The following is a 57,671-nucleotide window of genomic DNA, read 5'->3' as shown; positions in this document are numbered from 1 at the left end:
ATCTTATGGGCCGTTTCCAGATCCGTTGGTGTACCGACCTTCTTGCAACCCGATTTCTCTAGATCCTCCAGCCATAGGCGCCATCCATATGGCGTGACTTGCTTGCCCATAAACTCCGGGGCCCTGAAATTGCGAAGCGAGCCCCAACCAGAAACCGCTTCGTAGACCTGGGCCTCAACGAACGGTTTCGTTGCTTCGTCGTTGTCGGACAGATGCCCCTTATGAACGAAGTGGTGCTTTTCGATTAACCAAGAGGTCTCTTGTCCCAGATCATCATAAGCGACGCACCTTCTCAAAACTCCAGCCCTAGAGTTCCCCTTATCAATGACTTGGGCCGTGTGTCGGATGATCGAAGTCGAACCGGCATCCGCATTCCGCGATAGGATATCCAGCAACGCGTGATCGTTTTCGTTCCACTCAGGAGAGCTGATCAGGGCCGACCGAGCGAGCCGATATTGGTCATCTGGTGAAAAAAGATCCGGGTGGTTGGCGAATGCATCGTTGAGCTTGGAAAGAACTCGGGAATCTCCTGCTAGGCGCCACCTCTTCCACAGCCACCGGACTCGTAGGTCTCGCCATCGAAGTCGGGCACCTAGACGCTTGAACCCCACCGCAAGACGATGAAGTCGTCCCGTCGCGTACGAGGCCGATGACTTTCCAGACCGAGCAGCCACCCCTTTCACAGGCCCAAGCATTAGATGCGTCCGGGCCGTTATACGGTGCGTTCAAGGGTAAACTGCCAGAATGGCGGGATACCGTCGTGCGGGAAAAAGACTGGCTTTATAGCGCCAGGCATCGGAATCGCTTCGAAATCAACGGGCGCATCGCCAAACTTGTCCTGGTAAGCGTGCAGGATAGGAAAGAAGCGCCCGTCGTCGAACTCATCGATCTGCTGGTAGGGCCACGGCTTGCCCATATGCGCGAGCAGCCATTCCATGCCCCGGCGCAGGCTCTGCCCCTCCGGCCCCTCGAAGGACCAGAGATCCTCTCCAACGGACTCGGCCAGCCGTGCCAGATGAATCCAGCCCTGGATCGTGAAGCATTCATAGTGGGCCGACGTGGGGCGCGCCAACTCCTTGGGCAAACGGCCATCGGGCTCGAACTGGCCGATGATCCTGGAACGACTGTCGCGCAACGTCTCCCTTACCAGTTTCCACTCGCCTAGAAACGCCGCTATAGAGGCCACCTGAAGATCGTAATAGGTGCCGTGGTTATTCTCCGAAGCCCGTTCGGCAATGCCCTGCGGGCTGCTTTGCAGCCATTCAAGATACTGGCCCATCCAGTTCTCGAGCCTGGTGCGATCCTGCTCGCTCAACAGCCCGCTCTGTAGGAGAAGGCATACGCCGTCCAGAAAATAGTACAGATCCTTGAACTCAATCAGCCCGTAGCTGGATCCTCGATTACGGTTATGTCCCCGTCGCACCTGCGCGTATTCAAGGTGAGGATTCATCGCGGTCTCTTCGTCCAGAAACCAGCGCCGGACCAGGCCCGCCGCATGCTCCCCATACCGCCTGTCTCCGGTTGTCTGATGGGCGATCGCCAACACGAGTCCATCGTCGAACAAGCGCTGGAGCCGCGTACGATCGTAGCGTTCACTTTCCGGCTCATACAATCGCGTTCCGGGAACCCTCTGGCCATCCCGCAACACATACGGCAAGCCCGGGATACGCAACGGATGCGGCCAGTAATACGGAGCGGGATGCCAGTAGTCGTGGGGATCGCCACTGGGCGGCAACGTGGTCTTGTCCATTACGCTGAACGGCCCGCGCCCAAGCGCCTCATTCGCATAGTCAACAAGCGGGTCTTGAAGCGCCTCACTCAGCGCTGGGTCCTCAAGTCGGCTCTCTACGATGACGGACAGGGCGCGCTGCTCTCGCGCGCCGTCAAACGCGAGTTGGTCAACGCGATCCAGCATCGACTTGACAGCCTCTATCCTGGCGCGTCCACGGCTGTGAAAAGCCTTGTTATCCTTTGAAACTTCATGCACCGCCTGCCCCGAAAATAGCCGCGCCACCCAACCCGTTTCCGCGTAGCAGCCAGCCTCAGGGGCAAAATCCGGAATAGCCATGTCCCAAGGCTCCTGCGGCCAGGCATCCCAGGGCCCCGTCACCCCAAGCCGCCACAACAGCTCCACCTTGGGCCGATGGCCATAATAGAAAGACTCGTCGAACGACTCCCTTGAGTCCTGTCGGAAGATAATCTGAGGCTCCTCATTCGCTTCCGGTCGAAAGTCACCATCCAGTAGATCTTCGTTGCGCGTGATCCGCGCCATCGGAACGATGTGGTAGGGCCTGTCCGGTCGTGCGTGTATCCCCTCCACTATCTCGTTCCAGGCTTCTCCGGTTACAAAGCAGTTCCCGTCCCAGGGCAGGACCCATGCCGCCCGCTGGCGGCCATCCTCCAGGGCCGCATTGCGCGCGCCGTTGTTATTCATCACATAGTTGTTCTTGTGACGATACAGCCGCATCAGCACCCGTCCCTGCATCAGGTCGGAAAGCTGATTAAAGCCGCGGCTGCCGGGCGCGAATCTTGCGGGAACACCGCATACGTCCCACCCAACGGTTCGGTATTCCTCCCAACGAAAAGGAATATGCACATACTCCTGCCCAGCCTCTTCCAGAAGCCGCAGGATCGCCTCTTCTTCCAGTGGATCCACAATGCGATTCACCACCCACCGTTTCTCGCAGCCCGGCAGTTCGGGCTCATGCTCCAGAATCCACGCCACATTCTCCCGCGACTGTCCGACACGGTGCCGCGGCCACAGATCATTTCCAATTACCCGGTAGAGCGCGAATTCGACTTCCGACTGCCTGGCGGCACCAAACTGCGCCACCTCAGCCCGGCACGGCGGCGCTTCCCCTCTATCCCGTGCGCGAGGCAATGCAGATGTCGCTACCCCATCACCACCGTACAGACCGAGGACGAGCGCCCTCACATCTACAAAAGCATTGACGCTTGCATACACTGGTCGAACCAGCGGCCAGGCCGGCGACGACCGGACCGTTTTCGCGGTCCCCGCTAGTACCCTTCTCAAATTCATATACACACCAATAGCCTCTAGCCCAAAAGCTACAGAAGATCTGCGCGACCTCCGCAAACCCGCCGCTTTACACCTGCCTGCCTGGTCGCACCAATCCCTGGCCTTGCACTCCTCAGCTCCGGGAAAACAGCCTCGCCAGGCGCCGCCTCAACGATCGGCGCTTCAGGGTTTCGTAACGCTGTTCACACTCCCGAAGCTTCCGCGACATGTCTTCCAACTCCTGAACACCTCGGGCGGCCTTCGCCCGCCCCAGGATCGTGCCATCACGCCTATTGCTGAGAGTCTCGAGCCCTGCCCAGCCCAATGCATCCACGAAGCCACGCTCGTTCTCGCCATCGGGAGAAACCCCCAGAACGCCCAACATCGACATCGAGCGCGCGAGGCCCTGAGCTGCCACCAAGCGCTCCGCTGGGGAAACATCCAGGAGGGTGCCTAATTGCTCGATCCAGACCACGTCGAACGCGGCCCCTTCCAGTTGCGAGGCCTGGCCATCCAGCGCGACCTGCCATGGGCCATCGCCAAACCCCGCGCTCAGATGTGCCACCCCTTCATTTGCCGTCACTGCCCGCAAGGTCCGCTGCGTTGGATTCACCAGGACTACCTTCTTCTTCCGCCCGGATCGCTTCAGGTCACTCTGCCGAAGCAGCTCATCAAAGAAGGCGCACGCCTCCTGCAAGTCCGGCGTATCGCTTTCAGCTCCAGGTTCAGCGCCCTTGGGCTCCAAGCGGTCGACTGCACGCAGAATCTGCTCAGCACGCGCCGAAAACGAGTAATCAGCACCGTGCTCCTCCCACCATGACCGGACTCTCGAGAGCACAGAAGCGTAGGAGTCATCCAGCTCTTTCAGCGCACTCTGCAACTCGTCTGCATTGTTCGCATAAAGCGCAGCATCCCCAACAACCGAGACCAATTCCGCAAAGCTGTCAGTGACCACAGGAACACCGCAAGCCATGCAGTCGAACACCCGGTTGTTGATGATGCCGAAATGGCGCATATCCGCCCAATGATCATTCAGGCTCGCCTTCGCGCCCTGATAGACCTCCGGCAACTCGCTGTTCCGCACATGCTCCCGGTCCACCAGTTCAGCCAGCCCAAACTGATCCCAGTGCCCACCAATGAGTCTCGGCGGCCGGCCAGCCGCCAACGACCACTGCAGCATGTCCCTGCGTACCCCACGGCTGTTTGCCACGAAGACCACGCCTTCTCGGCGCTTCGCGTCCTCTTCCACAGTACAGCCGGGCGGTGCAAACAGAGACACATCCGTACATTGACGCATTACCTCCACCGGGGTGGAGGTCAACGGGTCGAATGTCGAATACAAGTTCTCCGACGCAACAAAGGCAACGGAATAACGATTCAACTCGTCTAACGACACGGTCGCCGGATGACTGATCACCCAGAGCATCGAGACCTTATCCCTGGGGGGTACATACAGCCGCTTGCCCCGGAGCACCAGGATGGCGTCCTCGCCATCATCTCGATCCCAATCCGGCCAGAAGTGCTGCACCACTTCAATGCCCAGCTCCTCTAGCGCACGCTTCAGCGACCCGCCAAAGGAGTAGTCCCCCCAGAACGTCTGTCTCGAACCTTCAGGAGCCGGATTCTTGATCGCCAGCTTCATGCGTTCCGGCAACTGCTAGCCGCCTCGGCACAATCCACCCCCGGGACAGCCTTTCCCGGCCAACTGGCCTGGACCGGTACACAACCGAGGCTCACGAAAACACATCCGCCTCAGAAAGGTGCACACCTTCGCGATCCTTCGCCGAAAGTACCGGTTCGCCTTCAACAGGCCACTCGATGCCGATCTCCGGATCGTCCCAGGCAATGCATCGTTCCAGTTCCCGGGCGTAATAACCGGAGGTCTTGTACAGAAAGTCAGCCGACTCGCTCAGCGTGACGAAGCCGTGCGCGAACCCTTCGGGTATCCACAGTTGGCGCTTGTTCTCTGCCGACAACCGGGCACCCACCCAGCGACCGAACGTGGGCGAAGAACGGCGGATGTCCACCGCCACATCAAACACCTCTCCATTCACCACGCGCACCAGCTTCCCTTGTGGGCAAGGGGGTAGCTGGTAATGCAAGCCCCGCAACACCCCGCGCTGAGAGCGCGAGTGGTTGTCCTGGACGAAAGTCGGAGCCAGGCCAGTAGCGTCCTCGAACGCACGAGCATTGAAGCTCTCGAAAAAGAAGCCGCGCTCGTCGCCAAAGACACGCGGCTCGAAGAGCACCACATCCGGAATCGCCAGGCGCTGTGCCTCCACGGTACCTCCCAAAGATATTTAGTAGAAACAAACAGAGCAGGCGGCAGCCCCGATATCACGCGACCTGTTCTCGCAACACCCGCAACAGATACTGGCCATACCCATTCTTTGCCAGCGGAGCCGCCAGCCGTTCCAGATGCTCCGCATCAATCCACCCCTTCCGGTAAGCGACCTCTTCAGGGCACGCCACCTTCAGCCCCTGACGCCGCTCCAGCGTTGCAATAAAGTGCGAGGCCTCCAGGAGGCTGTCGTGCGTCCCAGTATCCAGCCAGGCGTACCCGCGCCCCATCAGCTCAACGCTCAACGTACCTTCCGCCAGATACATCCGATTGAGGTCGGTAATCTCCAGCTCTCCACGTGGCGACGCCTGAATCCGCCGCGCACGCTCCACCACCTGCTCGTCGTAGAAGTACAGCCCGGTAACCGCATAAGGCGACTTCGGATTCGCCGGCTTTTCTTCCAGCGACAGCACCTTGCCATCGGCATCGAACTCCGCCACACCGTAGCGCTCGGGATCGTGCACGTGATAGGCGAACACGCTCGCACCCTCCTGCCGCGCGGCCGCCCGCTCCAGCAACGGCTGGAAGTCGTGGCCATAAAAAATGTTGTCGCCCAAAATCAACGCAGCCAGGTCGTCACCCAGAAAATCCGCACCAATCAGGAAGGCCTGGGCCAGCCCATCCGGGCTCGGCTGCACCGCATACTCCAGCTCGATCCCCCACCGACTGCCATCCCCAAGCATCTGCTCGAAACGGGGCGTATCCTCTGGCGTGGAGATAATCAGGATCTCCCGGATCCCGGCCAGCAGCAGCGTGCAAAGCGGGTAATAGATCATCGGCTTGTCATAGACCGGCAGCAGCTGCTTCGAGACAGACAACGTCGCCGGATGAAGCCTAGTCCCGGCTCCACCAGCCAGAATAATACCTTTACGCCGCTTCATGACTGCTCTCTCTTCGCGACCGCCATCACATCCCCCTCTGCATGCCGCTACGCACCCGCCTTACCGATCGCCACAACAGCCGAAACGGACTGGTGAGACGCCAGCTCTTGGACGCGCGAATCGACGCCACGCGCGCCCTCTCTGCCCCAAGTTTCTTCCTGGTCCGCCTGCTTCGCTCCTTTTCCGCTCGAAGCCGCGCCTTCAGCCTACGCATATCCTCCGACGAGGCCTGCGCCCCGGCTTCCAGCCCGCGCACCTTCCCGTCGAGTTCTCCGATCTGATCGCGCAGCCTGCCTATCTCACTCGCGAGCCCCTCGGCAATCACCCTTACTTGCGAATGATCCAGCCGAAACTTCCCATCATCCGCATCAACCTCCACATGCTCCCGAAAATCCCACTCATAGGCCGCAGTACCCGGCACTCTTTGATTCACCTTTTTCATCGCCGGCGTCAATCGTTCCAGCAGTTCTTTCTGCACTGTGTGTGACGCCTGTACGTAGTGCGGCTCGATATGCGGCAGGCTATTACAAAGCGGGTCCGCGACAAGCTCTCCCGACGGCCCCAAGAACTCGTTCACCGTTCTTTGAAACTCCATCTCTGCCAGACTCAGGGAACGATTCACCATCCCACCATCCGGGACACGAAGGGTTCCCATCGGCATCCGGAGCCATCTCTCTACCACGCCAACCAAGTCGCCCTTCTCGCGGCCGTAGTGGTGAATATCTACCTGTGCGTTCAATCCACTCTTCTCGAGGGCCGATAGAAATCGTTCTACTCGCTCCGGCACATCAAACGTCTGGGCATACTCGTCAATCGACCCACAATATCCCCCCCTCTTCACCATTTGCTGGTAGAACGACGCAAGATGGTCAATCGGGTCCCTGATAAACAACAATACCTTGACTTGGGAGAACCCGAGATCCTCTACAATCTCCGCGACCCTCGATAACCGATCCGGCTCGCCCAGCCATTCGAATAACCATTCATTACTGAAAAGCGCACTAACCCCTGCTTTCAATTTCAAGCGACTAAATTTGCGCGAATCAACGAGAAGCTCTCCGTTACCCGACGATATTCGTCCATCGGCAGCCTTTCCCATACTTCCCAGCATCGGATACTGAACACCCTGCCGCTCTAATTCTTCTGCATTCAGCGCGAATACCGACTGGAGGAAGCTTGAACCTGTCTTGAAATGGCCCGGGTGGATAAATAATGTGCACATATCAATATCTAAACCGTCAAGGAACTTTCAACCCACACTCGAGGGCCACGGAGAGCAAGCGCAGACGCGCGCCTTCAGTTAGGTGGGTAGCCAGGATCTCTCGTCAAATTCTTCCAAATCGCGCGTTCCGAGTATCGAGCAGAATCGATGCCTACAGCAGTGAGAAAAGAAGGCATGACATCGCCATCGCGCCGCAACGCGGCATCGTAGTCAATTGTAATCAGAGGGCCCACCCGACCCCAGAATTCGCAGAGCGCTTCTCGATCATAATACCAGACTCCATCCGGACGCTCAGCTTCCTCAAGCTCAGCGCATTGCGCCTGTATACCCATCTTCCTTATTTGACCCCCGAACGACTTACGCCAAGCTCTCTCCTCTCGCATAACCAGAATCGGAAGCACCTCATCGACCAGCTTCAGGACGGCGGCCTCTAGCTCCCTACGCTCCCTATCCACTCTTAGAAAGCTGAACGCTTCTGAACTCAGAAGAAACGATGAATAGCGCGAATCGCCAATAGATTTTCGGACATGGTCGAGCATTTTGTCTTGCACAGCACTCTCGCTCACCGGCCTCGCCTGCCGTAGCCTCATCGGTGTACGGACTTCCGGCCGAATGAACCTGTGAGCTAACGAATATTGATTTGCCTTTCCATCCGGGGTCAGAAGCGGAATAACTCCTGCTTCTGCGAAAAGCGACACTCGATCTTCCATGAACGTCTGAATGGATGTCGTGCCGGTCTTGTGCGTCCCAACATGCAGGTATAGCCTGGAAATGTCGTTCATGTGCCCGAACCCATCGCCACAACCGCCGTCCTATTTCCTAGCCACTAGTCGGCCACCGGCGTTTCTAAGGCCACGCATCAAGTGGCGCAGCGGCGCGGTGAACCTCCAGCTAGCCGACGACCTGAACGCCTGAATCCTTCGCTGCGCATCAAGCAAACGTTTTCTTATCGCCTTGTTGGTTTCCTGGCACTTCACGAGTTCCCGCTCCAACGCTTCCACCCTACGGCCTACCCGGGCCCAATCATGCGATGTGAGACCTGAAGCACTCGAAGCCTCCGGGCCGGATCGGCGACCCTGGTACGCCGGAATCGTCGCTACCCCCGTTTTCAGATGAAACGGCTTGTCAACTGGGCGCTTCTCGATTACGAGTATACTGTCATAGTAGTGCAACGAATGTGCCGACCTGGTGAAATCGGTAACGGTAAGCTTAGCTTCATCTTCCGAATGCCAGGCGTGCAAACGATCGACGAGGTTCTTGCTGTATTCGACGAAAGTCCCGGCTCGCCCATATCCTCCACCCCACTTCCGCCAATAGGACGTATGGAGGTCTTCGCACAGATACACGCCATTAGAGTCAATCGCGGGGAAAAGCTCTTCAAAGGTATTGATCTGCTGAGCCATGGTGTGGCCGCCGTCGTCGATCAATATATCAATTCTCGGGATCCGCTCCTTCACCGAATCAAGAAACCGCCGGTCCTCTTGATCACCGATAAGGATCTCCACCTGATCCTCTTCGAGCGCCTTGCAGTTCGGATTTACATCGATTCCGACTATTTTTGCTTTGGGTCCAAAATACTCTTTCCACATCTGCAGGGACCCGCCCTGCGAGACACCAAACTCCACAACATGGACATCCGTTCCGCGAAACCTAGAGAAATGCCGATCATAGATCTCGAAATAATGCCGCCACTTGTGGATCAGGCGCCCTGTGTTCTCGAAAAACAATCTTTCCAGGTCGTTTTGGTACTCATCCATGGCACATGCCTTCACAATTGTCCTTTTCCTATCCGACCTGCGCTACAACGGCTTCTGAGCGACCTGCTCCACGACTCGTTTCACCCCCTCCTCCCATTCGGGAAGCCGCAGGCCAAACGTCGCCTCCAACTTCCGGCAGTCCAGACGCGAGTTGGCGGGCCTTGCCGCGGGCGTTGGCCACGCATCCGACGTAATCGCGTGGACCGAACGAGTCTTGATGGGCCAACCAAGTGTCTTTGCGTGTTCGATCAGGAGTTCAGCGTAGGCATGCCAGGAGGTCGCCCCCCTAGGGGCCAGGTGAAAGATCTCGGCGCGACGCTCTATACGTCCGTTCAAGGCGTCCCGTAGTGCATGGGCGGTGACGTCCGCGATGAGATGCGCCGGTGTGGGGGTACCGATTTGGTCTGCCACCACCTTGAGCTCAGGGTGCTCCCGGCCCACCTTGAGCATTGTCTTCAGGAAGTTGTGCCCATGCACCCCAAACACCCACGAGGTGCGAAAAATGAGCGCGGCGCAGCCGCTGGCGATTACTCCTTGCTCTCCTTCCAGCTTGGTGGCGCCGTAAACCGACTTAGGCCCAACCGGGTCCGCTTCCCGCCACGGCCGGTCGCCGCTGCCGTCAAACACATAATCGGTCGAGTAATGGATGACCCACGCGCCAAGCCCCTTCGCCTCCTCGGCGAGAATGCGGGGGACCTGTGCGTTGATCGCCGCCGCAACGTCCGGTTCGCTCTCCGCCTGGTCAACGGCGGTATACGCGGCTGCGTTGACAATCGCCGCAGGGCGGACCTCCCGCACCCGGTTTCGAAGCGCCTGCGAATCGGCGAGGTCGCACCGAGTTCGGTCCAGCAACACCAGTCGCCCGAGCGGAGACAAGGCACGCTGTAACTCCCAGCCCACCTGACCACTGGGGCCAGTCACCAGAATGGCCTGTTCAGCCATCGTTTGCCCGGTCCACCGCTTGTTCGCCATAGTGCTTTTCGACCCAATCCCGGTACGCCCCGCTGGTCACGCCCTCGACCCAGTCCCCATTATCGAGATACCACTGCACCGTCTTTCTCAGCCCCGTCTCGAAGGTTTCGCTGGGTACCCAGCCGAGCTCACGTTCGATCTTACTTGCGTCGATGGCATAGCGAAGATCATGACCCGGCCTATCCGCCACAAAGGTGATCAGGTCACGGTAGTGATTCACACCTTCTGGTTTGTACGGCGCCAGCTCCTCAAGCAGCTCGCAGATACGCTCCACCACCTCGAGGTTGGTCACCTCGTTATGACCGCCGATGTTGTAGGTCTCCCCCACTTCGCCCTCTGTGGCCACCCTGATAAGCGCGCGGGCGTGGTCCTCCACATACAACCAATCGCGCACCTGCTGGCCATTGCCATACACCGGTAGCGGCTTGCCATCCCTAGCATTAAGAATCATCAGTGGAATGAGCTTCTCTGGAAACTGATAGGGTCCATAATTGTTGCTGCAATTGCTAATCAGCGTTGGCAAGCCAAACGTCCTTTGCCATGCCCGCACCAGATGATCTGAGCCAGCCTTGCTGGCCGAATACGGGGAACTCGGGGCATAGGGCGTCGCCTCCCTAAAGAGATCGTCCGTTCCGTAGAGGTCGCCATAAACCTCATCCGTCGAGACATGGTGAAACCGAAACCCATTCGCTTTCTCCGGATCTGACAAACCTAACCCTTCCCAGTACGTTCGCGCGACCTCTAAGAGCGTATAGGTTCCCACGATGTTCGTCTCAATGAATGCGGCCGGCCCTGCGATGGAACGGTCAACGTGACTCTCCGCTGCAAGGTGCATCACTACATCCGGTCGATAAGCCTCAAACACCTCCTGCATCGCTACGGCGTCGCAGATGTCCGCGCGGACAAACGTATAGCGCCCATCAAACGCCTCCGCACCCACCGAATCATGATTACCAGCATAGGTGAGCTTGTCGACATTAACGATGTCCGCCCTCGTACTTTTCCCGAGCTCACGAACAACCGCCGAGCCGATGAAACCGGCACCGCCAGTGACCAATACCAACTGCCCCTTAACCCCAGATCTAAAACCATTCATATTCCGCGATACGCTCCAAGATCGTTCACGCAGCAGATCCACAGCTAACAGAACCCACGAACGCAAAAACCACATAATCCCCCAAAAAGCCAGCCTTTGCCTACCGTTCACTTTAACACATGCGTTAGAACGTCCTCGTAATTTTGGGACGTAACATCGACATCGCCCACCAAGTACCGACCTCGAACATTGCGGGCACGCAACACATGCCTCCTCTGTTTAGGGACCCCCACCCGATCAACAAGATTAGGATGCGCCTTAAACACAAACCCATCTAGCACGACCACTGAAACATCTGGGCATTGGTGTACCTTCTCGATAATTTCTGCGCGGAGACAATCGACTAACATATCCAAGTCGAAAACTTCGCTTTTAACAAATTCCTCTAAGTTCACTTTACCGCTTTTAGTTCGCCTAATAGCGGATACGTCTAAACCTGGAACTAGTTCCCGATGAATCAAGTTATCGGTAGAAATATGCAGAACCCCATCAAGGCGACCAAGGCTCCTACAACAACTACTCTTCCCACTATTCGGATCCCCATCCACCACCAAGAACCACCGAATTCCCGCTCCCCGGACCGGAAGGCCGTGGGCTGTATCCACGTCCTCTTGTAGAGACGAGCAGTTCGAACGACCGTCCCCACCCCGACCCATCGAATCAGATGGCGACTCTGCTTCCATGTGTGTCCCTTCGGAAACCGCGCCATCGATTACCCGCGGAAGGTCGGTTCTAACGACCTGATCCCAGTTATTGCGAACAAACAATGCATCAAATTTTTCTTTGTCTAATGTTCGCAGGATCTTGGTTGATTGTTGAACCAAATGATACACCTTAGAGTGCGGCGTATAGAGAATCTTCTTATTCAAAACTTCACGTACCATATCGCAATAAATCCGATCACTCCGATAGTGAGGGCCGCTTTCGACGTCTAGAGGCCCAACACCACTAAGGGTACTATTCGGAATATAAACACAAAAGAACGGCGCATATCGCAATTCCATGTAACCATTCTTTAGGTCAAACATTGGATCGAGAAGGTTGCCATGGTGAGCCGATATATTGATGTCACACTCTCGGTTCGAATTCCTGAACGGCTGATGCTTTTTCACTGAAGGCTCGCTCGCTGGTACGACTTGCCTAGGAACGATCAACCCGGCATCAGGATGATGGCCAAGCAACTCATGGAATGCGGCGAGCCAGCCCTCGGTGACGATCGCATCATTGTTGAGAAGAACAATGTCCCTTCCATCACAGGCTGCCGCGATACCTTGGTTGACGGCATGAGTGAACCCCAAATTCGCGCTATTCAGAATAACCTTAGCAGTACCTTCCGACTCCAGTGTCCGCAGATACGTAACAACCTCTTTTCCTGATCCGTTATCTACAATGATTAACTCAACAGCCGATGGCTCCGAAAATTCCTTTACCGCCCCAACACATGCCCGGAGACATTCCAGCGCTTCATAACTCGGAATCACGATTGAAACGTTGCGAGCGTCCGAATCCAATTCTCTCTTATAACCGAGTGAATACATTTCCTCGACGCACCGCGCATCTTGCCGAGCCAGCTTTCTCCCAACTGCTTCACCCCTGACGGTTTTCGCGATTTCCTTCAATGGTGCATCCAACCCATGCACTTTAGTATTTTGATTATTTACTTTGTCGTAGTAATAATTGCTGAGAATAACCGGCACCGCTAGCGCTGCTTTTCGCTCTCCCAGACGGAGAATGAATTCCCAATCGGCGAGCCGCTGCATCTTTTCATTAAAGAAACCAACGCAATCGATAAGCCAAGCGCGATGAACCACTACGCCAATGTCGATATAATTACTATTTTCGAGGGACGGCCTATGGTACGGCGCGAACCGAACATGTTCTTCTTCAGTGTTCCCGCCTCTGACCCTGAATGCGCGTTGAGCACAATACGCAGCATCTACAGACTGATGATCTTCTAGAGCATTAACCATTACAAGGAGAAAATTACGCTCTATAGTATTATCACTGTCGAGGTATGCAACGTAGTCTCCCACCGCCTTCTTCAGTGCTACATTTCTCGCTCCCGCGGAGCCCAAATTTGAGCTCAGACGAGTATATTTAATCCTCTCATCATCTATTTGCTTAAAAAGCTCTTGGGTGCCATCGGTGCCAAAATCGTCGACCACGATTAACTCCCAATTCGTATACGTCTGATCGAGAAGGCTGCCGATAGCCTCCATGATACAATCGGCGCGATTAAAAGTCGGCATTATCACCGAGACCAGTTTCGACTGAGGGCGACTAATGTATTTGTTTTCTAGGTGGCGACCATATGCATTCATGTAGGCAAAAAGGTATTCCTCCCGTGAGCTATATGGAGCCCTCCTGAGCGGCTTGAAAAGCGATTCCGTCATCAATTGTCGATATGCAAGAGGCCTTTCGGTCGGCACATCGGAATTCTTTTTCTTTGATGCAACATCAGTTCCGCGGCCTTCGTATTCGTTCTGTTCGGCTGCCTTCGGCAGCCACCGGCGAAACGCTCTTCTCAATGGACGGCGTATGGTTCTTTTTACCAGCAGTGGGACGTAGCGACGGTAATAGGGGAGCGACGCCTTGGCCGCGCGGCTGAGCTGCCCGGTCATGATCCACCAGACCAACCTCAGCACCCGAAGTATGATACGAGTTGCCGACTTGAAGCCTTTGGACAGCGCCCGAAGAGGGGATGTGAGTCGCCAGCTGGTCGAGTTCCGCAGGCTCCGGATGGTACGCTGTCGTTCTGATAGTTCTGAGGAGAGCGTGTTCAGGTCTTCCTTCTGTTGTGCCAGCTTGGCGGAGAGTGCTTTGAGGTCGCGCTGTCGCGCGCTCAATGTCTCGTGAAGTTCGATCTTCTTCTCATCCGCTCTGCGCTTTTCGGCGCGCCGGTGGAAAGCCTGTTTCGGATAGGCACCCAGCCTATTGTAGGCATCCCGAACAGCTACGGTGGCTTGTGAGTCGGATGCGGCGGTAAACAGTGCTCGGAGGGCCGAAGAAAGGTCCTTTCCATAGCCCAATACGCCGAGGCCATGACCATGTAAGAATTCGAAATTGGGGTATTCGTTACGGATTTCTTCCCACAACCGGAATACACCAAAGTTGCGCTCTCGAACGTTGGTATCGTGAAGTATGACTACAGCGCGGTCGGATAACTTGGGCAGCCAGCTCTCGAAGTCGTGCTTTACGTCTTCGTAGAAGTGCCGCCCATCGATATGCAGAAGGTCGATGCTGCCGTCGCTGAAGTGCTGGAGGGCGTCGTCGAACGATGACCGCACCAGGCGGGAGAAATTCGCATAGTGAGTCTCGTTGTAGGATTTCACACGCTCGTAGATGGACTCATCATAGAAACCTGCGTGCTCATCCCCTTTCCAGTGGTCGACAGCGTAGCACCGCGTGTTTGTACCCAATGTCTGGACAGCCTGACAGAAGGCGAAATAAGAGAAACCTCCGTGCGTACCCAGCTCCACAACCGTACGGGGCCGGTGCGCATCGATAAGCCAAAAGGCAAAGGGCCCGTGGTCCAGCCAAGCCGATGACTCAAGGTAATTCGGCCACCAGAACGAAGCGGGCGAAATGCAGTGGCGGAGGAAATCCCTTTCCGGAATGCCCGGTTCCTGGGGCGTACTCAGGCGTTCTGTGTCTTCCCTGTTGTCAATGCTGCTTGTCACTCTATCTCTCCGGGGTTTCTGTCTATTAGCTAGTGTTCGTTCTGCTCTGGCCTGGATCTCGCCACGCAGCTTGGGGCGGGCGTATGGGGATTTTGCTTTCTGGCCCCTGCGGGCCCATCTATTGACGCTCGCCACGCGAGGAGGGCAACAACAACCGGGGTATCTCGCGGATTTCATGACCCCAGAGGCGCGACTGGACTGCCAGTGCGATGACCCGATATCGAAGGCTATATTGTCCAGCCATTACATATCGGTAGTAGAGGTGGATTGGCGGCATAAGGGTCCGCAGGGCCCAATAGGCGCGCGTACGCATGGACCCCGAGAGCAGCTGCCCCCCCTTGATGCGGCGCGCCTTGGAGACCACTTCTGCCCAGGACTGGCGGGCGGGATGATACACAACCGCCTCCGAAACGTATCGCAAAGGATGTCCCTGGCTTACCGCTCGCCGGCAGAAGTCCGCATCACCCCCTGAATAACGCATCGCATCGAACCCGCTGAGTTCCTCAAGCACTGTCCTTGACACCAGGAGGTTGGCGGTGGCCGCGTAGCCGAGCCGCACATAATGCGCTTGCGGGATTCCGCGGATCAGGTCGTAGATTTCATAGGCATTGGGGCGCGCGGATTCGGTGTACATCTCGACAGCACCAGCCAGCAGAGCCCTTTTCCCCTCCTGCTGGGCTCGGTCGAGCATGGCCGCGAGCCACCGGGAATCGGGTCGACAATCGGCATCGGTGAAGGCGAGCCAGTCGCCTGCCGCGGCTTCGATGCCAACGTTACGGGCTGCGTAGGATCCCGGCGTGTCGCAGTTCAGAACACGAACGTTGGCGGAGAGGCTTTGCGGGGGCTCGTAATCCGTGGAGCCGTTGTCTACCAGCAGCACTTCGAAGGACTCTTGCGGGAAGGTCTGTGCCTGCAGGCGTTCCAGCAGCTCCGGAACCAATCCCCAGTGGTTGTAGACGGGCACGATGACCGAGCAGACCAGCCGCGCGGAATCTTCCGCTGCACTGTTCGAGTGCGGCGTGCTGGGGGATGAAGGACTCACGCTCATTCCCGCAACCCCTTGGTGGCCGAAGGCTCAGTGTTTTGCGCGAAGAACCCCACAATGCGAGGTACCAGCTTGAGGGCACGGCTGAAGCGTTGGCGCTCGAAGAGACGTTCCAGCTCGTGGCTCAAGGCGGCAAGTACGGCCCCGCTGGAGTTTTCCCCAAGCACCTGCAGATGTTTGGGCTTTGTCGGCCATCCGGCCCCGGCCGGTTCGATCGCCCAGTTTCCCCAGTGAATCAGCGTGGGCACACCTGCCTCGGTCATTACGATATTGCCGGGCCGAACGTCCCGCGTGGTGATTGCCAGGGGCAGCGCAGCGAGCTGGTCGCGCCAGTCCTGCAGACGAGCCCGCAGTTGGCCGAGGGCACTGAGGGCCTGTGAATCGCTGGCGGCGATCCGGAGGCGCTCCAGCATGCTGTCGTTCAGGCGCTGCCACAGCATGGGCCGGGATCGCTGGTAACGCGTCAGCAGAGATTGTGGAGGCGGGATTTGCAGCAAGGCCTGGCGGATCTCTTCCACCCCTTTTCCGGTATCGCCCTGCCTGGCCGGGAGCTCTTCAGCTACCTGCAATACGTGGCAACGGAAGCCGCCCACCTGCGTGGCGCCGATCCATTGCGGGCTGGGCAGGCCACTAGGCGGGTCGGCCAGCAGGGTCGCTTCGTGCAGTGCGTAGGCGCTGCGTTTACGCGCGAATAGCTTGACGAAAATGCTCGGCTCTCCCGGCGAACGGCAATGCAGCACGCCCACGTTGGCCACATCGGTTTGCCACCACTGGATGTCCAGATCCTTGGGGGCGGGCTCCCCGTACATCTGGGCGATCAGTTCCGGCACCCATTGCCGGCGTTCTTCCGGTGCCAGCAGGGTCCAGATGGACTCTTTCTTATCGTCCTCTTCCGGGATAAAGGCGCTCTGGTGGAAGAACAGCGCATCCAGCTTGGGCTTCTGGCTGCGCTGTTTCACCAGGTCCGAGACGAGGCTCGAAAGCCGGTTGAAGCCCTGGCGGGAGAGCAGAAGCGCGATGATCGCCGGGATCAGGCCGGGGGGATCGAGGAACAGGAAGTCGATCACCAGGTAGGCGAAGGCCAGCATGAAGCCGATGCCCGAGAGTACGCCCATCCAGCCGGCCAGGTTGTCCTCGAGGCGTTCGCGGAACGCTTCGCTTACGGCCAGGGCAGCCAGGAGCGCAATAGCTACCAGGAAGACGTATCCGGCAGACAGAAGCGCGACCCCCTGATACAGCCAGAGCAGGATGCCCAGCGCCAGCAGCAGAAATACGGATCCCGCGATCACCTCGGCATGGCGTTTGTAGGCGCGGGCGGCCAGTTCGTCCTGGTTTTCGAACAGGACCATCTTTCGGCTGCGGGTGAGCAGGGTTTTTGACCCACGTTCGCCGCCGAACTCCACGATGCGTTCGGCCAGCAGGTACAGCCCATAGAAGGCAACCGTGGCGGCGCTCAGCCAGACGATCAGGGAGTCGCGGTCGAACTGCTCGAAGGCCGGCGGGAAGTAGCGCGGGATGCCGTCCGAGCCCAGCAAGATGATGACCTTCAACGGGAGGAAGAAGGCCAGCAGCATGGAGAGCTGCGACACCAGGGTGAAAAACACTACGCCGCTGGTCGCGGCCGGGGCGGCCCAGAAGAATTTGGCGCCCAGGCGGGTGCTCCATTTCAGGCTGTCGAGGATCGCGCGGATCAAGGGGTTGCCGCCTGATTGGATGACGTTGTTGGCAACCGGCGGAGATCCCGGCTCTTCGCTTTGCTGCGGCCGGGATGACGGTTAGCTGCGGTGGCTTCGAAGCCTGTAGGAGCCGAGCCCCCTCGGCGATGGGGCGTTGGATGGGTCCGATCGGCCAGGGGCTGGCCTCCTACATCTGCGGTGGCTCCGAGACCTGTAGGAGCCGAGCCCCCTCGGCGATGGGGCGTTGGATGGGTCCAATCGGCCAGGGGCTGGCCTCCTACATTGGCGGTGGCTCCGAGACCTGTAGGAGCCGAGCCCCCTCGGCGATAGGGCGCTGGATGGGCCCGATCGGCCAGGGGCTGGCCTCCTACATTTGCGGTGGCTTCGAGATCTGTAGGAGCCGAGCCCTCTCGGCGATGGGGCGCTGGATAGGTCCGATCGGCCAGGGGCTGGCCTCCTACATTGGGGGGTGTTGCGGGCGGCGTTGGGGCGTTGCCTGCCCGGGGGTTCGGGCGCCTGGTAAGGGCGATCGCCCAGGGGGCTGGGCTCCTACAGAGTTGGGGGGTCATGGGTTGCGGATGAAGCCCATGGCTTCGAGTTTGAGCAGGATGCGGTGGGCGGCTTCGTCCGGGGTCATCTCGCGGGTGTCGAGGCGCAGCTCGGGGTTTTGCGGCTCCTGGTAGGGGTCGTCGATGCCGGTGAATTCCTTGATGAGGCCGGCGCGGGCCTTGGCGTAGAGGCCCTTGCGGTCGCGGGCCTCGCAGGTCTCCAGCGGCGTGGCGACGTGGACCTCGATAAAGCCCCCTACCCGCTCGATGCGTTCGCGCACGCGGCGGCGCATGTCAGTGTACGGGGCGATGGGGGCGCAGATGGCGCAGCCGCCGTTCTTGGTGATCTCGCTGGCCACATAGCCAATGCGCTGGACGTTGATGTCGCGGTGCTCCCTGGAGAAGCCGAGCTCGCTGGAGAGCTCTTTGCGCACGATGTCGCCATCCAGCAGCGTGACGGCGCGCCCGCCCAGTTCCATCAGCTTGACCCGCAGGGCGTTGGCCATGGTGGACTTGCCGGAACCGGACAGGCCGGTGAAGAACACGGTGAAGCCCTGGCGGTCGCGCGGCGGGAAGCTGCGGCGAAGCTCCTGCACCACTTCCGGGTAGGAGAACCACTCGGGGATCTCCAGGCCCTCGCGCAGGCGGCGGCGGAATTCCGAGCTGGGGAGGCTGAGGGTGTGCTCGCCCTCGCGCACCTCGTCGGCCGGCACGAAGTCCGCCCGGTCCTGCACGTAGGTCATGGCCTGGAACGGGACCATCTCGATGCCGATCTCTTCGGCATGGCGCTGGATCAGTTCCTGTGCCTCATAGGGGCCGTAGAAGGCCTGCTCGTCCGGGCCTGCATCGGGGCTGGCATGGTCGCGGCCTACGATCAGGTGCGTACAGCCGTAGTTGCGGCGGATGATCGCGTGCCACAAGGCCTCGCGCGGGCCGGCCATGCGCATCGCCAGCGGCAGAAGGCTCAGCTGGGTGGTCTGCTCCGGGGCCTGGCGCAACACATGCTCGTAGCAGCGCACGCGGGCGTAATGATCCACATCGCCCGGGGCAGTCACGCCCACGACCGGATGAATCAGCAGGTTGGCTTCCGTCTGGCGCACGGCGCGGCGGGTGAGCTCCACCTGGGCGCGGTGCATGGGGTTGCGCGTCTGGAAGGCGACCACACGGTTCCAGCCGAGCTTCTGGAAATACTCGCGCAGCTCTCTCGGGCTGTAGCGGTAGTTACGAAAGTCGTGGTGGACCGGGGCCTCCAGGCCATGCAGCGTACCGCCCAGATAGACGGGGCCCGCGCGATGCAACAGCTCGTTGACGCCCGGGTGCGCGGTATCGGTGGTGCCAAAGACCTGTTCCGCCTCGCGCGTGCGATCGGGCGTCCAGCGATGCTCCACGTCCATCACCGCGATAAGCATGCCCTCGGCATCGCGCAGGGCGATGCGGCTGCCCTCCTCCACCTGCGCGGCGAAGGCTTCGGTCACATCCAGCGTGATCGGCATCGGCCACAGCGTGCCGTCGGCCAGGCGCATGTTCTCGAGCACGCCGTCGTAGTCCGCCGGACCCATGAAGCCCGCCAACGGGGAGAAGCCGCCATTCAGCAGCAGCTCCGCGTCGCACTGCTGGCGCAGGGTCAAGTCCCAGGAGGGCATGTCCCGCGCCGCTTCTTTCAAGTCGCGCGCAGTCGCCTCATCCACATACCGCTCGCAGAGCCCACCGCCATACGGCGTAATCAATTCCATTCCATCATCCGTTGTTGTTTTACCCCCTGTAGGAGGCCAGCCCTCTGGCCGATTGGGGCATTACCAGCGCCCCATCGCGCAGGGGGCTGCGCTCCTACAGGGGCATGCCACAGCCGTGCGCGGCGCCCGCCATACGGCGTGATCAGTTCCATTCCGTCATCCGTTCTCGTCTTACCCCCGTAGGAGGCCAGCCCTCTGGCCGATTGGGGCATCACCAGCACCCCATCGCGCCGGGGGCTGCGCTCCTACAGGGGCGATTGGCCATTGTTCTGGATGTCCGTGCGTAGTTGTTCGATCTCGGTCATCAGCGCCTCGTGTTCGGCGCGTTTGCGTTTGAGCAGGTGATACGCCAGGCGTGCCTTCTCCTGCAGACCGCCCGGGGTCAGCTTGTACAGGTAGGCGGAGCGATTGTCGGAGCGGCGAAAGTTCTGTGTCTTTACCCAGCCGCGATCCAGCAGTGCCTTCAGCGCGTAGTGGGTCTTGCCAACGGAGAGCCCCAGCGCCCGCGCGATCTGGCGCTGGCTCATCTCGGGGTCCGCCTCCAGCAGGCGAAGTACTTGGTACTGGGTATCGTCGTTGATCAACCTGCCGGCCCAAAGCCGCCCAGCGGCGACTGCGTTCACGCGTTGAGCGCACATTGGACCACGCACCATACCCCGCCGCAAGCCAACGCCCCGTAGGAGGCCAGCCCCCTGGCCGATTGGAGCCTGGATACGCCCCAACGCCTTCGGGGCTGGGCTCCTACGCAGTTAGCCAGCCTCGGGTGCGCATATCGTTCAGGAATGCCTTAACGACGGCCGTCAACGTGGGCACGAATTCATGTCCGGCCTGCAGAGCATCGGCCAGGGTGGCCGAATCCTCGATATATTCATGCACCATCTGGTTGCGCAGTTTTCGCATGGCCAGCCAGTCGTCGCTCGAGGGAATGAGCCCCAGCTTCTCGGCTCGGTCGAGGTTGTCGATAGCGGCGCCCAGATGTTCTCCCAGGGCTTCCAGGTAGAGCGGGAGCAGCTTATCCCCCAGCGTATCCTGCAGGCGACCAAATCGGCTCACGAAGGCTTCCACTCGTTCAGCCTCGTCTACGTTCTCGGCGAGATCGCGCGAACGCGCCGGGGTGAACGGCTTGTTGAACACGCGCTGGTCGGTGGTCAGAAGATGCTGTTGTTCACGTTGGACTACACGCGCGAGAAACCGCAGACGTTCCAATTGTTCAGGCCCGATCTTCATAGAAGTCGCCCTTCTTTTTCGGCGGTGTTATGAACCGGGCTCCGCGTGATGTTCGGGGCGGAGAGGACAACGTCCACTGCACGCCCCTGGAGACGGCGGCTGATCATGGCCGAGAGACGCGCTGAAAGAACCGCCGGGCGCTCGACGGGTTCCTCCAGCTCGACCAGCACGTCGACATCGCCGCCGCGCCGCGTATCGTCCAGACGCGAGCCAAACAGCCGAACACGGGCACTGGCACCGCATTCGCGGCGAACCACTTCGCGGATCGCTTTTACGTGCTGGGAACTAAGACGCATATTGTCGATTATACGCCAGCCGTGAATTACCGGCCCAACGGAAGGTAAAAGCGGAGACCGATGTATGTGCCCTCGCATCGCGCAGAGGGCTGCGCTCCTACCGTTTCGGCCAGATGACGCCGTGCGGGAGTTTCCGGGTCACCGTGGAATGCGGTGCACGCGCAGGCCCGGTACCTTTTCAAAATCGCCATCGCCCGTCACGAAGGCGCCTTCCGGGTCGGCCGCGAGCAGAGACGCGGCCTGGATGGCGTCGGGTGTGCGCAGTCCATGGTGAGCACGCAGTTCCGTCGCTTTGTCCAGAACGGCCGTATCCAGCGCAACGACCGACAACCCCGGGTCGCCGAAAAACACATCCAGTTGTTCAAGAACCCGGGTGTTCGATTCGCGTAGCGGGCGTACGCGGCATTCCAGCCGGCTCAAGGCGGACACCGCCAGCGCCGGAGGGCCGTCGCTCTGCTCCAGATTTCTGAGTACCTGTCGGACCGACTCTCGGGTACGGGTATCACCCTCCAGGAGGTAGATGATGGCACTGGCATCCAGAAACGCCAGCATCAATCGGACCAGCCTTCGCGTTCGGCTTGCAATTCACGGTCCAGGTCCGCCCGGCTTCGGGGTGCGACGGGCGTTGCATCGTCTTCCAACAATCGTTGCCACAACCGTCCCCTGGCCTCAACGCCCTCGGCCAGACGCTGGTAGGACTCCTCGCTCAGGATCACGTAACGCGGACGATTGCGCTGGATCACGTGCACCGGCCCCTTCTCCAGCGCCCGATCCACCGCGCTAATGCCGCGCCGCTTGATCTCCTGCGCCGAAATCACGTTCTCCATACACCCTCCGGTACTGACTGGGGTACCGATTATAGCACCCCGTAGGAGGCCAGCCCCCTGGCCGATCGGGCCCGTCGAAAGCCCAGAAAACGTTGGTTAGCGGAGCAGAAACTCCTGCGGAGTCAGCGCGGGCACGGGCGAACCGGCGAAATCCTTGACGTTGCGCGTGATGATGGACGCGCAACCCGCGCGCTCGGCAGTGGCTGCCACCACGGCATCTTCGAAATCCGCCCAACCGAGTGACCGGGCTCGTTCGAGTTCTGCGCGTCCCACCGCGCATACGTGCAAATGCTGGAGCAGCCAGCTTAAGGCCCGATCAGCGGACGTGCGATCCGCATACCGTGCAACCAGGTAGTGCACCGTGGTCGCCGCGTGTGCGCTGATTGCACCCTCGTCTTCGCCCTGTAGCACTTGTTCCAGAACTGCCGCCGAAACACGATAGTGCGGCTCGCGCTTTTGCAGAACGTCCAGCAGGACGTTCAGATCGAGCATGATCACGATTGATGCTTGTCGCGCAGGTGGTCCTTATAGGCCTGCTCGGCATCCACATCAGGGGGGATCAGGCCGGTGATGGCCTCCAGCTCGGCACTTGGCGTATGTCGCTCGAGCGCGCGAAGGCGGCGCAGATGGCGATCAATCACCTCGGTCATGCTCATACCGTGCGCCTTGGCATAGGCCTTCGCGAACTCCACATCCTTCTTGGGCAGGCGCACGGTCACCTTGGTGGTTTCGTGTTCCATGCGATCACCTCCCGGCGTGTATGGCAAGTTCAATGGAATTGTACGGCACGGGTTCATTCACATCCAGGACGAACTCGACCGCTTGCTCTTTCCCCAAAGATCCCGGCTCTTCGCTTCGCCGCGAACGGGGGGCAAAGACGTGGCTAGGCGCCGCAAACCGCGCAGGAGGCCAGCCCCCTGGCCGATTGGGGCATCACCAACACCCCATCGCGCAGAGGGCTGCGCTCCTACAGAAGGAAATGCCCCAAGATCATGTAGGAGGCCAGCCCTCTGGCCGATTGGGCGTTCGGCGCAACCCCCGATCAAAGCCAGATCGCATCCCAATGCGGATAATCACCCAGCTTGCGCACCAAACCGGCACGCAGGGGATTGGCGGCGATATAGCGGGCCAGCGACGTCAGGTCTTCTTCGCGGCGTACCGCGTGATCGTGGAAGCCGGGCTGCCAGAGTGCGCGCCCAAGCCTGCGGGCGGTGACGCCCTTGACCGACCGCACGACGGTGGACAGGGACATGTTGTCGCCGAGGGCCATCAGCCAGTGCAGATGATCCGGCATGACCACATAGGCCAGCGTATCCGCATGCCCGAGCGCTTGCGCGTGGCGCAGCGTGGCGACCAGCGCACGTGCGGCGGCGAAGTCGCGGAACACCGGTGTGCGATCCTGCGTGACGGTGGTGATGAGGTAGATGCGCCCTGGCTCGGAATAGCGGCCACGGCGCAGGGCCTGAGCGTGAGGTTTGCCGTCCATGGCATCGCTCCCGTTGTGCTGGTTGTTTTGTTCCCCAAGGGGCGGCGGCGAGGCCTGGTAGTCTTCGGCTGGCGGTAAGCCAGATTGTAGCCGTTGGGGATTTGTCTGGCTTCCTATCGCGCAGGGGGCTGCGCTCCTACAGGATGCCCGGGACCCATCGTAGGAGGCCAGCCCTCTGGCCGATTGGGGCCTGTCCAACATCCGATCGGCCAGAGGGCTGGCCTCCTACAGGTGAGGTTGGCCCCTCTGGGTTACGGGAATCAAGCGGCTCTGGATCGCAGGAGCGGCCATGCACCCTGTTTGGATGCTTCCAGGATCACGACTTCGACGATCGTTCCGTCTTCTGCGTAGCTCACATGGGTATTCCAGTCCTGCGAGCATTCACGCGTGATCGGCTTGTCCGAGAGGTGGAGCACGAGAACGTCATCCGCTTCGTCATATGTGGTGCGCATCGTCACCCTCCCCAGTCAAAGTGGTGCATAGCGGTTTTGACCACCAAATGCTTCTCAAGGATCACGGCTGCACAGATGAGATTATCGGACCGCCCCTCGAAGTGTTTCGCCACCCAAAGCCGTATCTCGTCCTTGTAACGCAAGTCGCCGCCTTCGAGCAATTCAATAAGGTCGACTTCGGAGATACCGCGCTGCTTCATTCGTTCTTGCGCGTGGCGAGTTACGGTCACCCGTCGTTCAAATCTCTGGGAATGCATTCCATTGCCTTCCGTCAAATCTTCCGTAGGAGGCCAGCCCCCTGGCCGATTGAGGCATAGCCAGCGCCGCATCGCGCAGGGGGCTGCGCTCCTGTAGGAGGCAGCCCTCTGGCCGATGGGGCCTGTCCAACATCCGATCGGCCAGGGGGCTGGCCTCCTACACGGGTTGCGGCCTAGCGATGGGTCAGTCGTTGTTGAAGAGGTCGCGGGTGTAGATCTTGTCGGCCTGGTCGCGGATGTCGTCGGTGATGCGGTTGGCGACGATTACGTCACTGATGCGCTTGAACTCTTCGAGGTCGCGGATGACGCGGGAGCGGTAGAACTCCTCGTCCGGGAGCTCCGGCTCGTAGACGACGACCTCGATGCCCTTGGCCTTGACGCGCTTCATCACGCCCTGGATGGCGGAGGCGCGGAAGTTGTCGGAGCCGCTCTTCATCACCAGGCGGTAGATACCAACCACCTTCGGATTGCGGTTGATCACGGCATCCGCCACAAAGTCCTTGCGGGTGCGGTTGGCATCCACGATGGCCTTGACGATGTTGTTGGGGATCTCGTCGTAGTTGGCCAGCAGTTGCTTGGTGTCCTTCGGCAGGCAGTAGCCGCCGTAGCCGAAGGACGGGTTGTTGTAGTGGCTGCCGATGCGCGGGTCCAGGCATACGCCGTCGATGATCTGCCGGGTGTCCAGACCGTGGGTCTCGGCGTAGGTGTCCAGCTCGTTGAAGTACGCCACCCGCATCGCGAGATAGGTGTTGGCGAACAGCTTGATCGCCTCGGCCTCGGTGGAGTTGGTGAAGAGGATCGGGATGTCTTCGTCCACTGCGCCTTCAGCCAGGAGGCTGGCGAAGGTCTCGGCCCGCCCGGACTGTTCGCCGACGATGATGCGGGAGGGGTGCAGGTTGTCATGCAACGCACGCCCCTCGCGGAGAAACTCCGGCGAGAACAGGATGTTGTCGGTCTCCATCTGCGCCTTGATCTCGCGCGTGTAGCCGACCGGCACGGTGGACTTGATCACCATGGTGGCGTGCGGGTTGATCGCCAGCACGTCGCGGATCACGGACTCGACGGTGTTGGTGTTGAAGTAGTTGGTCTGCGGGTCGTAGTCCGTGGGTGTCGCGATGACCACGAAATCCGCCCCCTCGAAGGCCTCCTGCTTGTCCAGCGTGGCCTTGAGGTTCAGCTCGCGGTTCTCGAGAAAATCCTGAATCTCGGCGTCGATGATCGGGGACTGCCGACGGTTGATCTGATCGACCTTTTCCGGCACCACGTCGAGTGCAACGACCTCGTGGTTCTGCGCGAGCAGCACGGCATTGGAGAGCCCGACATATCCGGTTCCGGCGACTGCGATTTTCATCCCTGGGTCCTTCGTTTGATCAATGTTGATGTTCATCCACCTCCCCGCAGCAGCCTGCTCGCAGGCGAAGGGCCTGCCCGTGGCCAGCTCTGGTTGGAGCGTCGCCCCCAAGGCGGCTCCTGCAGGGGTGATTTGGAGTCGTGGCGAAGCATACACAAGCGCGGCCGTGCAGGTAATGACCGAGTACTCAGGATCCGCGGTCATACGCATTGGCGGTGCACTCTGCGCACCGGTTCGCCAAAACGCTTACCCGCGTTGTTCTCCTGCGGGAACGGGCTCGTATTCCACCACGGCCCGCCGAAGCACTTGGCAGGCGATTTCGGTATTCATGTCACGCTCGGCCAGATCGAGCGTGTCCAGCGCATACTGGACTTCTCCCGCATCCACACACGATTCGTGTGCCCGCATGATCTTGGGGTGCGATGTGCCGACGACGTTGTCGCCAATCAGCAGTTCTTCGAAGAGCTTCTCGCCTGGACGCAAGCCGGTAAAGGCAACCTCGATCCCGTCCTCGGGTTCTCCATCTTCTTTCACCTGGCGGCCATGCAGGCGAATCATCCGGTGGGCCAGGTCGACAATCCGAATCGGCTCGCCCATGTCCAGCACGAATACCTCTCCCCCCTCGGCCATCGCCCCCGCCTGGATGACGAGTTCTGCAGCCTCCGGGATGGACATGAAATAGCGGGTGATCTCCGGATGCGTCACGGTGACGGGCCCGCCGTCGCGGATCTGCTGGTGGAACAGCGGGACCACGGAGCCGGACGAGCCCAGCACATTACCGAAGCGCACCATACTGAAGATGGTCGGCGGGTTCTGGCGCGCGCGGTCCTGCAGGAGCATCTCCGCCAGGCGTTTGGTGGCGCCCATGACATTGGTCGGGCGTACGGCCTTGTCCGTGCTGATCAGGATGAAGCGTTCGACACCGGCCTCCATCGCAGCGTCCGCGAGGATCGCGGTACCGAAGACGTTGTTGCGAACGCCCTCGATCAGGTTGGCCTCCACGATCGGGACGTGTTTGTACGCCGCCGCGTGGTAAAGCGTCTGTACGCCGTATTCCTTGAGCACACTCCTCACGCGGCGCGGGTTCGCAACTGAACCCAGCAGGGCCACCACGGGCACTTCCAGCCCCTTCTGGTCCGCCAGCACCTCCAGGTCGCGTTCGATGCGGTACAGCGAGAACTCGTTGCGCTCGTAGAGCACGAGCAGGCGCGGCTTCAGGCGCAGAATCCGGCGACAAAGCTCCGCACCAATCGACCCGCCCGCACCGGTGACCATCACGACTCGGTCTTCAATGCTGCGCTTTAGAAGCTCGCGATCCGGGGGCACTGGATCGCGCCCGAGCAGGTCGGCGATATCGATGTCTTCCAGTTCGTCGAGCCGAGCCTGGCCGGATACGACCGCATCCATGGACGGTACGGTCTGGATATACAACGGATAGCCTTCCAGTCGCTCCAGGATGGCGCGTCGATCCGCCCGGCTGGCAGAGGGGATTGCCAGCAGCAGTCGGCGCAGACCGTAGCGTTTGATCAGGCCTTTTAGCGCGGACGGATCGCGCACCCGAATGCCGTCGATGGAGCTGCCCTGAAGCGCCCGGTCGTCGTCGACGAATGCGACCACGCGAAAGCGCCCACCCGATTTCAAGCCCGACAGCAGCTGGACGCCCGCCTCGCCCGCACCATAGATCACGACGGGTTCAACACCCGGATCGGTGGCCAGCATCGAATGATAGAGCGCGCGTACGAGGAACCGGCTGCCGCCCACGTAGATGAACGCGACGATCGCGAAATTGATCGGTACCGAGCGCGGGAAATTATCGACCTGTGCCAGCGCTACGGCTGCCCACAGCACCAGCGCCAGGAGCACGACGCCGGTACCGACCGCCCAGATCGCACGTGTCCCCATGAAACGCACAACCGCGCGATAAAGCCCAAGGCGGACAAAGACCGGGATCCCGACCAGCACAACCAGCGGGAACAGCCACCAGGTCTCCTGCATGATCTCGGGAACCGGCTCGGCCAGGCGAATCATGAAGCCCGACCACAGCGCCAGCGGCAGCATCACCGCGTCCGCGGCAACCATCAGCCAGCGCTTCTTGCCGCGCGGCAGCCTCAGCAGACGTTCCAGCCCACGGTTCAGCATGGTGTGATGTGCCCGTCCGGCATCCTGATCCTGGCCCAAAACCCTGTAGACAAAACCCAGGCTGACCACACTACATCAAGTGCCGGTCCCTGGCGCCCGCCGCACTCCATGGCGGCGCGCGAAGCATAAGCAACCCCTGATGAAAATGCACTCCTGGCGATGGGCTGACGCCGTGGACCTGGGTGTTGCCATTGTTCGCGCTGGCGGGGCTTCGCGGGCAAGCCCGCTCCCACACCCACTCAAGCCGCCCAGGATTGACCTGGCTGTGGGAGCGGCCTTGGCCGCGAAGCCCTTATCGGAACCCTACAACCAGATCGCATCCCACAGCGGATAGTGGCGCAGGTTGCGCACCAGCCCAGCCCGCAGAGGGTTGGCCACCACATACCGAGCCACGGCCTGGAGGTCCTCCTCCCGACGCAAAGCACGGTCGTGAAAACCCGGCTGCCAAACCTTACACGGTCGGCCACGCAACTGCCCGATTCGCCGAGTCGTGGAACCCTTCACCTTCTGCACAACGCGGGAGAGGTCTCCAGCTTCCAATTGCATCAGCCAGTGCATGTGATCCGGCATAACCACGAAGCAAAGCGTATTCGCCTCGCCTTCCAGCTCACGTATCGCATGGACACAACAGCGCCCATGCTCAAACCGCGAAAACCAGGCCTGCCGGTCGGCGCAAACCGCCGTGACCAGGTAAACCCTCCCGTGCTCGCTGACGCGCCCGAACCGCAGCCGGTGGGATCGTGCCTTCCGTGGCATTCGAACCTCCCGTAATTGTTACAGCTATAACCTTTCCACTGCCCCACACTTTTGTGGGAGCGGGCTTGCCCGCGAAGCCCCTGCCCCGGGCCGGCTCTGGCAGGGGCTTCGCGGGCAAGCCCGCTCCCACAATGCACACTCACAAACCGTCTCGCCAAGATCGAGTCGATCACGAAGGGCCTCGAAAACGTCGCGCTAGGGAAACACTGATCAATGTACACGCTCGCGCTCGAGTCGCTTTTGCGTGAGAACAAGGCGTGGTGACTGCCGTGCAGTCATTCTGCACAAGGGAACCGCAACGCCGTTCCCGCGCAAAAGAGGCCGAGCCCCTCCGGGGTTGGCACCCCAGGTTCCCCGATCCTGCGTTGCGGCCCTTGCCGGTAGAACCACTACCGGCCGTGCACCGCGCCTAGTCTCGGAAAACCTGGGGTGCCAACGCGAGTGTGTACATTGATCAGTGTTTCCCTGGGTCGCGGCGAGGCGATAGCCATCGCGGCGCTGCTCGCGTGGATCCATCGCGCCATAGTGCTCAAGGTCCGACAGGAACTGGCGCAGCATCGACAACTTGCGCTGCATCACCTCGGAAGTATCAGGCGGCATCCGAATCCTCTGTTATGTGGCGCTGAAACAGGACGGAATCCGCGTGCAGGAAAAACGCGCGGTCCTGCTCCGCGTGGAATCGTCCCTCTCGCTCCTCGAACAGGCATTCACCATCGCGGAAAACCTCGAAGCGGGTGACCGGCGACATACGGTCCGAAAGGAGCAGAAGATCGACCGGGACGGGTTCGAAGATTTCTTCCAGTTCCCGTTGCCACCGTCCCTGCGTCATCAGGTCCGGCATCGCCTGCGGTTCGACGGCCAGATCCACATCCCGCCCGTGCCCTTCCCGGGCTACGGACCCGAACAGGATCACCAGTCGCCAGCGGTGTCGGGCGGCGAGTTCATTGATGCGGCTGATCTGTTCCGGCTGAAGCATGCGAATCACGATCCGGATGGGCCAAGTCGTTTCGTCAGAGTAGCAAACGCGCGGTCGCTTATCCTCGGCGCTACCGGGATGAGCCTTGTGGGGGCAGTTTTGTCAGAGCAGCTCTGTGGGATCTATTCTGTGGGAGCGGGCTTGCCCGCGAAGTTCCAGTCCCGGGCGGATTCTGGCAGGGGCTTCGCGGGCAAGCCCGCTCCCACAGACCCACCTCCCACAAGAACCAACCCTACAAACCCAGCCCCATCAGACCACTTCCTCCAACCCAATCCCACAGGAGGGCTGATCAGGCGAGGAGCTGGGCGAGGTCGTCGGGGTCGAGGATGGGGATGTCGAGGGATTCGGCTTTGGTGACCTTGGAGCCGGGGTCGGCGCCGGCGATGACGGCGGTGGTCTTTTTGGAGACGGAGCCGGTGACCTTGGCGCCGCGGGCCTCGAGGGCGGCCTTGGCTTCTTCGCGGGTCATCGTGTCGAAGCTGCCAGTCAGGACGTAGGTGTTGCCGGCCAGCGGGGCCGCGTCGCCCGACTCTGCCGCTTGTGGCCGCGGCGGATCGGGCCAGTGGACGCCGGCGTCGCGCAGGGCCTGGATCACGTCGCGGTTGTGGGGCTCGGCGAAGAAGTTGGCGATGTGTTCAGCGACGATGGGGCCGACGTCCGGGACCTCCTGCAGCGCCTCGGCATCGGCCTGCATCAGTGCGTCCAGGTCGCCGTAGGACGTGGCCAGGTTGCGGGCGGTGACCTCGCCCACCTCGCGGATGCCGAGGGCGAAGATGAACCGCGCAAGCGTGGTCTCGCGCGACTGTTTCAGGGCGTTGACGAGGTTCTCGGCGAGCTTGGGGCCGACCCGCTCCAGCGCCTCCAGGCGCTCGGCGTCCAGCGCGAACAGGTCAGCCGGGCTTTGCACGATGCCGCCATCGGCGAGCTGTTCGATCAGCTTTTCGCCGAAGCCCTCGATATCCATCGCGCGGCGCGAGACGAAGTGCTTGAGGGCCTCGCGGCGCTGCGCGGGGCAGACAAGCCCGCCGGTGCAGCGCGCGACGGCCTCGCCCTCCGGGCGTTCGATGTGCGAATCGCACTCCGGGCAGCGGGCCGGCATCTCGATCGCGCGGGTGTCCTGCGGGCGCTCGCCGCCGGCGCGGCCGACGACTTCGGGGATCACATCGCCCGCGCGGCGCACGATCACGCGGTCGCCGATGCGGATGTCCTTGCGCGCGATCTCGTCCATGTTGTGCAGCGTGGCGTTGCTGACCGTGACCCCGCCGACCAGTACCGGCTCGAGACGCGCGACCGGGGTCAGCGCCCCGGTACGGCCGACGCGGAAGTCGACGGCGCGCAGCGTAGTCGTCTGCTCCTCGGCCGGGAACTTGTGGGCAATGGCCCAGCGCGGCGCGCGCGAGACGAAGCCCAGGCGCTGCTGGTCCTCCAGCGAGTCGACCTTGTAGACGATGCCGTCGATCTCGTAGTCCAGCTCGCGACGACGCTCGGCCAGGCGCTCGTAGTAGGCAAGGCAGCCCTCCACACCCTCCAGCACCGCCCGCTCGGGGCAGACCGGAAAGCCCAGGTGGTGCAGCCAGTCCAGCGTCCCGGACTGGGTGTCCGGCAAAGTGCCGCCCTCGACATGGCCAATGGAGTAGGCAAAAAAGCTCAAGGGGCGCCGCGCCGTCACCTTCGGGTCCAGCTGGCGCAGGCTTCCGGCGGCGGCGTTGCGCGGGTTCATGAAACCGCGCTGGCCATCGGCCTCCAGGCCCTGGTTCAGGCGCTCGAAATCCGAGCGGCGCATGAACACCTCGCCGCGCACCTCCAGCACGCCGGGCGCATCGCCGGTATAGCGATCCCCCAGATGCAGCGGGATCGGCCGCACGGTGCGGACATTGCCGGTCACGTCCTCGCCGGTCTCGCCGTCGCCGCGTGTGGCGGCCTGCACCAGGCGACCGTTCTCGTAGATCAGGCTGATCGCCAGGCCGTCCAGCTTGGGCTCGGCCATGTAGGCAACCGCCTGCTCGACGCGGTCGGGCTCTCCGGTCTGCTTGGCCAGGCGCTCGCGCACGCGGCGGTCGAAGTCGCGGATCTCGTCGGGTTCGAAGCCGTTGGCCAGCGACAGCATCGGCAGGCGATGCCGGACTGTGTCGAAACCGGCGGCGGGGGTGCCGCCGACACGCTGGGTGGGCGAATCCGGAGTGACGAGTTCGGGGTGGTTGGCCTCGAGCTGTTCGAGTTCGCGCATCAGCGTGTCGAACTCGGCGTCGGAGACCTCCGGGTCGTCCAGGACGTAGTAGCGGTAGTTGTGGTGCTCGATCTGGCGCCGCAGCTGTTCGATCCGTTCGCCCGCCTCCCCCGCCGCGCCCTCCCGGGACGCGGAAGGCGAACTCACCGCGCCCTCCGCCGCCGCAACAGGTCCGGGCGGTGGCGCATCAGCCACTCGTTCAGGTCCTCGCGCATGTACGCGAGCGTCTGGTTGGTGGCGGTGGACTGCTGGGCGTCGAGGATGGAGCCGCCCAGATCCCGTGCCAGGCCGTGCGCATTCTCCAGCAGCGCCTCGAACGCGCGTTGCGGATCGGCGCTGTTGTGCACCTGCACGAACAGGGTAATGCCGGGGGTCATCGTGTCCGCCAGATCCTGCTCGCGCAGCGTGCCCGGCGGCACCATGTTCGCGGCGGAGAACAGCGCCTGGCGGCTGTCGATCTCGGCATCGTGGTAGTGGTAGATGTCCATTGCGCCCGGCTTGAGGCCCGCGCGCTGCAGGGCGGCCGCCAGGGCCACGCCGGTAAACGGCCGGTTGCGCGGCGCGACCACATGCAACAGCAGGATCTTCTCGTCGGTCCCGGGGCCACCACGCAGCGGGTTGCGCCCGACCACGCGCGGTTCGGACACATACTCGCCCAGGGTCTCCATGTCGGGTGCCGGTTCCTCGATCAGCTCGGGGTCGACCTCGTGATCCGGGTGCAGTTCCTCGCCCAGGGTCTCCTTGGCGCGAGGGCCGCGCAGACGAGCGCCACGCAGCGCGGCGATCCCGGAGCGCATGCGGTCACTCAACTGGTCCATCACGCCCTTCGCGGTTTCCACAGCGCGGGACTTGGTTCGGCGGCGCGGCGCATCCGCCGGGTCCGGCTCGAACGCGCCATGGGGCGGCGGCGGAACCGGCTCTTCGTCGTTGTCCAGAACACCGTAGATATCCTGTGCGCGGTCGGCATGACGCTCGCCCGGAGTCAGGGGTTCGTCGTCCTCCCCCGAGGTCACGCCCAGATGCGGTTCCGCGCGCTCGCGCTGGGGAATGCGAACATCGTCGAAATCCTCATCGGGACCGCCCGTATCGGTATCCCGCGTGTACTCGCGGGAGGTCTCCAGTGGATCGGCCCAGCCCGCCTCGGCCCCCAGATCGTCGGATTCCCCCTCGTGTCCGCGTGGCCCGCGTGTTACGGGTTCGTCCTGCGCACGGATGTGCACCGCGTCGTCACTCCAGTCGGTGGTGTCGTCGTCCAGATCCGGCCCACGCTCGCGCGTACGCAGGCGGTGGGCCATCCAGATACCGGCGACCAGCACGATCCCCAGGATCACCAGACTGATGCGCATCCAATCCACTCAATACCTCGTCTTTCCGGTTGTACGACCGCGCCCCAACCCGTGGGATCGCAGGGATCAGGCCTCGGCCAGTTCGACGGCCTCGTCGATGTCCACGCTTACCAGGCGCGAGACGCCCGGTTCGTGCATGGTAACGCCGATCAGCTGTTCCGCCATCGCCATCGTGGCCTTGTTATGGGTGATAAAAATAAACTGGATCTGCTCGGACATGTCCTGCAGCAGCTCGCAGAAGCGCCCGACGTTGGCCTCGTCGAGCGGCGCATCCACCTCGTCCAGCATGCAGAAGGGTGCCGGATTCAATTCAAAGATAGCGAACACCAGCGCCGATGCTGTGAGCGCCTTCTCGCCTCCAGACATTAGATGAATGGTAGAGAGCCGTTTGCCCGGCGGGCGCGCCATGATCGTCACGCCGGTATCCAGCAGGTCGTCGCCGGTCATCTCCAGGCGCGCCTCTCCACCGCCGAACAGACGCTGGAATTTCTGCCCCAGCCCGGCGTTCACCTGATCGAAGGTCTGCTTGAACAGCTGGCGCGTCTCGCGGTCGATGCGGTGCATCGCCGCCTCCAGCGTCTCCAGCGCCTCGATCAGATCGGCATGCTGCTCCTCGAGATAGCGTGAACGTTCCTCCAGGCTGCGCGCCTCGTCGATCGCCGCCAGGTTGATCGGACCCAGGCGCTCGATCTTGCGGTCGAGCTCCGCGATCGCCTGCTCCCAGGCCGGTACCGTCGCATCCCCCGCGAGCCCCTCGGCCAGCGGACCGGCCTCGAAGCCCGACTCCTGGAACTGGCTCTTCAGCTGTTCGATCTGCACCGAACGTTCGCGCTGATCCAGGCGCAGCTCCTCGCAGGTGGAACGCTGCGCCTCGACGCGGCTGTCCAGCTCGCTGGCCTGTGTGGCCAGCTCCCGCAGCCGCGCATCGCAGGCCTCGAGATCCGCGCGCGCCCGGGTCAGCCGCTCTTCTGCCTGCTGGCGCTGCTCCGCGGCGGCCTGCAGGTCCCCACGCCACTGCTCCAGCGGCCCCTCGCGCCCGGCCAGGCCCTGCTGCAGCTTCTCCAGGCGCTCGCGATCCTCCGCGCGCTGGCGTTCCAGGCGCTCGCGTTCGCTTTGCTCGCGTTCCAGCCGGTGGCGCGCCTCCTGCTCGGCCATGCGTGCCCGCCCGGCGGCATCGCGCGCCTCGCGCACCGCATCGCGGGCCTGACTATGGGCGTCGCGCGCGGCCTCCAGCCGACTCTCCAGTGTGCCGCGATCGGCCTCCAGCGTTTCCAGTGTGGCGAGGGCCTGGTTGCGCTCCTGCTGCGCAGTCTCGAATTGCTCCCGTGCGCGCGCCGTTTCTTCTTCCAGCTCGCCCGCCTCGCGGTCGATCCGCGCCTGCTGCTGTTCCAGCTGCCGGGCCTGATCGCGCAGGCGCTGGATGCGCCGGTCGCGTTCGTCGATCTCGCCCTGCTGTTCGCGCAGCTGGGCATCCAGCCGGTCGCGCTCGGCCTGCGCGGCATCGATGGCCTCGCCTCGTTCGGCCAGGGTGGCCTGGTGCTGGTCGCTCTGCGCCTGCAGTTGCTCTTCCTGTTCGCGCAACTCGCGCGCGAGCCGCACCCGCGCCACCGCGCCGGAGGCACCGCCTTCCAGCGTGCGATGCGCGACCCACCCCGGCCCCATCCAGGTGCCGTCGGGCGTGATCACGCTCTGGTCTGCTGCGAGGCTCGCGAGGCGGCGCCGGGCCTCGTCCAGATCCTGCGCGCAGTGGATGCGTGACAGCCACTGCGTCACGGCCGCGGAGCCGCGCACGCGGGCGGCCAGCGAGTCGTCCGAGATCGCCGCGTCGGCATCCGGCTGCGTACTCACCAGGCGCAGCGCGGCATCCGGCCAGTCCTGCGTGGCCTCGGGCGCGTCCAGCACGGCGGCCTCCAGCCAGGCCCCCAGCACCAGCTCCACGGCCGTATCCCAGCCGTCATCGACCTCCAGCTGCTGCACCAGGGGCCGCGAGAGGTCCAGCCCCTGTTCGCGTGCCCAGGCCTCGCGGCGCTCGCGCGTCTGCGCCGGGTCGTCCTCGCCGGCGAAGTGCTCCAGCCCCGCCAGACGCCCCGCGACCTCGCGCGCCTCGCGCTCGGCCTGGTGCAGGGCGTCGCGGGCCTCGCGGCGGGCCTCGGTGAGCTGGTTCAGGTGTTCCTGCTGCTGTTCGCGCTGCTGGCGCAGCTGCTCCAGGCGCTCGGTCAGGGCATCGCGCTCGCCCTGCAGCCGTTCGGCCTCCTCGCCCGGGTGGGTTTGTGGCAGGGCCGCGCGCTCGGCGTCGAGACGTTCGCGGCGCTGCTCCAGGCGCGCGAGCTGGTGCTCGGCGTGATCCATGCGCGAACGCGCGAGCTGTGCATTCTGGCGCGGGTCGGCCAGGGCGCGTTCCCACTCGGACTGCGCCTCGCGCGCCGCCTGAAACTCGGTTTCCGCCTGTTCTGCCGCGGCCTCCAGGCGTTCGCGCTCGGCCTCCGCGGCGTTCGCCTCCTGCTGGCGCTGGTCGCGCTCGCGTTCGGCCTGGGTAAGGCGCTGCTCCAGCGCGGCGAAGGCCTCTCCGGCCGTCTGCAGGCGCTGCTCCAGCTGCTGCAGTTCGGCGCGCTCGCGGGCGAGTTCGTCCTCCGCATGGCGGATCGACTGCTCCAGGCGCGAGACCTCGGCGGCGCGATCGTAGTAGGCGGACTGCGCCTCGGTGGTGGCCGCCTCCAGGTCCACGCGCGTCTGACGCTGATGTTCGGTCTCGGTGCGTATCTTTTGCGCCTCGGCCTGGGTGCCGGCCAACTCGGTCTCGGCCGCCTGCAGTCGACGCCGGCTCGCTTCCAGTTCCTGTTCCTGCGCGCGCAGGCGCAGCAGGATGGCCTCGGCGCGTTTCTGGCGCCGCTCCGCGGCGAGGGTCTGGTACTTCTCGGCGGTCGCGGCCTGGCGATTGAGGCGCTCGGCCTGCTTGGCGACCTCGTCGCGCACGTCGTCCAGGCGCTCCAGGTTCTCGCGGGTGTGGCGCACGCGGTTCTCGGTCTCGCGCCGGCGCTCCTTGTACTTGGAGATGCCGGCGGCCTCCTCGAGATAGACGCGCAGTTCCTCGGGGCGGGCGTCGATCAGGCGCGCGATCATGCCCTGCTCGATGATCGCGTAGCTGCGCGGGCCGAGGCCGGTGCCCAGGAACAGGTCCACCACGTCGCGTTTGCGCGCGCGCTGGCCGTTGAGGAAGTACTTGGACTGGCCATCGCGCGTCAGCGCACGGCGCACGGCGATCTCGCCATAGGCACTGTACTCGCCGCCCAGGCGACCGTCGGAGTTGTCGAAGATCAGCTCGATCGAGGCCTGCCCGACCGGCTTGCGGCTGGAGGAGCCGTTGAAGATCACGTCCTCGCTGGAGTCGCCGCGCAGGTGCTTGGCCGAGGACTCGCCCATCACCCAGCGCACGGCGTCGATGGTGTTCGACTTGCCGCAGCCGTTCGGCCCGACGATGCCCACCCGGTTTCCGGGCAGCACCAGCGTCGTCGGGTCGACGAAGGACTTGAAGCCGGCCAGCTTGATTCGGGCGAGTCGCACGTTCGGCGTAATCCGCGGTCAGGACACTCGGGGGTAGAATGGTACACGCTTGTGCCGGTAACGTTCGCGTGCAAGCACGCTCCCACATGAATGGACCCGCAACGAGAAACCGACATGCCCAGCCAGCCGAGCAAGACCCTGGAGACCTTCGACAACCCGGCGCCGGAGAACGACTTCGCGATCTATATCCGCATCCCGGAGTTCACCTGCCTGTGCCCGGCCACCGGCCAGCCCGACTTCGCCGAGCTGCACCTGGAGTACGTGGCCGACCAGAAATGCGTGGAGCTGAAGTCGCTGAAGAACTACATGTGGTCGTTTCGCGACGAGGGGGCCTTTCACGAGGCGGTGACCAACCAGATCCTGGCGGATCTGGTCGCGGCGACGGAGCCGCGTTTCATGCGCCTGACCTCGTACTTCAACGTGCGTGGCGGCATCTACACCTCGGTGGTGGCCGAACACCGCCAGCCCGGCTGGACACCACCGGAGCGGGTCACGCTCCCGCCGCCGGGGCGCAGCCCGCTGCTTTCGGGCCTGTAGCCGACTCCAATGCACGCGATCGGCCTTGACCTGGGCACCTCCGGCATCCGCCTGGCACTGGTGGATCCGGACGGCGAGCGGGTGTACTCGGCCGCGCGGGATCTGCCGGAGTCGGAGACGGACGGAGACGGCATCGCGGAACAGGACCCCGCCCAGTGGTGGACCCTGGTACGCGAACTGCTGCGTGAGGCCGCCGAGCACCTGAAGGGCGAACCCGTCGCGATCGCGGTGGACGGCACCTCCGCCACGCTGTTGTTCCTGGATGCCGATGGCCGGCCGGTACGGCCGGCCATGATGTACAACGACGCCCGCGCCACCGACATGACCGCGATCCTCGCCGGGGTCGCGCCCAGCGGGTCCGCCGTGCACAGCCCCAGCTCCTCTGCAGCAAAGCTGCTGTGGGTGCGCCGCCACGAGAGCCTCTCCGGGGTGCGTCGCGTCCTGCATCAGGCCGACTGGATCGCCGGGCGCCTGCGCGGGCGCTTTGACCTGATGGACGAGAACAACGCGCTGAAGCTTGGCTACGACGCCCTCTGGCAGGGCTGGCCGGACTGGCTGGAGGACATCCTGACCACGGATGCCAACCTGCTGCCGGAAGTCGTATCGCCGGGTACGAACCTGGGCCCGATCTCTCCGGAGATGGCACAGCACCTGGGCCTGAACCCCGCCTCGCGGGTGATCGCCGGGACCACCGACAGCATCGCCGGCTTTCTCGCCTCCGGTGTGGAGGACGACCGGACCGGCGTGACCAGTCTGGGCTCGACCATGGTGATCAAGCAGCTCTCGCCGGAGCCCGTCTATGCCCCCGAGCTGGGCATCTACAGCCATCACCTGTTCGGCCAGTGGCTGGTCGGCGGTGCCTCCAACAGCGGTGGGGCGGTACTGCGCCAGCACTTTGACGACGCCACGCTGGAACACCTGAGCACTCAGCTGGACCCGGAAACGGATACCGGCCTCGACTACCTGCCCCTGCCCCGACGGGGTGAGCGCTTTCCGGTCAGTGATCCGGAACTGGAGCCGCGGCTGACCCCGCGCCCTGAGGATGACGCACGCTTTCTTCAGGGGCTGTTCGAGGGCATCGCCCGCATCGAGCGTGACGGCTACCAGCGCCTGACCGAACTCGGGGCCCCGCGCGTGGAGCGCGTGATCACCCTGGGTGGTGGTGCCGCGAACCCCACCTGGACGCGCATCCGCGAGCGCATCCTGGAGATCCCGGTTATGACCGCGGACAACGACGATGCGGCACACGGCGCCGCGCGCCTGGCGCGCATCGGCATGGGCCTGGAGGCTTTCTCGCCTTCTCGCTGAGGGCCAACGGCAATCGGCCAGAGGGCTGGCCTCCTACGCAAGACACCCCCCTTGTAGGAGCGCAGCCCCCTGCGCGATGCGATGCCGGACAAGCCCCATCGGCCAGAGGGCTGGCCTCCTGCGCAACCAGGGATATGCGCGTTTCTCTGGATACGTCACCGCCAGTGCCGGAGATCGGTGCTACATTCAGGCACAGGACCACAGCACAAAAGGACGCACACATGCACTGGAGCCGAATTCTGGGAATCGCCCTGCTGGTGGGTGGCGTCATCCTGCTGGTGATGGGCTATAACGCCACCGAAGGCCTGGGCGAGGAGCTGCACGAGACCCTCACCGGCCGCTACACCGACGAGACCCGCATGTACTTCATTGGCGGCGGGATCATGGCCGTTGTCGGGCTGGTCCTGACGGTGTTCGGGGCCCGCCGCTGAGCGAGCGGGCAGCACCTCTCTCGCCGCTTTACGCGTTTCTCGCCCCGTTCCGGGGCCTGACACGCGTGCACGAGCCCGCGCTGCGCGGGCTCGTGATCGTTCCGCTGATCATCAATATCCTGCTGGTGGTGGCCCTCGTCGCCGCGGCGGCCGTGGGTTTTGACGCCTTTCTGGCCGCCTGGCTGCCGCAGGCCTGGGACTGGCTGGCCTGGCTGCTGTGGCCGCTGTTCGCGCTGTTCCTGCTGCTGGTGGTCGGGATTTCCGCCGTGGCCCTGGCCGCGATCGTGGCCAGCCCCTTCTCCGGGCCGCTGGCCTACCGCACGGCCGAAGGCCTGGGCCACCCGCCCCTGGCCGCGCCCCGCTCGCTGACCGCGGAGTCCATACACGCGCTGGCTACCGCGGCGCGCAAAATCGGCTATTACGCCCTGCTGCTGATTCCGGTGCTGGTCATCACCTTCGTGCCGGGGCTCAACCTGCTGGCACCCGCTGCCTGGTTCCTCTATGGCAGCTGGGTCCTGGCGGTGGAGTTCATGGAGGTCCCGCTGGCCAACGACGGCCTCGAATTCGCGGCGGTACGTCAGCGGCTACGGGGGCGCCGACTACAAACCCTTTCTTTTGGGGCCGGCACGACGTTGCTGGCCATGGTCCCCCTGGTGAATCTGTTGCTGGTACCGGCCGCAGTCATTGGCGCCACCCATCTGCGCACCCGCCAGTTGACGGCCCCATTGTGACGGGGCTGCGGGCGCCGCCTTCGCGAGACGATCGCGATTGACCCGCACCGTCCGACCTCGGACGCAACGCACTGCAGCAAGCGGCACGCGCACCCAGTCCGGGTGCGCCCTTCGCCGAGCCTCGTTATGCTGGCGCGGTCGCAACAGGCCATGGCGAGCCCCGACCGCATGGATGCCGCATACGCCCAACCCCTGAGCCTGGCCACGAGCCGCCCCGATGGCGCTGTGTGGCTCTCCCTTGCCGTGCTGGCTGCTCTGCTGCTGAGCGCGGGTAGCGTAGCGGCCGAGCCCCAGACCCTGCGCTTTCAGCCGCACTGGGTACCCCAGGCGCAGTTCGCCGGCTTTTACCTTGCCAAGGACAGGGGGTGGTATCAGGACGCCGGGCTGGAGCTCGAAATCCTCCCGCACGGCGCGGAACACCCCGCCCCCGCCACGCTGGCCAACGAAGACGCCGACGTGGCTCTGCTCTATCTCACGCAGGCGCTGGAACTGCGCGAACAGGGCGTGGACGTGGTCAACGTAGCACAACTGATCCAGGACTCTTCGCTGGTCCTGGTGTCGCTGGCCGAGTCCGGGATCCTGGTACCGGAGGATCTGGACGGCGAGCGCGTCTCGCGCTGGGCCAGTTTCAGCCTGCAGCCGGAGGCCCTGTTCCGCACCTACGGGGTGCAGCCCGAGACGGCCGACCAGGGGGCGACGATGGCCGCATTGCGCACCGGCGCGGTCGCCGCCGCCACCGCCACTCGCTACAACGAGCTGGTCGAGCTGTATCTCGGCGGCCTGGATCCGGACGAGATCGAGGTGATGCCGCTGGAGGATCATGGCGTGGGCCTGGCCGAGGACGGCATCTATGTCCTGGAATCGACGCTGCGCGAACGACCCGACGATATTCGCGCGTTCGTCGAGGTCTCGCTGCGCGGCTGGGAGTACGCATTCGCCCATCCGGACGCCGCGATGGATGCGGTGATGGATCGCGTCATACGCGCCGGCGAGCCGACCAACCGCGCCCACCAGCGCCTGATGCTGGAGGCACTCCGCCCGCTCTACCTCGAAGACGACGAACTGCGCGGCCCGGAACTGGACCGGCAGGACTACCAGTTGGCCGTCAGCCTGATGCGCAACCTCGGGCACCTGGAGTGGGAGCCGGTGCCGTACGAGCAGTTTCACCGGGACCTCGCGCAATGAACGGCCGCAAGAGCCTTGCGGTCCGCCTGGCGCTGGTCACCCTGCTGACGACCGGCTCGATCTTTTTCATCTCCTCCGGTGCGCTGTATTTCATGGTGCGCGACATCATGCTGGAACACGCCGAGGACCAGGCGCGCGAGCTGACCCATGCGACCGCCAACCGCATCCGCTCGTCGCTGAACGAGGTCGCCGGGTCGGCACAGGGCCTTGCCAGCGCCCTGAATTCGGGACAGATCCGGCCCGACGGCCTGTTCCCCGTGCTGGACGACGTGACCCTCCAGTCCGATGCGGTGCAGGGCACGGCGGTGACCTACGAGCCCTATGCCGCCGACCCCGACGAGCGCTACTTCGGCCCGTTCTCCTACGAGACGCCGGATGGCATCGAACGCATGAACCTGGGCGGCGACGACTTCGACTACTTCACGCGGGACTGGTACCAGATCCCGGCGCTCACGCGCAGTGGTTTCTGGACCGAGCCGTTCCCCTCCGCCGCCGATCCGGACCGTCTGATCACCACCTATTCGCGCCCCTTCTTCGACCCTGACGACGCGGAGGCGTTACGCGGGATCGTCACCATGGATATCGAACTGCCGGCCCTGACCGAGCGGGTCGACGAGGTGGAGATCTTCGACAGCGGCTTTGCCTTCCTGGTCAGCCCGCGCACACGCTTTATCACCTACCCGCAGCGCGACTGGATCATGCGCGAGAGCCTGTTCAGCCTGGCCGAGACCCTGGACGAGCCGGAGCTGCGCGAACTCGGACGGCACATTCAGCGCACCGATGAGGGCTTCTCGCGCGTGCCAGAGGTGCTGCTGGAGGAGCCCGCGCGGCTCTACCACGTACGCCTGCCCGAGGCGAACTGGGCAGTGGGCGTGATCATCCCGGAGCGCGAACTGTTCGGGGACATCCTGCGCGTGATGCACTGGGTGCTGATCATCGCCGCCCTCGGCTTCTTCATTCTGCTGGGCACCATCACGGGCATCTCGCGCGGGATCACCCGCCCGCTGAAGGGCCTGGCGAGCAGCGCCGGCGAGATCGCCCGCGGCAACCTGGACCGGCCCCTGCCGCCGATCCGCACCGGCGACGAGGTGGGGCAGCTGGCCCACTCGCTGGACGAGATGCGCCTGTCCCTGAAGGACTACATCAACGACCTGACCGCGACCACCGCCGCCAAGGAGCGCATGGAGAGCGAGCTGAAGATCGCGCGCAACATCCAGATGAGCTTCCTGCCCAAGCGGCTGGACCTCGCCGACCTGGACGTGGGCATCGATCTCGCGGCACGCCTGATCCCGGCCAAGGAGGTTGGGGGCGACCTGTACGACTTCTTCCCGCTGCGCGAGCACAACGCCCTGTTCTTCGCGGTCGGCGATGTCTCCGACAAGGGCGTTCCGGCCGCGCTGTTCATGGCCGTGACCAAGACCCTGGTCAAGGGCATCGCCGAGCAGGACCCGCGCGACCCCGGCGAAATACTGGCCCGGGTCAACAACGAGCTGTGCCTGAACAACGACAACGGGATGTTCGTGACCTACCTGTGCGGGGTACTGGATCTGGGCAGTGGCGAGGTCCGTCTTGCAAATGCGGGCCACAACCCGCCGCTGATCCGCCGCGCCGATGGCACATACGACTGGCTGAAGCTGCCGCCGGGGCTGGTCCTGGGGGCAATGGAAGACATGGAGTATCCGGTGCAGACCGTCCAGCTGGGCCCGGGCGATGCCCTGCTGCTCTATACCGACGGGGTTACCGAGGCGGCGGACGGGGAACAACGCCTGTACGACGAGGATCGGCTGTTCCAGCTGTATGGGGAGATCGCCTCGAGACCGGCGCGAGAGCAGGTCGATGCGGTGCTGGCGTCCGTCGAGCGTTTCGCGGATGGCGCCACGCAGGCGGATGACATTACCGTGCTGGCGTTGCGCTACTGCCCGCGGGATGGGGAGTGCGCTGAATGAGAGCGCGGGCAGGGGCTTCGCGGGCGAGCCCGCTCCCACAACCGCTCCGGGGGAGCCGGCGCTAGCGGATCATCGCGTCGAGGGGGTTGTCGCGAGGTAGCGCGCGCATGCGGCCCTCGCGCATCTCGTGGGCCACGCCCTGCAGGCTGTGGCGGCGGCTGGTCACGCCATCCAGTGACAGGAACAGGAAGCGGCGCGTGGCCTCGCCGCGCCAGACCAGCGCCATGCGCTGGGTCTCGCCGGACGCCTTGCCGATGAATTCGAACCAGTCCCCGACCTGGATGCGCGAGGCCTCGAACACATAGGGGTCGTCCTGGTCCGTCAGCAGGTCCGGGTCGTCGTCTTCAAAGCGGACGGAACGGCGGGCCCGGATGCGCTCCTGCGGGTCAAAGCGTGGCTCGTCCCCGGAGGCCCGGATCCGTTGCAGGTGGGCCTGCCCCAGGTGCTGCACCACGGCCTTCACGCGCTCCTCGGAGACACCGGCCTCGCGCGCGGTCGCCACGATGCGTTGCACCATCGGGTTGACCTCCTGCGGGGTCGCGTGCTTGCAGATCGCCTTGGCTACGTCCTTGACCGTCTGATCCAGCTGCTTGGCGGCATCACCATCGGCCGCCAGCAGGTCTTCCCAGGCCTCGGCAATCTCCTCGGCCGAGCGTTCCGGGAGCTCGGCACCCGTCTCCAGCACGCAGATCGTCAGGCTGCGCCGGGCGCGCGCCGCGCGTTCCTCCTGGCGCAGCGGATCGATATGGGGATCCTGCTGTTCCTGCCAGCGCGCGTCCTCTTCCTCGATCGCAAACAGCCAGTCGTCCAGCAGGGCCTGCGCGGCATCGCGGTCCATGCTGTCGGCCTCGTGGCGGAGGCGATTCACCGATTCCTGGATATGCCGCACATAGGCCTCGATGGCGTCGTTGCCCTCGGCCTGGTCGTCCGGACTGACCCGCACGCCAGTGTTGATCAGGCTGCCGATCCACAACCGCAGAGGGTGCGAGCGATCGCGGAAGAAGGAGAGATCACGGATCACCACCCGCGCCAGCGAGAACTGCATGTCCGCAATGGCCGCCCGCACGCGCGAGTTGAATCCGACCTGGCGGAAGATGTGGTCGAACATCCCCTGCAACAGGTCGAGGATGAACGGGGTCAGCGATTCGCGCGAGAAATCCGGGGATCCCGGCTCGGCGCGCTCGCCATCCGTGTGCGGAGCAGGGGCGCCTGCCGCGCCACCCCCGTCCGGCGCGCCCGCCGCATGCGGCGCACTCCGGGGCATGCCCTGCGCCTGCACCAGGGCACGTGCCCACTGGGCCCAGGCAGCGGGATCCGCATCCGGCGTCGGCATTTCTCGGGCCCCGGCGGAGCCCGCCGTACCCAGCCCCAACGCCGCCGGATCACCGTCGGCAGTCGATTCGGGGGCTGACCGCGACGGGCTGGCGCCGGTGTAGTGGGCCCAGCTCGCGCGCTGCTGGGGCACGCTCTCCGATTCCTGGGCCTCCGGGCTGCGGGGCGGTTCAGTCACCAGCCCGCACTCGTCGATCGTCTCGACTACGAAGGCCAGCATCGGGGCGCCGGTACGACCCATGCACTTCACGTAGGCCCGCATCAGGTCGAGTGTCATCGCCGTGCGGCCGAACTGGCGTTCGGCGGTCTCGATCAGCCGCTCGTACCAGTGCAGCGGGGACCAGGGTGCCCAGCCGGCATGCTCGAACCGGTGCCCCTCGCTGGCCGCCTGCTGGAACATGTAATAGGAGTAGCGGTTGTTCGCGCGGATCACGCCCTCGAGCTTGTGCCGCAGGGAGCGTCGGGTGGACTGGTAGTCGTCGAGGACCTGCAGGCCGGAATCGCCACCGGCATATTGGGTCCCCGAGAAGTCATAATGGGGCGGATAGGTGGTGGTACGCAGATCGCGATCGAGCGCCTCTTCGAATTCGCGCCGCAGCACGTACTGGTAGGCGTGGAGCTGGTTGGCCCATTCGACCGCATCGCCGGCATGGTCGCCCCAGGCGCGTCCGGCACCCCATTCGGTCGCGACCCAATCAAGGCACTGATCCAGGTGATCGACCACACGCGGGGCTATGCCTGCGGCCAGCTCCGACCGCTGCGCCTCGGACAGCCCCGACAGGCCGCTCCAGATCGCCGTGTCGTCCTGGTAGTTTCCCTGATCCCTGGAGTCCGTTCCCGCCATGCGCCCCGCCTTCGCGACCGGCCGCAGCACGGCCGTTAGCCCAGTGTTAGCTCGGTAGTGTACAGGTCGTGAAGCGGTATAACAGCTACCAGATTCCGCTCTGCACCACCTGCGAGCAATCGCTGCAGGATGATGGTCAGTCGTCGAGCGGTTCGGAGCCGACCTGAACCATGCCCTCGTGCACGCGCGTGGGGAAGCGGGTCAGCGGGTCCTCCGCCGGTGGTTCCATCACCTCGCCGGTGCGCAGGCAGAACTGCGCCTCGTGCAGCGGGCAGGTGATGCAGTCGTCCTCCAGCTCGCCATCGGCGATCGGCACCTCCTCGTGCGTGCAGAGGTTCTCGACCGCGAAAAACTCGCCATCCAGGTTGAAGACCGCGACCTCGGTCCCGGCCGTCTCGACCAGGCGGTGGTCACCATCCTCGATGCTGTCGGCGGGTGCCACGTCGATCCAGTCGCTCATCGCTCCTCCGAAGGCTTGCGAATCGGGGTTGTCATTCCGTACCAGTGTTGCCCTGATCAGGGGTTGGCATTCAGCGCTGCCGTTGCGGCGGGATCGATCTCGATCAGGCGCCCTTCTTCCGGGTGATAGCTGAAGCGCCCCACCACACGGATGTGCTCGCCGAGCTGGTCGGACACCTCTTCGTGCGGCTCGACCGCCACGCGATTCACATCCTCGTCCTCCAGCCAGTAGTGGAGGCGGTCAGGGTCCTCGTCGAAGCGCTTGACGACCCCCTCGGTCTGCACAATCTCGCCGTCAAAGTCCGCGGCCGCGCCCGCCAGCTGCGCCAGCGTCACCTCGGAGACACGCTCGCCACCACCGCAGGCGGCGAGGCCCAACACCAGGAACGGGATCACGATCAACGGGCGCAGCAGATGAGTCATGTAAATCTCCGGAAAGGGGCAACGTTGTAGTACGCTCACGAGGGTACCGAAACATGCCTTCCACGTCTCGATTCACCCCATCCGAGCCGGTAATGCAATGGCCAAGACCTTCCCTGCCCTGGACGAACGACTCACCGCCTTCATCCTCGAACAGCCGATTTATTTCGTGGGATCCGCCCCGCTCGCGGCCGATGGTCACGTGAACCTGTCCCCCAAGGGACTGGATACCCTGCGCGTCCTTGGCCCACGCCGCGTGGGCTATCTCGACCTGACCGGCTCCGGCAACGAGACCTCCGCCCATCTGGCCGAGAACGGCCGCATTACCCTGATGTTCTGTGCCTTTTCCGGAAGGCCGAAGATTCTCCGACTGTACGGCCGCGGGCGCACCCTGCTCCCGGGCGATGGGGACTGGGAATCCCTGTACAGCGCTTTCCCTGAACATCCCGGAACCCGGCAGATGATCGACGTGGAGATCCACCGCATTCAGACCTCCTGTGGCTTCGGCGTACCCGAGGGCGAACTCCAGCCACGCCCGACCCTGACCGAGTGGAGCGAGCGCAAGGGCCCCGAGGGCCTGGAACGCTACTGGGCGGAAAAGAACGCGGTCAGTCTCGATGGATTGACCACACCACTGGGCAAACGCTGAGAGATCACACCTAGCGCGTTTTCGCCTGGCGCGTCAGCAGGCGGTCGAGCTGATTGGCAAAGGCCTGGCGGTCAGCCTGGCTGAAGGCGGCAGGGCCGCCCGTATCCACGCCGCTGGAGCGCAGCGTGTCCATGAAGTCGCGCATGCTGAGGCGCTCGCGGATCGTCCCCTCGGTGTACAGTTCGCCGCGCGGATTCAGGGCCTGGGCGCCCTTGGCGATCGCCTCGGCCGCCAGCGGGATATCGGCGGTAATTACCAGGTCCCCCGGCTCCAGCCGCCGCACGATCTCGTTGTCCGCCACGTCGAAGCCGGCACCGACCTGAATGGCGTCGATCCATTTCGAGGGCGGTGTCCGCAGTGGCTGATTGGCCACCAGGGTCAGCGGCACCCGGGTACGGTTGGCCGCCCGGAAAAGGATCTCCTTGATCACCGCGGGACAGGCGTCCGCGTCTACCCAGATCTTCATGCTCACCGATCGCCCGTTTGAGGAAAGTGCCGCAGCATAGCCGGTTCGGCGAACCGCGACACGGTGCACTGCTTTTCGATTGGCCGTGCCCCCGGCCGCCTGCCATGGTGATACGGTCAGTGGACACGGCACGCGCGCCGACAAGGAGCCCCCATGGGTATCGAAGTCACCGGAATTCTCGGCCTGATCTGGCTGTTCATCGTGATCTGGGCCATTGTCCGCACCGCCCAGAGTCCAGCGGGGCCGGTGGTCAAGCTACTGTGGATTCTGATCCTGCTGTTCCTGCCGGTAGCGGGGCTGATCGCCTGGCTGCTCCTCGGACCCAAGTAGTCCGGACGGGTCGGTGGAATCCTCTCCGTTTCCGCGGCGTTCCAACTGCTCGATCAGCAGCTGGCCCTGGTCACGGGAATCGCGCAGCCACTCCATCAGGTCCTGCTGAGACCCGAACAGGGCCACGTCCAGCCGGTGCACCGCATCGGGTTTCGGCATGGGCGTTTTCCGGTCACTCGCCAAGGGGCCATAGCGGCCGAAATCGGGCGTGACCACATTATCGGAAGCGGCCCCCGGTTCCGTGGCCTGTTCTTCGACCTGCGGCTGCTCCAGAAGCGCGCGGATACGCGCGAGCACCCCTTCGCAGGTGCCCGGATGCTCGATCATCCATTCGATCAGGCTCTCGGGCTCCACCGCAGGAATACCAAAGCGATCGCGATAGTCGGCCTCGAGTGTCTGGATCCAGTCGGCCAGTGCGCAGGGTTCGTCAACCTCGTGCGCCAACGCCCGAAAGGCCTGACGCAGGGTCTCGAAGCGGTCTTTCGCGTCATCGCCGGGCTCGGACACCGGCGCGACCGAAGGCGAGGCGGCCCCCTGCTCGGCAGGCGGGCGCTCGGGGAATGTCACCTCCGCCCCCGAACCCCTGTCCGCCTCCTCATGCGGATCGGGGGCCCGCAGTAACTGCCGAAACCAGAACCGGCTGAACGATTGGCTGCCCGAGGCATCCCAGGAGAGATCGTTCAGGGCCTGCGCAAGGCGCTGAAACGGGCGTACCGATGGATCATGCTCCGAGAACATCGCGACGGGGTGCTGCAAGGTCACCGCCGCCCGCAGGCTCTCGTCACGCTGGATGAATCCGAGAAACCCCACCGAGATGCCCAGGTATTTCTCCACCGCGCCGCCAAAGCGCTGAAACACGGCACGTGCCTCGCTGATATCCGCCACCATGTTTACGACCACCTGGCAATTCAGCGGATGCCGGCGCAGCGCGACCTTCAGCAAGGAGAAGGCGTCGGTCAGCGAGGTCGGTTCCGGCGTAATGACCAGCAGGACCTGGTGCCCGGCGGCGACGAAATCCAGCGTGGTATCACCAATCCCCGCTGCCGTATCCAGGATCAGGTCATCGAACTGCGGCTCGATTCGCGCCAGCTCGGTCACCAGGCGCCGCTGGCGCGCCGGCGACAACTCCACGCAATCGCGAATACCCGACGCCCCCGGGATGACCTTCATCCCGTACGGCCCGTCGAGCAGCACATCCTCGATCGGACATTCACCGGCCAGCACCTCGGGCAATCCCTGTTCAGGGTGCAGCCCCAGCAGGATATTGACGTTCGCCAACCCTGTGTCCGCGTCCAGGACACAGACCCTGCGCCCCGCCCGGGCCAGCGTGATCCCCAGATTGACCGCAATGCTGGACTTGCCCACCCCACCCTTGCCACTGGTGACCGCCAGCACGCGGGGTAGGGGTGTCTGGGTGGGGTTACTGCCGGACCCCGGGTGATTCGCGGACATCAAAGCTCCCTGCCTCGACGGCGGCTTCACGGACGCCTAACACCCGGTCTACCGAAATCACTGGCACAAGGCAAGCCCCAGCAGTATAGTCGGGAATAACGGACGAACGCCGCGAACCAGCCACGGATCGGGGCAAGGCAAAGGGCACCGACCAGGTCCCCGGGGAGGAGCATGGCCACGGCGCATACGGCAAGGACGACGGAAACAGTCCCCAGCCTGCCTCAGGCCCTGGTTTCCGTTCTCGACGCCAGCCATTCAGCAGAGGCCGATTTCGAAGCCCTGAGCCGCGCCATCCTGCGTGACACCGGCATGACCAGCCGCCTCCTCGCGGCCGCCAACTCCCCCTTCTATTACCGCGGTTCCCCATGTCGCACCATCGACCGTGCACTGTTCAGCCTGGGGCTGGATACCGTGCGCAGCCTGGCGCTGACGGCTGCCATCCAGCAGCTTTTTGGCAACTACCGGCCCCGGCATGCCGGCGCATTGCGCATCATCTGGCGCCGCGCACTGACCACCGCCATGCTCGGCCAGGTCCTCGCCTCGCTAACGCGTTACGCGCGACCCGAGGATGCCTACCTGGCGGGCCTGCTGGTCGATCTGGGCAAGCTGATGCGACTGGCGACCGACGAAGCACGCTACTGGCCCCTGCTGGCGGGCAGTACCGATGACCGCGAGCTGGTGGCCCGCGAACGCGCAACCTATGGCAAGCACCATGCCGAACTGGCGACTGAATATCTGACTCAGTGGGGTCTGAATGGCTTTGTTTCCGACGCCGTGCGCTTCCACCTGGAACCCACCGAGCAGGTCCGCGACGCACACCATCTGGTCAAGATCGTTCACCTCGCCCATCGCCTCGGCCGCGAGGCACCCGACACCATCGGCGACCAGGCCCTGGCCGCCGCCCATGATCTGTTCGGCCTGAACGAAGGCTTGACCCGAGAGCTGCGCACCCGGATCGAAGACGATGTCACCCGCGTCGCAGGCTCCCTGGGCATCGAACTGGACACGGGGTCCACCCCGACACAAGACCCGGAGACCGATCCCGATCAAGCCGCACGCGAGGCACTGGGGATGCGCGTGCGCGATCTGACCGAACTGGAACGGCTGACTGGAGAATTGCGACGCTCCGAGGGGCCGCGCGAGCACAGCCGGGCCGCCCAGCGGACCCTGTTTCTGACGCTGGGGATCGAACACAGCCTGATGTTCCTTGCGGATGCGGAAGGCACGTCGGTCTCCGCCTGGCTCGGCGAGGAAGACGACCCCGACTTCACACTGCCCTTGCTGCCTGGCCGGAGTCTGGTGACCGACACGTTGCTGGAACGCGAGATTCGGCGCCATGAACTGACGAGCGAGACCTCCGTGCCGGTCATCGATCAGCAATTGTTTCGGCTGTGCGACGCCGAAGTGATCTGGGCCTTTCCCCTTGTGGCGGATGCCGGAATCCCACCCGCGGGCGTACTGGTCCTCGGGCTGGACCGGGAGCGGGCGCAGACCCTGGAAGCCCGCACGGAGTTCATCCAGGCGCTGGCACGCGAGATTGCGCGCTCGCTGGTGTCCGACACAGCGCACAGCGTGCCACCCGAAGGAACACGCACCGACGACCTGACACAGGAACGAATCCGCGAGACCCTGCACGAGGCGGGCAACCCGCTCAGTATCATTCAGAACTATCTGGGCGTGCTGAATGCAAAGCTTGGAGAACAGCACGAGGCGAACCACGAACTGACCCTGATCAAGGAAGAGATTGATCGCGTCGGACGCATACTGCTGCGACTGCAAGACCCCGAGCAGGAGATCACAGGCCCCGTGGTCACGCTGAATCGCCTGGTCCAGGATGTGACCGATATCGTGGATCGTTCGCTGTGCCGCACACGCGGCATCCAGCTGGAGCTCGATCTGGCACCCGGCGATCCCCCCCTGTCCGTTCCTGGCGATCATGTACGCCAGATACTGACAAACCTCCTCAAGAACGCCGCCGAGGCCCTGCCACCGGGAGGCTGCATTCGCCTGCAGACGCGGGGCCCCGAAGAAGTCGATGGGAAACAAACGGTAACTCTGGTCGTCGCGGATGACGGCCCGGGGCTCCCCGCCGAGATTCGCGCGGCCCACTACCGTCCGGTCGAGTCGAAGAAGGGCGAGGGTCACGCCGGGCTGGGCCTGAGCATTGTCCGCCGCCTGGCGGACGAGATCGGAGCCCAGATCCATTGCGACAGCGACCGCGACGGAACGCGGTTCGAGATTCGCCTCCCGCATCGCGAGGCCGAAATCGGGGAAATCAGGACGAGGCAGGGATAGCCCAGAGACCGTGATGCGAGACAACGGCGGGAGCCCGCATATGACTGAGTCCGGCCAAGCAGACACACCGCGCATCCTTGTCGTCGACGACGACCCCCGCCTTCTGGAAAGTGTGCGCAATCTACTGGAGCTTCAGTCCTTTACAGTAGAAACCGCGCCGGGGGGCGGGAGCGCCATCGAGATTCTTCGGCGTGCGCCCCCCGATCTGCTGTTACTCGACTTGTCCATGCCGGACCTGGACGGGCGGGACGTCCTGCGCTTCATGCAGGCCACCGAGCTGAATGTTCCCGTCGTGGTCATCAGCGGCAACACCTCGGTGGACGATGTCGCCGGGGCCCTGCGCGACGGGGCCTCCGACTACCTGAAAAAGCCCTACCAGCCCGACGAACTGCTCGCGACCGTCCGCAACGCCCTGCACAAGAAAGAGCTCGAAGACGCCAACCGCAACATGCGGGCACGTCTGGAGCGTTCCGAGCGCCTGCACCGGCTGATCGTCAACAACTCGCCGGACATCGTGTTCATCCTGGACCGCAAGGGACGCTTTCGCTTCGTGAACTCGCGCGTGCACGAACTGCTCGGCTACTCCCGCCAGGATCTTCTGGATACCCGGGTCCTCGACGTGGTCGAGGCGGACGACCAAGAGAAGGCGGAGTATTTCTTCGAACAGGCCGGACGCAGCCATGCCCATATCCGCTCTGTCGAGCTGGCGCTGAAGCCGCGGGAGATGGCCCGAACCCGTCGCTATTTCGAAGTTGCGGTGTGGCCGACGGCCGCCAGCGACGACAGCGGCGAGGCGCTCATCTACGGGACCGCGCGCGACATCACCGACCGCAAGGAGTCCGAGGCCTTTATCAACTTTCAGGCCTACCACGATCTGCTCACCCGCCTGCCCAATCGGGCCCTGTTCCGCGACCGGGTCGATGTCGCCATCGCCCATGCGCAACGCCACGGGCACGCGCTGGCGGTGATGTTTATCGACCTCAACCGCTTCAAGGTGATCAATGATTCCCTGGGGCATACCATCGGCGACCGCCTGCTGCAGGCCGTCGCCCAGCGCCTCCTCGGCTGTATCCGCAAGGGAGACACGCTCTCGCGTTTTGGTGGAGACGAATTCACCCTGCTCCTGCCGGACATCAGCGACCAGCACGCCGCCGTACAGGTAGCCGAAAAGATCCTGGAGAGCCTGAACACGCCGTTTCACCTGGGCGGGGACCACGAGCTGTACGTCGGCGCGAGCATCGGCATCGCCATCTACCCCGACGCGGGCGACACGCTCGACGCCCTGATCCGCCACGCCGACATCGCGATGTACCGGGAAAAGAACACCGGCAAAAACGGCATCCGGGTCTTCGCCCCCGAGATGCACGGCAACACGCCCCACCGCCTGCAACTGGAACAGGACCTGCGCAGGGCACTGGAGCGCGAAGAGTTTCATGTCCTCTACCAGCCGCAGGTCGACGGGGAAACGGGACAGCTCCTGGGGGTCGAGGCATTGATTCGCTGGGATCACCCCGATCGCGGCGTGCTTGGCCCAGCCGAATTCATCCCGGTCGCCGAGGACACGCGCCTGATCGTCGACCTGGATCGCGCGACCCTGCGCAGCGCCCTCAGCGACATTCGCGCGGCCCATCAATGCTCACCGGACCTGCGGCTCGCGGTAAACCTGTCACCGGTGCTGATCGAACGCGATGACTTTGTCGATGGTGTCCTCGGGCTGCTGCTGGAAACCGGTTTCCCCGCCGAGTTACTGGAGATCGAGATCACCGAAAGCCTGTTGATAAGCGACGCCCACGATACCGTCGCCAAACTCAATCGACTGTCCGATGCCGGGGTACAGATTGCAGTGGACGATTTTGGTACTGGCTATTCGTCATTGAGCTATCTGCAGAAGCTGCCGGTCCACACCCTGAAAATCGATCGCAGCTTTACCCACACCCTCTGTACCGAGGGCGAGGCCTGCATCGTCAACGCGATTATCTCGATGGCACGCGGCCTGAAAATGAACATTGTCGCGGAGGGCGTCGAGACGCCGCCTCAGCAGGACTATCTGCGCCGCCTCGGCTGTCCGATGATGCAAGGCTTCCTGTTCGGGCACCCCGCGCCCCTCGCGGAGCTGCTCCAGCAGGAATCGGCTTTCGGACGTCAGGTCGCCCGTTCCTGACCGGGGCTCGCCTTGCCCCGTCACCATCGCTACGCGCCAATATCTTCCAGGGCGTTATCCGCTGGCGCCGGACGGCCCAGCAGATAACCCTGCCCAAACCGACACCCTTCGTTCAGCAGGAACGCCCGCTGACCGGGCTCCTCCACACCCTCTGCGATCAGATCCAGTCCCAATGCGTCGGCCAGGGCAATGATGGCGCGGATAATCGATTCGTTGTTGCGAGAGTGCCCGATATCCCGGACCAGAGACTGGTCGATCTTCAGCCGCCGCAACGGCAAGCGGCGCAGGTGCGCCAGGTTGGAATAGCCGGCCCCGAAGTCATCCATGGCGAGCGTCACACCCAGGGTCTCCAGGCGATGCAGCACGGCCAGCGCCCGTTCTGGCTGCTCCATCATCATGGTCTCGGTCAGTTCCAGCTCCAGCCGCTCGGGCGCCAGGCCGTGGTGCTCCAGGATGCCCGCAATCGTCGCCACGAGTGTCTCGTCATGCAGCTCCCGGGCGGAGAGGTTCACCGCCACCGTGGGGACATCCCGGCCTTCCTGGTCCCAGCGCGCCAGCTGGGCACAGGCCGCGTCCAACACCCAGCGGTCGATGGCCTGGATCATCCCCGTCTCCTCCGCCAGCGGCACGAACTCCGCAGGAGACACCATCCCCCGCTGCGGGTGACGCCAGCGTACCAGGGCCTCCACGCCGACCAGCCGCTCCGATTCCATCTCCAGTTGTGGCTGAAAATAGAGCAGCAGTTCGTCATTGGCGATCGCGCTGCGCAAGTCGTTTTCCAGGAACAAACGCTGTTCCGTCTGCGCCCCCATGCCGGGCTCGTAGACATGCCAGGTATCTCCGCCGACGCCACGCGAGGCGGCCATGGCCAGTTCCGCCGCGGCCAGCAATTCGTCACGCGTGGTGCCGTGTTCCGGGAACGTCGCGAGCCCGACGCTCGCCGTGGTCACCAGCGCACGACCGCCGACCGCACAGGGCTCGCGCAAGGCTTCCAGCAACCGCTCAACAAAGGCCTCGGCGCCCCTGTCCAGCGGCGGCTTTTCAACAATCAGGCAGAACTCGTCCGCGCCCACGCGCGACACCGTATCCTGCGGCCCCAGCAAGCGCCCCAAGCGGTCCGCGATACCTTCCAGCACCCGGTCGCCCGCCGACGTCCCCAGGGTCTCGTTCACATTGCGAAAGCGATCCAGGTCGACCAGCACGACCCAGCGCGCCTGACCATCGGCCAGCGCGCGCTCGAGCGTATGGCCCAGGCGGTCATGCAGCAGCACCCGGTTCGGCAGCCCCGTACGCGCGTCATAGTGCGCCATCTGCCGCAGCGCTTCTTTCTGCTCCATGCTCGCGGTCATATCCGTCCAGCTGCCAACCACCTCGGGCCCGCGCTGCCCCTGGTTGTTACCGGATACGACCCGCATCTCGTCACGGATATGACGCAGCCTGCCCCAGCCGTCGAACAAGCGCAGCTCGCGCACCATGTGCCGTTCCTCGAGCAGCCGCCGATTCTCGCGCAGGGCTGTGGGCCGGTCCTCCGGATGGATTTGCTGTTCCCACCAGCCGGGCCGCAGCGCGGTTTCGGCATCAAAGCCGAACAGCCGCTCGAGGTTGCCGCTGACCCAAAGGGGCGTGAAATCCAGCGCATTGAGTTGGTAGAGAACGACCGGCCCGCTGTCCAGCAAGTGCTCGAGACGCTGATTTGCCTCCCGCAGGGCCTGCGTGCGCACTCGCACCGTACGCCGCAACCATACGGTCATCAGGGCCAGGGCAAGCGCAACCCCGCCCGCAGCCGCCAGCGCCGACCAGCCCCACGTCGGGATCGGACCCTCCCCGGACGGCGGTTCCAGGGCCTGTGACATGGCTCGCTCGTAGGGCGACCCGGCCTCGCCCTTCCAGAGTTCGAGGTAGGCGTCGATCACCGCCAGTCGATCCTCCTGTCTGCCGGGCGCGGCGGCATAGTAAAGCCCGACCTGATCGAACGTGATGGGCGTTTCTACCAGCCCATGCTGGCGCGCGTGACGGCGCGCGTAAAAGTTGTTGGTGATCGCCACGTCGGCCTCGCCCGCCGCGACGGAGGCGAGCACGGATTCCATGTCGGGACGCGGCACGAGGGTCCAGTCCAGGCCCTCGTCCCTTGCGTACTCCTGCAGGCGGTCACTCTGAACCGAGCCCTCGAGTACCGCGAGGCGGTGGCCATCCAGCGCTTCGATGCGGTCCAGCCCCGCGCCGACCGGCGCCAGCACCTGGCTCCAGGCGTGGGCCACCGGAATCGAGTGAAACGCAAGACTCTCGCGCCGCTCCGGCGTCAGCGCCACATCCGGCATCAGATCGATCTCGCCGGCCTCCAGGGCCTCCAGGCAGGCCGACCACTCGCACGCGACATACTCGAGCCGCCAGTGCTCGCGCCGTGCGATCGCCTCCAGCAGATCCACGAACACGCCTCCGGCGGCACCATCGTCGCCCGTACCCACCTTTGGCACGTTTTCGTAGAGCCCTACGCGCACGGTCGTGTCCGCGCCCGCCCCTGCCGTCAGACACAGCGTGACCGCCAGCAGGACGGTCATGGCTCGTCCCCGCCATGATGCCCGCATGCACCTGGTGATGGTGTTCAAGTAAGGCAATGCACACCCCTGTGCGTTCGCTCCCGCATAGTGCCATTAACGGCACCAACGGGAACCTCCTGTAGTCGGCCCGATTAATCCGGTCGTGTCACTCGCGCCGCCACGATTGCACGCGTGCGCTCCATGATCCAGTGTCCGGGGTCCTCCATGGCCTGCTCCAGCGTGATCGTTCCATCGCAAAGGGCGCGCGCATCGGCAAGGCCCATCGCATCGAGATCCTCCGCCGTCGCATCGATGGATCCAGCGACGACGGCCACCGGCACAGAGCAGCGCCGCGCCCGCCGGATCACCTCGGCCACCACCTTGCCATGCGCGGTCTGTCCGTCGAGCTGCCCCTCGCCCGTCACCACCAGATCGCTCCCGGCGATCGCCGCCTCGAGCTCGATCAGATCGGCCAGATATCCCGCCCCCATGCGCGACTGCCCGCGCAGGACACAGGCCAGCGCGAAACCAAGGCCCCCCGCTGCCCCCGCGCCCGGCATGCTGCCCGGACAGCGAAGCTCCCCCGCCGCGTCCACAGCCCGTGCCAGCCGCTCCATGCAGGCATCCATGCGCGGGATCTCGGACGCGGCCAGGCCCTTTTGCGGGCCGAATACCGCCGCTGCACCACGAGCACCCGTCAGGGGGTTGTCGACATCGTTCAGGACGGTGATCCGCAGTTCCTCCAGGCGGGGCTCAAGACCCGAAAAGTCGGCGCTCGCCAGATGCTCCAGCCGCTCCGGGACCGGCTCCAGCTCCCGGCCCTCTCGATCCCGGAAACGCACGCCCAGCGCATGCAGCATGCCGGCGCCACCATCCACAGTACCACTCCCCCCGAGACCAATCAGCACGTGCCGCCCCCCCGCATCCAGCACTGCCAGAATCAGGTCGCCAACCCCTCGGGTATCGAGCTTCCACGGATCACGCTCGGCCTCGGGGACCAGATCCAGTCCGCAGGCCGAAGCGACGTCAATCACCGCCCGCCGGCTCGCCTCGTCGTAACCCCAGCCGGCCGATACATGCCGGCCGCAAGGGTCGCGGACATCGGACAGATGCCAGGCCCATCCCAGGGTGTGGCTGACCAGTTCGGCCGTGCCTTCCCCGCCATCGGCCATCGGCAGGGCCTGGATGCGGGTCGATGGACTGGCAACACGCACACCGCGCGCCATCGCCTCGGCCACACCGGCCGCGTCCAGACTGCCCTTGAAGCTGTCCGGACACAGCACAACCCGCCTTGGCTCAGACAAAGACCATCCCCAGGAGGTAGATCACGATCATTGCACTGATCCCCTGCAGCAGCGTCGCGGTCGTGTAGGCCTTGTATGCGGTCGAGACCTTCATGCGACTGAACTGGCTGACCACCCAGAAGAAGCTGTCATTGGCGTGCGAGACGGTCATCGCCCCGGCGCCCACCGCCATCACCGCCAGCACCATGCCCATGTCCGAATCCAGCCCCAGCGCGGGCAGCAGCGGCGCCACCATGCTGGATGCGGCCACCAGTGCCACCGTCGACGACCCCTGGGCAGACTTGAGCGCAGCCGCAAGCAGGAACGGCACCAGCAGGCCCAGACCGAGCCCGGTCAGCATGTCGCCCAGCTGATCCCCGATCGGCGTCTCCTGCAACACGGAACCGAAGGCCCCGCCAGCACCGGTGATCAGC

Annotated in this window: 49 protein-coding genes (2 of these 49 running past the window's edge); 10 read left to right on the top strand and 39 right to left on the bottom strand. The window is 63.7% G+C overall.

Translation table 11 applies throughout. The features are described from left to right. The 31 genes from C995_RS0112145 to smc form a co-directional block, all read right to left on the bottom strand. Positions 1-395 carry the beginning of a phosphotransferase gene (locus C995_RS0112145; RefSeq protein WP_018865197.1) on the bottom strand. The gene continues 691 nt to the left of window position 1, outside the view, so only the first 395 of its 1,086 coding nucleotides appear in the window; its start codon is at positions 393-395; its stop codon lies off the left edge, out of view. A gap of 317 nt (positions 396-712) precedes the next feature. Beyond that, the gene (locus C995_RS0112140) at positions 713-3,040 is read right to left on the bottom strand and encodes an alginate lyase family protein (RefSeq protein WP_051075152.1); all 2,328 of its coding nucleotides are present in this window, start codon (positions 3,038-3,040) and stop codon (positions 713-715) included. Positions 3,041-3,152: 112 nt separating this feature from the next. Further along, positions 3,153-4,661, bottom strand: coding sequence for a glycosyltransferase (locus C995_RS0112135; RefSeq protein WP_018865195.1), 1,509 nt, complete (start codon positions 4,659-4,661; stop codon positions 3,153-3,155). 91 nt (positions 4,662-4,752) lie between these two features. Beyond that, positions 4,753-5,301, bottom strand: a complete 549-nt coding sequence (rfbC, locus tag C995_RS0112130; RefSeq protein ID WP_018865194.1) for a dTDP-4-dehydrorhamnose 3,5-epimerase — start codon at positions 5,299-5,301, stop codon at positions 4,753-4,755. A gap of 55 nt (positions 5,302-5,356) precedes the next feature. Continuing rightward, positions 5,357-6,241 (bottom strand): glucose-1-phosphate thymidylyltransferase RfbA, encoded by an 885-nt coding sequence (gene rfbA, locus C995_RS0112125; protein ID WP_026279101.1) that lies wholly within the window; start codon positions 6,239-6,241, stop codon positions 5,357-5,359. A gap of 25 nt (positions 6,242-6,266) precedes the next feature. Beyond that, positions 6,267-7,463 (bottom strand): hypothetical protein, encoded by a 1,197-nt coding sequence (locus C995_RS0112120; protein ID WP_231362431.1) that lies wholly within the window; start codon positions 7,461-7,463, stop codon positions 6,267-6,269. 74 nt (positions 7,464-7,537) lie between these two features. After that, entirely contained in the window at positions 7,538-8,245 is a 708-nt protein-coding gene (locus tag C995_RS0112115; RefSeq protein ID WP_018865191.1) for a hypothetical protein, read from the bottom strand. A 30-nt stretch (positions 8,246-8,275) separates the two neighbouring features. Next, positions 8,276-9,220 (bottom strand): class I SAM-dependent methyltransferase, encoded by a 945-nt coding sequence (locus tag C995_RS0112110; protein ID WP_018865190.1) that lies wholly within the window; start codon positions 9,218-9,220, stop codon positions 8,276-8,278. 42 nt (positions 9,221-9,262) lie between these two features. Further along, entirely contained in the window at positions 9,263-10,192 is a 930-nt protein-coding gene (rfbD, locus tag C995_RS0112105; RefSeq protein WP_018865189.1) for a dTDP-4-dehydrorhamnose reductase, read from the bottom strand. Next, on the bottom strand, positions 10,155-11,288 hold the full coding sequence (rfbB, locus tag C995_RS0112100) for a dTDP-glucose 4,6-dehydratase (protein ID WP_018865188.1): 1,134 nt from the start codon (positions 11,286-11,288) through the stop codon (positions 10,155-10,157). The genes rfbD and rfbB overlap by 38 nt, the downstream gene beginning before the upstream one ends. Before the next feature lie 107 nt (positions 11,289-11,395). After that, a complete protein-coding gene (locus C995_RS14125; protein ID WP_081618904.1) occupies positions 11,396-14,968 on the bottom strand; it encodes a glycosyltransferase in 3,573 nt (1,190 codons plus the stop codon). 118 nt (positions 14,969-15,086) lie between these two features. Next, positions 15,087-16,016 (bottom strand): glycosyltransferase family 2 protein, encoded by a 930-nt coding sequence (locus tag C995_RS0112090; protein ID WP_018865184.1) that lies wholly within the window; start codon positions 16,014-16,016, stop codon positions 15,087-15,089. Next, the gene (locus C995_RS0112085; protein WP_018865183.1) at positions 16,013-17,707 is read right to left on the bottom strand and encodes a phosphotransferase; all 1,695 of its coding nucleotides are present in this window, start codon (positions 17,705-17,707) and stop codon (positions 16,013-16,015) included. Before C995_RS0112085 ends, C995_RS0112090 begins: the two co-directional genes overlap by 4 nt. A 547-nt stretch (positions 17,708-18,254) precedes the next feature. Next, positions 18,255-19,970: a bifunctional sulfate adenylyltransferase/adenylylsulfate kinase gene (locus C995_RS0112080; protein WP_018865182.1), complete on the bottom strand. Its 1,716-nt coding sequence runs from the start codon at positions 19,968-19,970 to the stop codon at positions 18,255-18,257. A 245-nt stretch (positions 19,971-20,215) separates the two neighbouring features. Continuing rightward, positions 20,216-20,554: a MarR family EPS-associated transcriptional regulator gene (locus C995_RS0112075; protein ID WP_018865181.1), complete on the bottom strand. Its 339-nt coding sequence runs from the start codon at positions 20,552-20,554 to the stop codon at positions 20,216-20,218. A 157-nt stretch (positions 20,555-20,711) separates the two neighbouring features. Then, positions 20,712-21,197, bottom strand: a complete 486-nt coding sequence (locus tag C995_RS0112070) for a hypothetical protein (protein WP_018865180.1) — start codon at positions 21,195-21,197, stop codon at positions 20,712-20,714. Beyond that, on the bottom strand, positions 21,194-21,493 hold the full coding sequence (locus C995_RS14120; protein ID WP_026279097.1) for a nucleotidyltransferase domain-containing protein: 300 nt from the start codon (positions 21,491-21,493) through the stop codon (positions 21,194-21,196). The genes C995_RS0112070 and C995_RS14120 overlap by 4 nt, the downstream gene beginning before the upstream one ends. 138 nt (positions 21,494-21,631) lie before the next feature. Further along, entirely contained in the window at positions 21,632-22,045 is a 414-nt protein-coding gene (locus C995_RS0112060) for a PIN domain-containing protein (RefSeq protein ID WP_018865179.1), read from the bottom strand. Further along, positions 22,045-22,320: a type II toxin-antitoxin system Phd/YefM family antitoxin gene (locus C995_RS0112055; protein ID WP_018865178.1), complete on the bottom strand. Its 276-nt coding sequence runs from the start codon at positions 22,318-22,320 to the stop codon at positions 22,045-22,047. Before C995_RS0112055 ends, C995_RS0112060 begins: the two co-directional genes overlap by 1 nt. A 96-nt stretch (positions 22,321-22,416) precedes the next feature. Next, entirely contained in the window at positions 22,417-22,818 is a 402-nt protein-coding gene (locus C995_RS0112050; protein ID WP_018865177.1) for a PIN domain-containing protein, read from the bottom strand. Continuing rightward, entirely contained in the window at positions 22,815-23,060 is a 246-nt protein-coding gene (locus C995_RS0112045) for a DUF6364 family protein (RefSeq protein WP_018865176.1), read from the bottom strand. The genes C995_RS0112050 and C995_RS0112045 overlap by 4 nt, the downstream gene beginning before the upstream one ends. A gap of 302 nt (positions 23,061-23,362) precedes the next feature. Then, the gene (locus tag C995_RS0112040; protein ID WP_018865175.1) at positions 23,363-23,806 is read right to left on the bottom strand and encodes a transposase; all 444 of its coding nucleotides are present in this window, start codon (positions 23,804-23,806) and stop codon (positions 23,363-23,365) included. 260 nt (positions 23,807-24,066) lie between these two features. Beyond that, positions 24,067-24,258 carry a DUF2283 domain-containing protein gene (locus C995_RS0112035; protein ID WP_018865174.1) on the bottom strand — a complete coding sequence of 64 codons (192 nt, stop codon included), beginning with the start codon at positions 24,256-24,258 and terminating at the stop codon, positions 24,067-24,069. Positions 24,259-24,260: 2 nt separating this feature from the next. Further along, positions 24,261-24,515 (bottom strand): DUF4258 domain-containing protein, encoded by a 255-nt coding sequence (locus C995_RS0112030; protein ID WP_081618903.1) that lies wholly within the window; start codon positions 24,513-24,515, stop codon positions 24,261-24,263. Between the two features lie 184 nt (positions 24,516-24,699). Further along, the gene (locus C995_RS0112025) at positions 24,700-25,866 is read right to left on the bottom strand and encodes a nucleotide sugar dehydrogenase (protein WP_026279096.1); all 1,167 of its coding nucleotides are present in this window, start codon (positions 25,864-25,866) and stop codon (positions 24,700-24,702) included. A 246-nt stretch (positions 25,867-26,112) separates the two neighbouring features. Then, complete coding sequence (locus C995_RS0112020; RefSeq protein WP_018865171.1) at positions 26,113-28,005, bottom strand: nucleoside-diphosphate sugar epimerase/dehydratase; 1,893 nt, start codon at positions 28,003-28,005, stop codon at positions 26,113-26,115. A 303-nt stretch (positions 28,006-28,308) separates the two neighbouring features. After that, positions 28,309-28,761, bottom strand: coding sequence for a transposase (locus C995_RS0112015; RefSeq protein WP_018865170.1), 453 nt, complete (start codon positions 28,759-28,761; stop codon positions 28,309-28,311). A 589-nt stretch (positions 28,762-29,350) separates the two neighbouring features. After that, a complete protein-coding gene (locus C995_RS0112010) occupies positions 29,351-29,737 on the bottom strand; it encodes a nucleotidyltransferase family protein (RefSeq protein ID WP_018865169.1) in 387 nt (128 codons plus the stop codon). 289 nt (positions 29,738-30,026) lie between these two features. Beyond that, positions 30,027-32,111 (bottom strand): NAD-dependent DNA ligase LigA, encoded by a 2,085-nt coding sequence (ligA, locus tag C995_RS0112005; RefSeq protein ID WP_018865168.1) that lies wholly within the window; start codon positions 32,109-32,111, stop codon positions 30,027-30,029. Continuing rightward, complete coding sequence (locus C995_RS0112000; protein ID WP_018865167.1) at positions 32,108-33,310, bottom strand: cell division protein ZipA C-terminal FtsZ-binding domain-containing protein; 1,203 nt, start codon at positions 33,308-33,310, stop codon at positions 32,108-32,110. The genes ligA and C995_RS0112000 overlap by 4 nt, the downstream gene beginning before the upstream one ends. Before the next feature lie 66 nt (positions 33,311-33,376). Continuing rightward, complete coding sequence (smc, locus tag C995_RS0111995) at positions 33,377-36,871, bottom strand: chromosome segregation protein SMC (RefSeq protein WP_018865166.1); 3,495 nt, start codon at positions 36,869-36,871, stop codon at positions 33,377-33,379. Positions 36,872-36,985: 114 nt separating this feature from the next. Here smc and queF point away from each other — a divergent pair, with 114 nt between their 5' ends. The 6 genes from queF (at position 36,986) to C995_RS0111965 (ending at position 43,009) form a co-directional block, all read left to right on the top strand. Beyond that, complete coding sequence (gene queF / locus C995_RS0111990; protein WP_018865165.1) at positions 36,986-37,408, top strand: preQ(1) synthase; 423 nt, start codon at positions 36,986-36,988, stop codon at positions 37,406-37,408. Positions 37,409-37,417: 9 nt separating this feature from the next. Further along, on the top strand, positions 37,418-38,716 hold the full coding sequence (locus tag C995_RS0111985) for an FGGY-family carbohydrate kinase (RefSeq protein WP_018865164.1): 1,299 nt from the start codon (positions 37,418-37,420) through the stop codon (positions 38,714-38,716). A gap of 221 nt (positions 38,717-38,937) precedes the next feature. After that, the gene (locus tag C995_RS0111980) at positions 38,938-39,147 is read left to right on the top strand and encodes a DUF3185 family protein (protein ID WP_018865163.1); all 210 of its coding nucleotides are present in this window, start codon (positions 38,938-38,940) and stop codon (positions 39,145-39,147) included. A 56-nt stretch (positions 39,148-39,203) separates the two neighbouring features. Beyond that, positions 39,204-39,878 (top strand): sulfate transporter CysZ, encoded by a 675-nt coding sequence (gene cysZ / locus C995_RS0111975; protein ID WP_081618902.1) that lies wholly within the window; start codon positions 39,204-39,206, stop codon positions 39,876-39,878. A gap of 126 nt (positions 39,879-40,004) precedes the next feature. Further along, a complete protein-coding gene (locus tag C995_RS0111970; protein ID WP_018865161.1) occupies positions 40,005-41,063 on the top strand; it encodes an ABC transporter substrate-binding protein in 1,059 nt (352 codons plus the stop codon). Then, positions 41,060-43,009, top strand: a complete 1,950-nt coding sequence (locus C995_RS0111965) for a SpoIIE family protein phosphatase (RefSeq protein ID WP_018865160.1) — start codon at positions 41,060-41,062, stop codon at positions 43,007-43,009. Before C995_RS0111970 ends, C995_RS0111965 begins: the two co-directional genes overlap by 4 nt. A gap of 61 nt (positions 43,010-43,070) precedes the next feature. Here C995_RS0111965 and C995_RS0111960 read toward each other — a convergent pair whose 3' ends face one another. The 3 genes from C995_RS0111960 to C995_RS0111950 all read right to left on the bottom strand — a co-directional run bounded on the left by C995_RS0111960 (position 43,071) and on the right by C995_RS0111950 (position 46,067). Further along, positions 43,071-45,185 carry a DUF1631 family protein gene (locus C995_RS0111960; protein ID WP_018865159.1) on the bottom strand — a complete coding sequence of 705 codons (2,115 nt, stop codon included), beginning with the start codon at positions 45,183-45,185 and terminating at the stop codon, positions 43,071-43,073. A gap of 136 nt (positions 45,186-45,321) precedes the next feature. Beyond that, positions 45,322-45,645, bottom strand: a complete 324-nt coding sequence (locus C995_RS0111955; protein ID WP_018865158.1) for a non-heme iron oxygenase ferredoxin subunit — start codon at positions 45,643-45,645, stop codon at positions 45,322-45,324. Positions 45,646-45,701: 56 nt separating this feature from the next. Next, entirely contained in the window at positions 45,702-46,067 is a 366-nt protein-coding gene (locus tag C995_RS0111950; protein ID WP_018865157.1) for a hypothetical protein, read from the bottom strand. Between the two features lie 97 nt (positions 46,068-46,164). Between C995_RS0111950 and C995_RS0111945 the strand changes: the two genes are divergently transcribed. Then, complete coding sequence (locus C995_RS0111945) at positions 46,165-46,713, top strand: pyridoxamine 5'-phosphate oxidase family protein (RefSeq protein ID WP_018865156.1); 549 nt, start codon at positions 46,165-46,167, stop codon at positions 46,711-46,713. 10 nt (positions 46,714-46,723) lie between these two features. Here C995_RS0111945 and C995_RS0111940 read toward each other — a convergent pair whose 3' ends face one another. Next, positions 46,724-47,179 (bottom strand): YaiI/YqxD family protein, encoded by a 456-nt coding sequence (locus tag C995_RS0111940; protein ID WP_018865155.1) that lies wholly within the window; start codon positions 47,177-47,179, stop codon positions 46,724-46,726. A gap of 153 nt (positions 47,180-47,332) precedes the next feature. Here C995_RS0111940 and C995_RS14105 point away from each other — a divergent pair, with 153 nt between their 5' ends. Further along, complete coding sequence (locus C995_RS14105) at positions 47,333-47,509, top strand: PLDc N-terminal domain-containing protein (protein WP_081618901.1); 177 nt, start codon at positions 47,333-47,335, stop codon at positions 47,507-47,509. Here the strand turns inward: C995_RS14105 and C995_RS0111935 are convergent. Further along, positions 47,435-48,961: a MinD/ParA family protein gene (locus tag C995_RS0111935; protein ID WP_026279094.1), complete on the bottom strand. Its 1,527-nt coding sequence runs from the start codon at positions 48,959-48,961 to the stop codon at positions 47,435-47,437. The two genes, C995_RS14105 and C995_RS0111935, sit on opposite strands and share 75 nt — an antisense overlap. A 171-nt stretch (positions 48,962-49,132) precedes the next feature. Here C995_RS0111935 and C995_RS0111930 point away from each other — a divergent pair, with 171 nt between their 5' ends. Further along, positions 49,133-51,256: an HDOD domain-containing protein gene (locus tag C995_RS0111930; protein WP_018865153.1), complete on the top strand. Its 2,124-nt coding sequence runs from the start codon at positions 49,133-49,135 to the stop codon at positions 51,254-51,256. A 40-nt stretch (positions 51,257-51,296) separates the two neighbouring features. Next, complete coding sequence (locus C995_RS0111925) at positions 51,297-53,417, top strand: bifunctional diguanylate cyclase/phosphodiesterase (RefSeq protein ID WP_018865152.1); 2,121 nt, start codon at positions 51,297-51,299, stop codon at positions 53,415-53,417. 29 nt (positions 53,418-53,446) lie between these two features. Here the strand turns inward: C995_RS0111925 and C995_RS0111920 are convergent, their stop codons facing one another. From C995_RS0111920 to C995_RS0111910, 3 genes are all read right to left on the bottom strand, one after another. After that, entirely contained in the window at positions 53,447-55,975 is a 2,529-nt protein-coding gene (locus tag C995_RS0111920; RefSeq protein WP_018865151.1) for an EAL domain-containing protein, read from the bottom strand. A gap of 131 nt (positions 55,976-56,106) precedes the next feature. Then, positions 56,107-57,237 carry a glycerate kinase gene (locus tag C995_RS0111915; protein ID WP_018865150.1) on the bottom strand — a complete coding sequence of 377 codons (1,131 nt, stop codon included), beginning with the start codon at positions 57,235-57,237 and terminating at the stop codon, positions 56,107-56,109. 13 nt (positions 57,238-57,250) lie between these two features. After that, positions 57,251-57,671: the final stretch of a GntP family permease gene (locus C995_RS0111910; protein WP_018865149.1), read on the bottom strand. Its footprint extends 941 nt past the window's final position; only the last 421 of its 1,362 coding nucleotides appear in the window; the start codon falls outside the window, past its right edge; its stop codon occupies positions 57,251-57,253.

The sequence above is a fragment of the Thioalkalivibrio sp. ARh3 genome, assembly GCF_000377265.1.
Taxonomy (GTDB): Bacteria; Pseudomonadota; Gammaproteobacteria; order Ectothiorhodospirales; family Ectothiorhodospiraceae; genus Thioalkalivibrio; species Thioalkalivibrio thiocyanoxidans.
This window is presented reverse-complemented; position numbering and strand designations above follow the sequence as displayed.

Excerpts from the sequence above, each read along its gene's own strand:
- C995_RS0112055 (WP_018865178.1), bottom strand. The coding sequence starts at position 22,320 with ATGGAGAACGTGATTTCGGCGCAGGAGATCAAGCGGCGCGGCATTAGC.
- C995_RS0112120 (WP_231362431.1), bottom strand. The coding sequence starts at position 7,463 with ATGTGCACATTATTTATCCACCCGGGCCATTTCAAGACAGGTTCAAGC.
- C995_RS0111940 (WP_018865155.1), bottom strand. The coding sequence starts at position 47,179 with ATGAAGATCTGGGTAGACGCGGACGCCTGTCCCGCGGTGATCAAGGAG.
- C995_RS0112110 (WP_018865190.1), bottom strand. The coding sequence starts at position 9,220 with ATGGATGAGTACCAAAACGACCTGGAAAGATTGTTTTTCGAGAACACA.
- rfbD (WP_018865189.1), bottom strand. The coding sequence starts at position 10,192 with ATGGCGAACAAGCGGTGGACCGGGCAAACGATGGCTGAACAGGCCATT.
- C995_RS0112000 (WP_018865167.1), bottom strand. The coding sequence starts at position 33,310 with ATGCGCATCAGTCTGGTGATCCTGGGGATCGTGCTGGTCGCCGGTATC.
- C995_RS0111935 (WP_026279094.1), bottom strand. The coding sequence starts at position 48,961 with ATGTCCGCGAATCACCCGGGGTCCGGCAGTAACCCCACCCAGACACCC.
- rfbB (WP_018865188.1), bottom strand. The coding sequence starts at position 11,288 with ATGAATGGTTTTAGATCTGGGGTTAAGGGGCAGTTGGTATTGGTCACT.
- C995_RS0111980 (WP_018865163.1), top strand. The coding sequence starts at position 38,938 with ATGCACTGGAGCCGAATTCTGGGAATCGCCCTGCTGGTGGGTGGCGTC.
- C995_RS0111960 (WP_018865159.1), bottom strand. The coding sequence starts at position 45,185 with ATGGCGGGAACGGACTCCAGGGATCAGGGAAACTACCAGGACGACACG.
- C995_RS0111925 (WP_018865152.1), top strand. The coding sequence starts at position 51,297 with ATGACTGAGTCCGGCCAAGCAGACACACCGCGCATCCTTGTCGTCGAC.
- C995_RS0111945 (WP_018865156.1), top strand. The coding sequence starts at position 46,165 with ATGGCCAAGACCTTCCCTGCCCTGGACGAACGACTCACCGCCTTCATC.
- C995_RS0112135 (WP_018865195.1), bottom strand. The coding sequence starts at position 4,661 with ATGAAGCTGGCGATCAAGAATCCGGCTCCTGAAGGTTCGAGACAGACG.
- C995_RS0112020 (WP_018865171.1), bottom strand. The coding sequence starts at position 28,005 with ATGCTGAACCGTGGGCTGGAACGTCTGCTGAGGCTGCCGCGCGGCAAG.
- C995_RS0111970 (WP_018865161.1), top strand. The coding sequence starts at position 40,005 with ATGCTGGCGCGGTCGCAACAGGCCATGGCGAGCCCCGACCGCATGGAT.
- C995_RS0112045 (WP_018865176.1), bottom strand. The coding sequence starts at position 23,060 with ATGGAACACGAAACCACCAAGGTGACCGTGCGCCTGCCCAAGAAGGAT.
- C995_RS0112080 (WP_018865182.1), bottom strand. The coding sequence starts at position 19,970 with ATGGAATTGATTACGCCGTATGGCGGTGGGCTCTGCGAGCGGTATGTG.
- C995_RS0112115 (WP_018865191.1), bottom strand. The coding sequence starts at position 8,245 with ATGAACGACATTTCCAGGCTATACCTGCATGTTGGGACGCACAAGACC.
- C995_RS0112040 (WP_018865175.1), bottom strand. The coding sequence starts at position 23,806 with ATGGACGGCAAACCTCACGCTCAGGCCCTGCGCCGTGGCCGCTATTCC.
- C995_RS0112140 (WP_051075152.1), bottom strand. The coding sequence starts at position 3,040 with ATGAATTTGAGAAGGGTACTAGCGGGGACCGCGAAAACGGTCCGGTCG.
- C995_RS0112015 (WP_018865170.1), bottom strand. The coding sequence starts at position 28,761 with ATGCCACGGAAGGCACGATCCCACCGGCTGCGGTTCGGGCGCGTCAGC.
- C995_RS0111920 (WP_018865151.1), bottom strand. The coding sequence starts at position 55,975 with ATGACCGTCCTGCTGGCGGTCACGCTGTGTCTGACGGCAGGGGCGGGC.
- C995_RS0112030 (WP_081618903.1), bottom strand. The coding sequence starts at position 24,515 with ATGCATTCCCAGAGATTTGAACGACGGGTGACCGTAACTCGCCACGCG.
- C995_RS14120 (WP_026279097.1), bottom strand. The coding sequence starts at position 21,493 with ATGCGTCTTAGTTCCCAGCACGTAAAAGCGATCCGCGAAGTGGTTCGC.
- C995_RS0111985 (WP_018865164.1), top strand. The coding sequence starts at position 37,418 with ATGCACGCGATCGGCCTTGACCTGGGCACCTCCGGCATCCGCCTGGCA.
- rfbA (WP_026279101.1), bottom strand. The coding sequence starts at position 6,241 with ATGAAGCGGCGTAAAGGTATTATTCTGGCTGGTGGAGCCGGGACTAGG.
- C995_RS0111955 (WP_018865158.1), bottom strand. The coding sequence starts at position 45,645 with ATGAGCGACTGGATCGACGTGGCACCCGCCGACAGCATCGAGGATGGT.
- C995_RS14105 (WP_081618901.1), top strand. The coding sequence starts at position 47,333 with ATGGGTATCGAAGTCACCGGAATTCTCGGCCTGATCTGGCTGTTCATC.
- C995_RS0112035 (WP_018865174.1), bottom strand. The coding sequence starts at position 24,258 with ATGCGCACCACATATGACGAAGCGGATGACGTTCTCGTGCTCCACCTC.
- C995_RS0112090 (WP_018865184.1), bottom strand. The coding sequence starts at position 16,016 with ATGAGCGTGAGTCCTTCATCCCCCAGCACGCCGCACTCGAACAGTGCA.
- C995_RS0112010 (WP_018865169.1), bottom strand. The coding sequence starts at position 29,737 with ATGCTTCAGCCGGAACAGATCAGCCGCATCAATGAACTCGCCGCCCGA.
- C995_RS0111965 (WP_018865160.1), top strand. The coding sequence starts at position 41,060 with ATGAACGGCCGCAAGAGCCTTGCGGTCCGCCTGGCGCTGGTCACCCTG.
- queF (WP_018865165.1), top strand. The coding sequence starts at position 36,986 with ATGCCCAGCCAGCCGAGCAAGACCCTGGAGACCTTCGACAACCCGGCG.
- C995_RS0111950 (WP_018865157.1), bottom strand. The coding sequence starts at position 46,067 with ATGACTCATCTGCTGCGCCCGTTGATCGTGATCCCGTTCCTGGTGTTG.
- C995_RS0111930 (WP_018865153.1), top strand. The coding sequence starts at position 49,133 with ATGGCCACGGCGCATACGGCAAGGACGACGGAAACAGTCCCCAGCCTG.
- C995_RS0112060 (WP_018865179.1), bottom strand. The coding sequence starts at position 22,045 with ATGCTGGCGTTTCTGGATGCCAGTGCCATCATCTACCTCCTGGAGGGT.
- C995_RS0112070 (WP_018865180.1), bottom strand. The coding sequence starts at position 21,197 with ATGAAGATCGGGCCTGAACAATTGGAACGTCTGCGGTTTCTCGCGCGT.
- C995_RS0112025 (WP_026279096.1), bottom strand. The coding sequence starts at position 25,866 with ATGAAAATCGCAGTCGCCGGAACCGGATATGTCGGGCTCTCCAATGCC.